This is a genomic window from Chryseobacterium sp. ISL-6 (assembly GCF_018613715.1).
Taxonomy (GTDB): domain Bacteria; phylum Bacteroidota; class Bacteroidia; order Flavobacteriales; family Weeksellaceae; genus Chryseobacterium; species Chryseobacterium paludis.
The window spans coordinates 346029-403699 of record NZ_JAGGPT010000005.1; the positions used below are offsets into that span (position 1 = coordinate 346029).

Below are 57671 nucleotides of genomic sequence, written 5' to 3' on the forward strand. Positions count from 1 at the left end.
TTCTCCGTTAATTTTTTAGAATAAACAGTTGAGGATATTGTACTGGGAAAAGAATTTGGATAATTATTAATGAAAGGTTCCGGTTTGGAAATTACATTAATATGTGATAGTGTTTTTAGCTGATTATTTGTAGTCGAAAAATATTCTACATCAGAACTCTGATCTTTTCTGATATTTAAAACAGCAAAACCATTCCCACCATACGAAAAATCGGTTTTTTCTGCTATTGTTGCAGGATCTACTTTAGAGCCAGCACCACTTATAATTTGTCTGATATTTCTTTCAGAGTGGTATTGAAGGTTATGATCGTGTCCCGAAACAAAAATTACGTTCTCTTTGTCCTGAACAATACTTTTAAGTCTATTGGCTAAATCAGCATAATGCTGATTATTAATGTCCTCCATGCTGGCGCCTGAGGTATTCCTTAAGATATTAATAAGGGTTGCTATCCCAGGAGCTGGAATATTACCTTTAAAAGGAAAAAGATGAGATCTTGCAGAATTATAGCCTGCATGTGTTCCACTGCTGATGACAGGATGGTGCAGAGCAACAATAATTCTTTTACCCTGGTTCTTCGTGATCAGATCCTGAAATTCATAGAATAGATCATCACGGGTTTTGATCGTACAGTTTTTATTAATGCCGGGATATTGATCCCAATTAAGCAAAACCCATTCACTATCAATGACAATTAATTTGATATCATCAGTGATGTTGATATCATCAATTGGGCATGAATTTTTGGGTAGATAGGATTTTTTGTCGTTTAAATAATTTTTAACGAATTCTTCCTGGGCATTTAGACCATCCAATCCATGATACCAGTCATGGTTTCCAGGAATAACCAATGTCTTGCCTTTGAAATTTTTTGTGATAGCAAGTTGGTTTTCCATCTTTTCTTTTGCCAAAGGATAGTCTTTGTCTCCCTCTTTAGGCATTCCTGACGGGTAGATATTGTCACCCAGAAAAATAAGCATGGAATTCTTGTCTGCAGAATCCAATTTACTTTTAAGGAGACTCAATGTATTTTTCGCCTGGACTTCATCTGCATTGCCGGCATCACCGACTAGGAAAATTTTAAAGTCATTTTCAGATTTTGCGTCAGAATTTTTAACTTCTTGTAAGTTTTTACCCTTTTTTACGTTATAGGTAGCACAAGAATATAAGAGTCCTGATACCAACAAGAATCTAAATGGAACAGATATTTTTTTTAGATGGGTTTTAAAGGATAAATTCATAAATTTACATTAACTAAAATTCAGGAATGGATATTTTACAAAAAGTTAAAAATTATGTTGAAAGCTTATTCAAAGATAAGTTATCTTCGGTATATTTCTATCATAATTTTATACATACCACGTATACAGTCAATAAAGCCGAAGAAATAATGAAGAATACTCCAGTCTCTAAAGAAGACCAGGAGAAAGTGATATTGGCGCTTTGGTTTCACGATACGGGCTATATAGATTGTGCTCAAAATCATGAGGAGAAGGGTGTTGAGATTATGAAAAATTTTCTTGCAAATGAAAATTACCCGGAAAATTATATTGAGGATATTTCTAAATTGATTTTAGCGACAAAGATTAATTATGAGCCTCAGAATCTATTGGAAAAGATAGCTAAAGATGCAGATTGCAGCCATTTTGCCAGTCATGATTACAATGATATTTCTGATGCTTTAAGGAAAGAGTGGGAACTTACTAATGTAAGATGCTTTTCCAATGACGAATGGAATGCAGGAAATTTGGATATGTTGAAAAATAAACATCATTACTATACAGATTATGCAAAAGAAAACTGGGATCCTTTAAAAAAGAAGAACATCAAGAAAATAGAAAAGAAGTTGGAAAAAGAGGAAGAAAAAAAGGATGATAAAAAAGATGATAAAAAAGAGAATTCTGATAGTAAGAAAGAACCAAAATCAGATAGAAGTGTAGATACATTATTCAGAGTAACATTGAATAACCATACCAGACTAAGTGATATTGCTGACAGTAAAGCGAATATCTTACTTTCCGTAAATGCAATTATCATTTCTGTCTGCCTTTCGGTATTGGTTCCCAAATTGGATACTCCCAAAAATGCTCACCTTATCATTCCAAGTTTTGTTTTGCTGATATCAAGTGTTATGACAATTATTTTTGCCATCTTATCTACAAAACCCAATGTTACAAAAACTAAATTTACGAATCAGGATGTTGAAAACAGGAAGGTAAATCTTTTATTCTTTGGTAACTTCCATCAGATGATATTTGATGATTATCATAATGCAATGCGGGATCTTATTAAAGATAGGGACTACATCTATGATTCTATGGTAAAAGATCTATATTATCTTGGAAAAGTATTGGATAGAAAATACAAACTATTATCAATTACGTACCAGATCTTTATGGCAGGAATCATTATTTCTGTACTTTCTTTTGCATTTGCATTTCTTACGCTCTAATTATTAAATCTAGCTGAATATGATTGTAAGACAGCGTACAAATTGGCTGAAGATGTTATTTATATGGCGGGGTTCAGTGTTGAAGAAGATCATTGTTCAGCTGGTAGCTATTACTTTGTTTTCAATTGGAGTCTACCTTTTTAAGGGTAAAATATATGATTATAAGGTACATCTCAATCCTACTATTTTTACATTAATAGGTTTGGCTTTGGCCATTTTCATGGGATTTTGTAATTCAGCAAGTTATGATCGTTTTTGGGAAGGTAGGAAACTATGGGGATTGCTGGTCATTGAAACCAGATCATTAACCAGACAGGTCTTATCATTGGTAGACGATTCTGCTCCGGATGCTTCGGATAAAAAAAAAGAAATTGTAAAAATGATTTCGGCATTTTGCTGGTCTTTAAATTATCAGTTAAGGGATAAATCAGGAACAGAGCATCTTTCCCGTTTGCTTTCTCCTGAATATGAACAAAAATTAAATGGTAAGAAATTTATTCCCAGCATTATTCTGGGTTTCATTGCAGATTGGCTGAAAGAACAGAATAAAAAAGGAAATATTGATACCATAGTCATGACCTCTATGGATCAACAGCTGAATCAGTTTTCTAATATTTCCGGAGGTTGTGAGCGAATCTATAACACCCCTTTACCCTTTGCCTATAGTGTTTTATTACATCGGACCGTTTATCTGTATTGTTTTTGGCTGCCATTTGGATTGGTCGACAGCCTGGGCTGGATGATGCCGCTCATTGTTCTTTTAATCAGTTATACTTTTATTGCATTAGATGCTATTATTCAGGAAATAGGTGAGCCTTTTGGAGAGGAAGAAAATGATCTTGCCCTGAACAGTATCTGCAGAACGATTGAGTTTTCTATTTTTGAACAAGCTGAAATTCCTCAAGGTGAATTGAAAAAGCCAGATACTTATTTTATAGACTAGGTTTTTAAACTAAAGAAACCCTCAAAGCCAATAATCCTGTAATTCCCTGAAGGTCTTCAACTTTTAAAAACTCAATGTCAGCCTGAAGAATTTCTTTTTTCTGTAGCTTATTGATATATTGAAGATATTCTTTTTGATTTTCCATTCCAAAATAAACGATAGTGATTTTTCCAGGGCAGGTTATCCTTTCAGTAGAGTTTTTAATATGGGCTTTGTCTATTCTTTTTTTGATGATCTCATAATAAGAATTATAAGCTCCATCCACATCGAAACGCTTTTCATCCATTCGGAAGCGGATATCTATTTTTTCATTGTAGACAAAAATTAATGAGGCAATATCCAGTGGGATGGGAAGATCCTTTTTAAAGGTTTGAATTTCCTGTTCCATTCTGCAGATGGTTTTCAATTGCCAATATCTAAGCTGGTGAACTACTTTTGATGTATAATGAAGGTCCGGAGAGATATTAGGACCAATAAATAAATTATGCTCCACACCATCTGATTTAAATCTTTCATAATAATGAGGAAAGATCAACTGCGCTTTAGCCTGACTTTCATCAAGCATATCTGCGAGTTTTCTGTTGATTAAGGTAATAGAGTCGTCCAGACTTTTTCTGCTGTTATAAAACAGATCAGTTTGGGTAAAAACCTGTCCGAAATAGTCTGAAATTTGTTTTTTTATCTCCTTAGTTGTTCTTACTTCCAGTTTACCTTGCAGATAAGGATGAATTTCATCACGTAATAGTCTTTGAAAACGTTGTTCCGTATCCGCTTTTATTTCATTATTGAGTTCATTTTCAAAAATTTCCAAAGCCAATAAATATTTCTCGGAATCTGAATTGATCACAGAGAAAATATCATGAAGGCAGTCTATTTGTCTATTTAGATCTTCAAGCATCAGATTAAACCTTTTTTCTGATGAAGAACGGATATCCGAGAAACCAAATAATGGGGTGAGATTTTTAAATGAAATCTGTTTTAAAGTATATATTTTTTTTGCCAGAGAAGCATTGAAATACTTTTCGGCTTCATTTCTGAACTTCCATACCACACTGTCATGAATAGAGGTATATTCACGCTGAATAATGGCTTCTATCTGATAATTCTTTTCGAAACTAAATCTATTGAGAGAGAAAAGAATCATTTCAGTAAAAAACACAAGTTTTTTTAGCTTTAATCCATTCAAACTGTTTGGAATTGGAGAGGTAAATTCCATGATTGCCAGTAATTCATTATCTTTCATAATTGGAATTACCATGAAACTGTTGATATTATTTTCTTTTAGAATACTGAAAGAAGGTTGATTCTTTATTTCCTGCTCCATTTTATCAACGTTCGAAATAACAATTGCTTTTGAATTATTATTTAAATTTTCAAAAGTATTCTTCCGGGTTTCTTCATCAAAAGTATTAATCCAGAAATCAAGAATATGATTGGTAAAAAGATTTTCATATATAGGAATTTTATCCAATCTCTGATCTTTTTTGTTAAAAAGCATTAATCCGAAATTTAGTTGGGCAACATCAAAATAAGATTTAAAGATCTCAATTAAATTTTCATCTGGTGCCAGGTTTTCAGGATCTATTTGTATCATGCTGGATTTGAGATCCGATAATGCAACTTCCGTTGTACAATCTACCAATGAAACAATGGTGAATCCCTTCAGAATCCATGATTTTGGAGGGAAATATTTTTTCCAAAGTCTGAAATCATCTAAATTTTCCAGTAACATGTCCAAAATATCATCAGTCGGTATTTGAGCCTTTTGGGTTGGATAAATATCGGTAAAATCCGAATTAACAGTTATCTTATAATGCTTTATGATTCCCTGTTTATTAGGAATATCATAATACAAAGGCATCGTACTTCTAATATCTTTTTTAAAATAACTCTGTACAATCAAACAGCAACAGAATACATAAAATTCATCGTCACCAATATTTCTAAGCTCTATTTCAAAGTCCTTTCCGGCATCTTTAAGAATGTCTTTAAACCTTTCTGTATAATTAAAAGTAACTTTAGAAAGTGGAATACTTGCCGCTTTTATTTCATTATTTGTTAAGCCCGTTGGAAATAAATCTGCCAGCAAAAGCCGGATAAGTTCTTCATGTTTTTCCAATAATGAAACATCCTGGAAACCATCTTTAAGCTCCTGGAATTTTTTTGTTTTGTCAATTAGAGACTCTGCATAATTTACCCGGTACTCCAATCGGTCATTGTATTTAATATGTTCAAGAACATCCAAATATTTTTTGAATGATATGATAACCTGGAACGGGGCGTCTTTTTTGTAAAGATTTGACAATGCTGAAAATTATAAAGTAAAGTTATAAAAAAAGCACAACTTTATGTTGTGCTTTTATATTTTTATGTTGATTCTTACAAACCAAACTGTTTAGCAAACATGTCCGGGAAAACACCTAAAATAACAATTGAAGCAATGATAACTACAGCAACAATATTATAGGTGAGTGTAACTTTTTCTGAAGTTTTGAATGTTGTTTCTTTAAAGAAGAACATCGCAATAATTAATCTCAGGTAATAGGCAATTGAAACTGCAGAACCTAAAACAGCTACCAATACTAAGAATGCTGCTCCATTCATTGCCTGAGAGAATAGGGCAAATTTACCCATAAAACCAGCTGTTAAAGGAACTCCTGCCATTGAAAGCATAGAGATTGCAGCAACAGTTGCTAAAAGAGGTTCGGATTTTGCCAATCCTTTGAAAGCTCCAAAAGATGTTTCTCTTTTTAATTTTTCTACCCATATCAGACACATAAATACCCCAACAGTAGATAGTGAGTAAGCAAATAGGTAAAAAGCAAGGTTATAAGTAGAAAGGCTTGTCATTCCAAAGAAAACCAATCCGATATATCCTGCATGAGAAACGGATGAATAAGCTAACATTCTCTTTACGTTGGTCTGTGCAAGACCCATTACATTCGCTAAAAGCAAAGTGATGATCAGGAATACACCTAGTACATTGATCCATTCGTGAGTAACTCCGGCAAAGCCTATCGTCATCAATCTGAAGAATGCAAAAAATCCAGAGATCTTTACAACACTTGCCATAAAAGCAGTGATCAATGAAGGAGAACCATAATATACATCCGGGCTCCACATGTGGAAAGGTGCTAAAGCCACTTTAAATGCTAATGCACACAACATAAGGATCACTCCTAAGATGAACATTACATTTTTAGGATTAGCAGCCCCAAAGTCATGAATTTTATATAGATCGAAAGTTCCTGCACTACCATAAATGAATGTGATACCGAATAATAAGAATCCGGTCGCAAATGCACCCATCAGGAAATATTTTATCGAAGCTTCGTTTGATCTCAGATCAGTTTTATTAGCACCAGCCATTACATATAATGGAATAGAAAGAATTTCAATACCTAAGAATAGGGTCACTAAATTCTGGAATCCAAAAAGAATAATACCACCACAAAGTGCGAATAGCATTAATGCATATAATTCGGACTGATGGCTTCTATGGTTGCTGAATGCAAAACCTCCAAGAAAGAACAATAGTAAAGTAGTTACAATTGAGATTTTTGTGAATAGAGCAGTATTAGAGCCATATTCATACATGTGTCTGTAATGCTCAAAAAATGAACATTCAGGAAGGAAGCTAACATATAATGCAATGATTAACCCCAAAATCCCAATGTATCTTGCGAATTTCCCTTGTTCAAAAACTCCTGAAAATAACGCAGCAACTGCCGTTAGGAAAACAATAATTAAAACACTCATTTCTTAAAATATCAAATTAACTAACCATTGATTGGTAGATAAACTTTAACGAACTACTCACCATTTCGATTACCGGTTGAGGAAAGATACCAAGTACAATCACAAAAACCGCTAAACTAGCTAATACAGAAAACTCTACGCCTGATAGATCTTTTGCTGTACTTAATATTGCTTCATCTCCTTTCCCAAACATTGCTTTTCCGTAGAATCTCAATAAGTAAACTGCAGAAAGAATTATTGTTAAACCAGCAATAATAGAAGCTAATACGTTGAAATCGAAAATAGATTTAATCAAAATAAATTCTCCGATAAATCCATTAGTTAATGGAACTCCCATTGAACCTAACAAAATTAGTAAGAATAATACCGCAAATTTTGGAGCCACTTTCGCTAAACCTCCCATTTGTCTTATATCTCTTGATTTAAATCTCTTATATAAAATATCTGCACAGTAGAATAAACCGACCACATTAATACCGTGAGCAAAAGTCTGCACTAATGCACCTTCTGCACCTTCCGTAGTAAAGGTTCCTCTTAGCGTAACAACTGCTGAAGCAAAAATACCTGCAACCATTAATCCAACGTGAGAGAAAGATGAATAAGCAATAATTCTCTTCATATCATTCTGGATGATCGCAATCAGTGCACCATGGAGGATACCAACGATTGCCAGAATAATTACAATCTGCCCTGAGATTCCCATAATAGGAATTGGGGTAATTGGCAACAAGTAGCGGATAACACCATAGACTGCCATTTTCAGCATGATTCCGGATAACAACATCGATCCCTGAGTAGGAGAGTAAGTATAGGTATCAGGCTGCCAGGTATGAAATGGAAAGATTGGTAATTTCACTGCAAATGCAAAGAAGATAAACCAAAACACTACTGTTTGCTGAGTCTCATTAAGTGAAGCATTGTATAGATCTGTTAAAGCAAATGACGCAGAGTGATTATAAACATAAATCAATCCTGCCAACATGAATAGCGATCCTACAAATGTATATACGAAAAACTTCGTTGTAAATTCAAATCTTTTATTTTCCTGACCCCAAAGTCCGGCAATAAACCAGATCGGAATCAAAGTTACTTCCCAGAAAATATAGAATAATAAACCGTCTAAAGATGTAAAAACGCCTACAAGTCCGAACTGCATCAACAGGATAAGACCATAGAATGAATTTCTGTAGTTTATATTTTCATTAAAAGAAGATAAAATAATTATAGGCGATAGAATATTGGTCAACAATAGAAGAAGCATACTCATTCCGTCAATGCCGAAATGAAGAGAGCTTTTGATAAATTGTGACCAAGGATAATTGATCTCATGCTGTAATACACTATCTACTGTCGGAGTAAAATCAAAATCCGAAAGTATATAAAATGTAAGAAGCATTTGTACCAATGCGATTCCTAGCGCCAAATATTTGCTGGATTTATCTTTCCAAGCAAAAACTAATCCCGAACCTACTAGAGGTAATAGTAATAATGTTAATAATAAACCAGACATTATTGTAATATAAAGTTAACAATCAGTATAATTCCCACAGCTAAAGACATGATAAGAATGTATGTCTCAACATTTCCGTTTTGAATACGTTTCATAGATCTTCCACTATCTTCAGCACCTTCGCCTACGAAGTCTACAAAACGATCTAGAACACCCTTATCAAACATTTTACCCCCACGTCCTAATCCTTCAACAGTTTTTACAATTAATGCATTGTAAAGTTCGTCAATATATAATTTCTTAGCAGAAAGCTTTTCCCAGCCTGTATAATTCTGTTCGGGTAAAGCCATCTTTTTCTTATTTACATAAGTATTTTTAACAATGAACCAAACCGTGAAGAACATAACCACTGTTGCTGCTAAAAGTATCATTTCTGTATTAAAATCAACACCTGAAAGCGTTGCTTCCATTTGTTTGAAACTTTCCTCCGTAAGAACCGGTTTTAACCACTCCATTAATTTTGCATAATGACCGTGACCAATAAAGTGAGGTAAGTTGATGAAACCTCCGATTACAGAAAGTATAGCCAATACAACCAACGGTAATGTCATGTTCATTGGGCTTTCGTGTAAGTGATGTTTCTGCTCTTCAGTACCTCTGAACTCTCCATGGAATGTTAAATAGTACAATCTGAACATATAGGTTGCTGTAATGGCAGCTAGAATAAATAGCATTACCCAGTATACAGGATTTTTTGCAAATGCTGCAACTAAAATTTCATCTTTAGAGATCATCCCTGAAAGTAATGGAAATCCTGAGATTGCCAATGTTCCGATAAGGAATGTAGCATGGGTAATAGGAATTACTTTTTTCAGTCCACCCATAAAACGCATATCCTGCTCATTGCTCATAGCATGGATCACAGAACCAGCACCTAAGAATAATAAGGCTTTAAAGAAAGCGTGTGTCATTACATGGAACATTGCTGTTGTATATGCTCCTAATCCTAAAGCAATGAACATAAATCCAAGTTGAGAAACTGTGGAATAAGCCAATACCTTTTTGATGTCGTTTTGACGAAGTGCATAGAAACCCGCTAATGCTGCTGTTAAGAATCCGATTAATAAGATGCCATTCTGAACGGTAGGAGCTAAAGTAAATAAGAAGTTAGATCTTACTACCAAATAGATCCCCGCTGTTACCATCGTTGCTGCGTGAATTAATGCAGAAACAGGAGTTGGACCAGCCATTGCATCCGGTAACCATGTATATAAAGGAACCTGAGCAGACTTACCGGTAGCACCGATAAATAAACTCGCCGTAATAAAGATAATTACAGTTCCGTCCAATTCAAATTTTGAAGAATTTTGAGCTACTGAAAGGAAATCAATAGCGTTGGTCTGAGAAGCGATCATGAAAATACCGATCAATAAACCAAGGTCACCAATTCTGTTCATGATAAATGCTTTTCTTGCAGCTTTACCATATTCTTCATTTGTGAACCAGAATCCAATTAATAAATAAGAACATAAACCTACCCCTTCCCATCCGATGAACAAGATAAGGTAATTGCTTCCCATTACTAAAAGTAACATAGAGAAGATGAAAAGATTCAGATAAGTAAAGAACTTATAGAAACCTTTATCGTGGCTCATATATCCGATAGAGTACAAGTGGATCAATGATCCGATACCTGTAATGATCATGATCATCATTAAAGACAACTGATCGATCTGGAAACCAAAGTTTACCTGAACTCCATTTACTCTAAACCATTCAAAAGCTTTTACGATTATGGGTTGACTTTCAGAATTAAAACTCATAAAAATACTTACCGCAATACAGAAAGATCCGAAAACCGCTGCAGTTGCTAATCCTCCAACCAAAATTTTTGGAAGATTTTTCCCGAATAAACCGTTAATAAGAAAGCCTAAAAGTGGTAAAAGTATTATTGCATACACTAAATTTTCCATTCTTTATCCTCTTAATTTATTAAATATACTCACATCTACAGAACGGGTATTTCTATATAGCATAGCAATAATTGCTAATCCTACTGCTACTTCAGCAGCAGCAACCACCATAATGAAGAAAACTAAAAGTTGCCCATCGCTATTCCCTTTATACGCTGAAAAAGCAGCCAATAAAAGATTTGCAGAATTTAGCATAAGCTCTACACAACCCAAAATTACAATAGCGTTTTTTCTCAACAATACTCCCAACACTCCCAAACAGAATAATACTGAAGAAAGAATGATGAAATACTCTAAAGGGACGCTTTGTATAAATGTATTTACTTCTCCCATAATTTTATAAATCTTTTTTACCGATTAATACCGCACCTACAATACCTGCCAAAATTAGGATGGAAGCAAGCTCAAACGGTAAAACATATTCATTAAACAAAAGTTTACCCAGATTTTTAGTAAGACCAACTCCTCTGTCTACATTCTCTACTACAACATATTTGCTCTGTACTCCTCTGAATACCCCTAAAACACCAATCAATAAAAGGCCTGCTGTAAAAACACCAATGAATTTTAAAGTATTGTTCTTTTTACTTTCGTCTTCTTTATTAAGATTAAGCATCATCAGAATGTAAAGGAATAATACCATGATCGCTCCGGCATAAACGATGATCTGAATAATTGCAAGGAACTGGGCATTCAGAAGAATATACATTCCGGCAATTGAAAACATTGTAACAATTAATGACAAAATAGCATACAAAGGATTTTTTGCAAATACAAAGTATACTGCACTAGCCACTGCTAAAAAAGCCACCAAGAAAAATAAAAACTGATCCATTATTTTACCGCATTTTTTTGTTTCTCGGATTGTCTTGCTGTGATGTCAATCCTTTCATTTATCTTTTCAACTAATTTATCTTTTCCGTAGATAAAAGAACCTCTGTTGGTCTCTACATCCACTAATCTGTCTGTAAGATAGATAGCAGATTTAGGACAAGCTTCTTCACACATACCACAGAAAATACATCTTAGCATATTGATTTCATATACTGAAGCATATTTCTCTTCTCTGTAAAGACCTTTTTCTTCTTTTGTTCTTTCAGAAGCAGTCATTGTAATTGCTTCTGCAGGACAAGCAACAGCACACAATCCACAAGCTGTACATCTTTCCCTTCCTTCCTCATCTCTTTTCAGGACATGCTGACCACGCCAAACCTGAGCTCTTGGTTTTTGTACTTCTGGATACGAATACACTGCAGGAGCACCTTTTACTACGGTTCTTACAGCGTGCTTGAATGTAATCCCCATACCTTTGAAAATCGCTGGTAGGTAGATTTTCTCAGCAAGGGTCATTTCTTTATTAGAAACAACTTTTGATCTGTTAGTAAGTTTCATTTATTGTAATTTTTTTAGGCTGAAGTTGTATTCAGCATTAAAAATATATTCTTATCTATTCTAATGTCCGAATGCTAAAATTAAAGCTCCGGTAATAACAAGGTTTAAAACTGCCAATGGAATTAATGTTTTCCAACCTAAATGCATTAATTGATCATATCTAAATCTTGGAAGTGTCCATCTGATCCACATAAAGATCAGAATTCCAATTATCGTTTTAGATAAAAATGCTACAATACTTAGGATTCCGGCAATATTTTCACCCCAGTTTTGCGTTACCCACTCAATTCCCGGATAGTTATAGCCTCCAAAGAAAAGAACAACCATAAACGCATTTGAGATAAACATGTTTACATATTCTCCAAACATGTATAAACCCAACTTCATTGAAGAATATTCCGTAGAGTATCCTGTTACCAATTCAGATTCACATTCAGGTAAATCGAAAGGGTGTCTGTTTGTTTCTGCTAACGCAGCAACCATGAAAATAAGGAAGGCTAAAGGCTGATAGAAAATATTCCAGTTCATCCCATCAATATGAATAAGCCCCCACAGTTTTCCTGTAGTCTGTGTTTCAGTAATTGCTTTTAAATCTAAACTTCCTGTCATCATAATGATAGAAAGTAAAGCCAATCCCATTGCCAATTCATAAGAGATCATCTGTGAAGAAGCACGGATAGCACCTAATAATGAATATTTATTATTCGAAGCCCAACCTCCGATCATGATTCCGTAAACACCAATGGAAGCCATTCCAATAATGAAAAGTACCCCAACGTCAATATTGGCAACCTGAAGATCATAAGACATTCCGCCAATATTTAAGCTTTTACCCCAAGGAATAACTGCTCCTGTGATCAAAGAAATGAACATTACTAATGCTGGTCCTAATACGAAAAGAAACTTTTCAGCATTGGCAGGTGTAAAGTCTTCTTTAAAGAAAAATTTTCCACCGTCAGCAAGAGGTTGCAGTAATCCGAAAGGACCGGCTCTGTTTGGTCCAATTCTATCCTGCATGATAGAAGCAACTTTTCTTTCTGCCCAGGTAGAGTAGGCTGCTATCGTTAATGAAAGCAAGAAGAGCGCTAGTACAAGTATCAATTTAAATGTAATTAAATCCATTTTTTATTAGATGTTAGATATGAAAAGTTAGCTATTAGAGTTGAGAAAGTCTGCTGTCTAATATCTGAAATCCGATATCTTATTAAAATTATTTTTCGTCTTTTTCGCTGATTTCCTTTGCCATTGGATTGTCTAAAACTCTTAGCTCATCCTTAGGCTTCTCATAATGGTTAAGTGAAATCACTGAATGTCTGTCGATATGTCTAGGACCTTCAATATTCCAGTCTTTCAATTCTTTTCTTTCGAAACGACAAGTATCACAGATAAATTCTTCAACTTCTCCCCACTGGTCTTTTCTTGCTGTAACTCTTACCACTTCATCTCCCTTCATCCAAACAACAGCTTTTCCTGAACACTTATCACATTTACATGTTGCATTCATAGGACTTGTAAACCAAACTCTGCTTGCAAAACGAGCTGTTCTGTCTGTTAAAGCACCTACAGGACAAACATCAATAATGTTTCCGATGTAATCATTATCCAATGCTTTATTTAGATATGTTGAAATTTCAGCATGATCTCCTCTGAAAAGAATACCGTGTTCTCTTGTGTTGGTAAGTTGATTAGCCGTAAGTACACATCTTGCACAAAGAATACAACGGTTCATATTCAGCTTAATATTAGGACCTAGGTCATCTGCTTCGTATGTATTTCTTTCAAATTCGGTTCTTGTACCTACAACACCATGTTCATAACCAAGATCCTGAAGATGACATTCTCCGGCCTGATCACAAATTGGACAGTCTAGCGGGTGGTTTACCAATAAAAACTCGGTAACCGCCTTTCTACCTTCCTGAGCTTTATCAGAAGTAAGATTTTTTACTTCCATCCCATCCATTACATTAGTTCTGCAACTTGCCACTAATTTTGGCATAGGACGGGGATCCGCTTCAGATCCTTTAGAAACTTCTACTAAGCAAGTTCTACATCTCCCTCCACTGGTTTCCAATTTGCTATAGTAGCACATTGCAGGAGGTACAGATTTTCCACCAATTTGTCTGGCAGCTTCCAAAATAGAAGTCCCAGGCAAAACTTCAGCAGTCTGTCCGTCTATAGTTATTTTGAATTTTTTAACCTCTTCGCTCATATTCTATGCTTTCGCTTATGCTTTTAAGGCGTTAAGCTATATTTTAATTATACTTCTTCGTGTTAAATGTATACCCGATCCCTGCAAGAACCTGCCCGAAAACAAAATCCTGTCTGGCTTTATCCGGTTTATTATTCAATGTGGTTTTAATATCCCACATATTGATATATCCAGCTTTAGCTTCTGCCCTAATCATCCAGTTTTTCCAGAAAACTAAGTTAAGGCTGGATCTAAGATCGGTCCCCATACCGGCAACATGAAATCGGTCACTTCTTTCATTTCCAAAAAGCTTTATGTTACTTTTAGGAAACATTACTCCGATTCCTGCTCCATAAGACCACACTAAATCTATATTTTTTTTATGAATAAGATTTTTGTATTTCTCAATACCTAAATTTTCATAATTAAGTCCATCTGTATGCTCGAAAGTAAGAAACTGCGTATCAGATAAATCTACCTGTCCATTATGTACCATTCCTGCATATTTAGGATCTGAAATTGTTCCTGAAAAATCAACCGTTTGATTTTGTTTCATTACATACTTCATATGATCGATCCCTAAAACAATAGCAAGGTTATCTTTTATAAAATATCCGAGTCTGAAGTTATACTGTGTTACTGTAAACCAGCTTGGATCAAAATAAACGATTCCGAACTTTGTCTGTTTATCTCTGGCAGCTACATTATTCAACTGAAAATCATAACCGTTTCCTGTGAAATGGATGTCAGAATTACTAAAAGCGCCCCTGTTCCAACCATAAAAAATGAACATCTGACCTTTTTTGCTTAAAGGTAAAGGTTTTTCTTTCTTCTTAATAGATGCCGGACCTACGGTAGGTAAATAATCGGATTGATATTCTAAAGAGTCATTTTTAGTTTTCTGTGCAAACACAAGATTTGAGATAACCAAACTAACAACTAATAACTTTTTCATTGTAATTACGCATTATTTTCAACAGCAGGAATAGGATCTGCATAATTAGCCAATCCATAATTTTGAGTTAAACATAACTCAGGATTTTTTATGTGCCATTCAAATTCATCTCTGAAGTGGCGTATGGCTGCTGCAACAGGCCAAGCCGCTGCATCACCTAAAGGACAGATCGTGTTACCTTCAATTTTTCTCTGGATGTCCCAAAGTAAATCAATGTCTTCCATTTTTCCTTGTCCGTTTTCAATCTTCTTTAAAATTTTATACATCCATCCCGTTCCTTCACGACAAGGTGTACACTGTCCGCAACTTTCGTGATTATAGAATCTCGCTAAAGTCATGGTATGTTCTACGATACACTGATCTTCGTCTAAAACTATGAAACCTCCTGAACCCATCATTGTTCCGGTAGCAAAGCCACCATCCGCTAATGATTCATAGTTCATGTATCTTGGTTCTCCGTTTACTGTTCTTAATAATAGATTTGCAGGAACGATTGGAACAGAACTTCCACCTGGAATACAGGCTTTTAATTTCTTTCCGTTTGGAATACCACCGCAATATTCATCTGAATAAATGAATTCTTCAACGGTAATCGTCATATCAATTTCATATACTCCAGGTTTGTTGATATTTCCGCATGCAGAAATCAACTTTGTCCCTGTGGATCTTCCAACACCTATTTTTGCAAATTCAGCTCCTGTAATATTAATGATTGGAACTACTGCTGCGATAGATTCAACGTTATTTACCACTGTTGGTCTTTCCCAAAGTCCTTTTACAGCAGGGAATGGCGGTTTTAATCTTGGATTTCCTCTTTTACCTTCAAGAGATTCAAGCAATGCGGTTTCTTCACCACAAATATAAGCTCCACCACCTCTTTGAACATAAATTTCACAATCGAAACCGGTTCCAAGAATATTCTTACCTAAAAAACCAGCGGCTTTAGCTTCTTCAATAGCTTCTTCTAAAATATCCGGAATCCATGAATATTCTCCACGGATGTAGATATAAGAAACATTAGAGCCTAAACAGAAAGATGAAATAAGCATTCCTTCGATCAATAAATGAGGAAGAAATTCCATTAAATATCTGTCTTTAAAAGTTCCTGGTTCAGATTCATCTGCATTTACTACCAGGTGTCTTGGAACACCTTCCGGTTTTGCCAGAAAGCTCCATTTCATACCTGTAGGAAACCCTGCACCACCACGACCACGAAGTCCTGAAGTTTTTACTTCTTCTAAAATCTCATCGGGTGTCATCTTCAAGGCTTTTTCTGCTGCTTCATAACCTCCCTGTTTACGGTAAGTCTCGAAATAGCGAATACCTTCTATATGTGCGTCTTTAAGTAAAAGTTTTTTACTCATTGTATATTTTAATTAATCCAAAGCAACTTGTCCCTCTCTGCAAAGATCAAGGATTTCGTCTACTTTTTCTATCGTTAAATTTTCATGAAAGAATTTTCCCAACTGCATCATCGGCGCATAGCCACACGCACCAAGACATTCAGCGGGTTTTAATGTGAACATACCGTCTTCAGTAGTTTGTCCATCCTTAATGTTCAGTTTAGTTCTGATATGATTTAGGATTTTTTCGCTTCCGCAAACCATACAAGGTCCCGTTCTGCATACCTCCAAAACATATTTACCAACTGGCTTCATATTGAACATCGTATAAAAAGTAGCTACTTCATATACTTCAATTGGCTGAATACTCAATAATTCTGCAACATAATCCATTACTGGAACATCCAGCCATCCTCCGAATTCTTTCTGTGCTAAATGCAGAACAGGAAGAAGAGCAGACTTTTGTCTTCCTTCAGGATATCTCGCGATAATTTTATGTACTTGTTCTAAACTTTCCGGTTTAAAAGCTATTGTTTCGTTCATTTTATCTAAGATTTCAGATGTCAGATTTCAGACATCAGATTTTAATTTATCTATAGCGCTAAGAGTCTGACATCTGATATCTGATGTCTTACATCTTATTTTATGCGTCTAATTCTCCTGCAATAATATTCATACTACACATTGTTACGATCGCGTCAGAGATCACAGAACCTGTAATCATTTCAGGATACGCCTGGTAGTAGATAAAACATGGTCTTCTGAAGTGCAACCTGTAAGGCGTTCTTCCACCATCACTCACTAAATAGAATCCTAATTCTCCATTTCCGCCTTCTACAGCATGGTAAACCTCACCTTTAGGAATTTCAGTTTCTCCCATTACAATTTTGAAATGGTAAATCAAAGCTTCCATCTTATTATAAACATCAGCTTTCTCAGGAAGATAAAAATCAGGAACATCAGCATGGAAATCACCCTCAGGAAGATTGTTATATGCTTGTTCGATGATTTTAAGAGATTCCCATATTTCCTGTTGACGAACCATAAAGCGATCATAAGTATCACCTGCAGTTCCTACAGGAATAATAAAATCGAAATCCTGATAAGACGAATAGGGTTGCGCAACTCTTACATCATAATCTACACCTGCTGCACGTAAATTAGGACCTGTAAAACTATAACTTAAAGCTCTTTCCGCAGAAATAGCTCCTGCTCCAATAGTTCTGTCCATAAAGATTCTGTTTCTTTCCAAAAGCTGACCGAATTCAGCAAACTTTTTAGGGAAAGTTTTTAAGAAATCTTTAATTAATTCATGACATTTTGGCGTCAAATCTCTTTCGAAACCACCGATTCTTCCCATATTGGTTGTCATCCTTGCTCCGCAGATCTGCTCATAAATATCATAGATACGTTCTCTTTCAATGAACATATAGGTAAGTCCCGTAATTGCTCCAGCATCCATACCTGTTACTCCATTACAGATCAAGTGATCTCCAATTCTTGCCAGCTCCATAAGGATAACACGAATGTAGTCAACACGCTTAGGAACTTCAATTCCTATCAGTTTCTCAACAGTCATATGCCAACCTAAATTGTTAATAGGTGCAGAACAATAATTCATACGATCCGTAAGGGTAGTGATCTGGGTGAAATTTCTTCTTTCAGAAATCTTTTCAAATGCCCTGTGAATATATCCTACGGTTTGCTCAGCATGAAGAATTCTTTCTCCATCCATGGTTAAGACGTTTTGAAAGATCCCATGAGTAGCAGGGTGGGTCGGACCTAAATTGAGGGTATATAACTGACCGTCAATTTGCTCCTTACTTTCGTATTGGTTAAGTATATTAGATAATGAGTTATCTTTCATAATATATAATTGATAATTGATAGGCGATAATTGATCAGTAATCAATCATCAGTAATCATTATATTTTTATTTTATCTTCCGAACATGCTATCGTTCTTGTCAGTTCTGGTACCATCTTCAAGACGATATTCCTTCAACATTGGGTGATATCCAAGATCTTCCATATTTAAAATAGCTCTTAGATCAGGATGTCCCTTAAATTTAATTCCAAAGAAATCAAAAGTTTCTCTCTCCATCCAGTTAGCTCCGGCATATAGTTCTGTAAGAGAATCTACTTCGATATTTTCTCTCGACATAAATACTTTAAGACGGATTCTGAAATTGGTCATCATGTTGTGTAAATGATAAACCACTCCGATTTCTTTTTCAGGGAATTCAGGATAATGGATTCCACAGATATCTGTAAGGAAATTGATTTCTAAAGAAGAATCTTTAAGATAATGAACCACCTTTTTGATATCATCTTTTTTAACTTCGATGGTCAGCATTCCGTAAGGTTCTGAACTTGAAATTACAGTTTCCGGAAATTCTCTTGTTATTGCTTCTAATACAAATTCGTTCGTCATCTCCGCTTAGTTGCTTATGTTGTAAGAATCTAATAAATTCTGGTACTCAGGCATATCTCTCCTTCTGATGCTTTCGCTTTCGGCAAGAGCCTGAACCTGCATTACGCCTTCTATGATCTGCTCTGGTCTTGGCGGGCATCCAGGAACATAGACGTCTACCGGAATAATTTTATCAATTCCCTGTAAAACAGAATAGGTGTCAAAAATACCACCACTAGAAGCGCAAGCTCCTACTGCAACCACCCATTTTGGCTCTGCCATCTGAGTGTATACTTCTTTTAGGACTGGGCCTAATTTCTTAGATATAGTTCCACAAACCATCAACATATCTGCCTGTCTTGGTGAGAAAGAGTTTCTTTCCATTCCAAACCTTGATGCGTCATATGTTGGGTTTAGGGTAGCCATAAATTCGATACCACAACAAGAGGTTGCAAACGGTAACGGCCAAAGAGAGAACTTTCTTGCCATCCCGATTACACTGCTCAATTTCGTTGCGAAAAAACCTTCTCCTTCAAATCCTTCCGGAGCCGGTGCATCTGTTCTTATTATTGGTTTTTGATCTGACATTGTCTTTGATTTTAGATTTTGAATTTTAAATTCTGGATTCAAAATTCATCATTCATAATTTTACTTTATTTATCCCAATCAAGGGCTCCACGTTTCCATACATAGATAAATCCTACGAAGAAAATAGCAACGAATGTTAGAACCGCAAGGAATCCTTCAAATCCGAATTCTCTGAAGTTAACAGCATATGGATAAAAAAATACAATTTCGATATCGAATAGGACGAACAATACCGCAGTAAGGAAATATTTGATGGAAAAAGGGGTCCTGGCATTTCCTTCTACCGGAATACCACATTCCCAACTTTGATTTTTCACAGAATTTCCTTTCTTTTGACGAGGTCCTAAGAAATGCGCTCCAAGTAACGAAACAGCTACAAAACCAATTGCAACGCCGGCTTGAATAAGGATTGGAATATAACTTTCAGGTAAATTCATTTTTGCATTATTATCTCAATTTGCAAATTTAGCGAATAAACAAGAAAGCATGAAATTAATAACCTTAAATGTGGAGTTAAAATAAGGAAAACTGGTAATTTAGAATGAATAAAAATTAGAGAGTGATGATTATCTTTTTTGTGTATTTTTCTCCTTTTTTAGTAGCAACCGTCAAAAGATATTGTCCATCAGCGATATTTGATACATCCAGTCTTTCTATGTTGTTTTGATTTGAAAAATCTTTAATAAGTCTTCCAGAATTGTCAAACAGCTGTATTGAGATGATTTGCTGGCGTTCAAGGTTGGTGTTACAGATAATGCTGCTTTTTGTTGGATTAATCACGTCGAAATAAATACCTGCGGTACTCGTCTCTTGAACGCCTAAAATAGGAGTACATGTGGATTTCACATCAGTTAAGTCATAGTACGTTGCTGCACCGTTAATCTGATAACCATACGTTCTGATTGGTGGCCCAACTTGTTTATTAATCATATCCAGCTCATGTAGGGTAGAATTCCATCCCGTAGAAGCTATAACATAAACCTTGGAGTAGCTTCCATGATTAATTGAAAAGGCTGAGAAGAAGTTTGATAATGCTCCGAAATTGATGAATGGGCAGCTTGCGGAAGGTGTATTCATATTGATTTCAAGTATACCCGTTAAAGTAGTTACGAAGAGCCTCCTATTATAAAAAAAGAGATCTCCTGCTACATACTGTCCGGAAGGCAAATCGCCCATATACGAAAATGTACCAGTGCTAATTTCATATCTGTAAAGCTTGGATGGGGCTCCTACGGCATATAAGTAGGGGCCGGAATCAGAAATTAAAGCCCTAATTGCACCAGGCGAAGGAGTGAAATCCCCAAGAAATTCACATGTGGCATTGGAGCTGTTTTTCCTGTATAATGATCCCGAAGTAGTTACATAATATAGATTGTTGGAAACGTCTATAGCAATATCCGTATAAACTTCGTTCACAGGGTTTGTAGGCACACAGAAAGTTTCTTCTATTTGGCTTGCATTTGAAACATTAAGTTTGTATACTTTGTTTACAGTACTGGACATGTTTAAAGTAGAGCTTACGTAAAATTCCTGTGAACATAATTTTATAGAAATAAAAAATAGGCCCCAAAAAACTGTTTTTAATATTAAGTTCATGGTATACAGTGTATTAGTGTGTTGTAAAAATAAAAAAATATTTTTAACAAACGAAAAATAGTCTGTAAGGGGTATTTATTTCTTCATTTTTTTCAGAAGAGAATAGGCCATGAATGAAATATAGCCAAAAAGAATACTGGCATAAGCAATGTTAATGACCGTGTTCGTTTTATCGTCTCCATTTTGAAAAAAGAAATTGTAAATGATAAATCCGGCGATGAGGATTGCAAAGACGATAAGATGTGGTTTCATGGGACGAGAGTTGTAGGTTTGGAGTTGAATTGCTGTTTGGACTTACAAGGTACGGTATGTGTAGTTCAAGTTGGAGGAAGTAGAAAATTGAGATTGTCAGTATGTTCTTACGTCTTTTACTCAAATCTTGTAACACAAATCCCGAAACTTTAGTTTTCGTTTATGATCATCGAATACGTTCTTCTTCTCTTATGGTTCGTTGGATTATAATCCTGCCAAAGAACCTGTACACTTTTGTTTTCTTCCAATTCAGGATTTGTTTCAGCAAAATCGATTCCCATACTGGTAAATCTCACAAAAATTTCTTTAAAAATAATCGCTGTAACTCCTCTTCTCTGGTATTCCGGATGAATTCCAATAAGGTAGAAATTCGCACGGTCATTCTTCTTGCTGGCTTGTAAGAAATGCCACCATCCAAAAGGAAATAATTTACCTTTTGCTTTCTGTAAAGCCTTTGAATACGAAGGCATTGTAATAGCAAAAGAAACCAATTGCTCATTTTCATCAACTACGCAAATCACATAGTTTTTATCAATAAAAGGAAAGTATTTTTCCCTGTACGTTTTTATCTGTTCATCTGAAATCGGTGTATAAGTAGAAAGGTGTTTATAGGTTTCATCTAATAGTTTGAACATCGGTTCAACAAAAGGTAGAATTTCCTCTTTTGATTTGAAGTTAAGAACTTTAAGCTTATACTTCTGAGCAATTAATCCACTGAATTTTTCTACTTTTTCAGGTAAGATCTTTGGGAAATTCATTTCATATTCTACCCATTCCTTTTCCTTAGTTAGGCCAAGATCTTCAAGGTGCTTTGGATAATATTCGTGGTTGTAGATTCCGATCATTGTTGCCAATTTGTCAAACCCCATTGTCAGCATTCCTGCTTTGTCGAGATTTGTAAAACCCATTGGTCCTTCGATCATATTGGTATTATGCTCTTTAGCGTAATCTTTTGCTTTTTGAATTAATGCTTCAGAAACTTCTTTATCGTCAATAAAGTCGATCCAACCGAAACGGACTTTCTTGATCCCTAATTCTTTTTCCTCTTTATGATTGATAATTACCGCAATCCTTCCAACCACTTTGTTGTCTTTATAGGCAAGGTATTGTTTAGACTCTGAATAATTTAATGCCGGATTTTCCTTTGCATCCCAAATCTTCATTTCGTCTTTTATAAACGAAGGAACATAATATGGATTGTTTTTATAAAGATCCATTGGAAATTTTACAAATTGTTTTAATTCGTTCTGGGTTTTTACTTCTAGAATTGAAACTTTTGACATAGTTGTGTAGGGTAATTAAAAGACAAAGATAAATAATAAAATGTAATACTTTGGCACAGTTTTTACATCTTACAGGTTAAAAATATCTATAAAATTTTATAAAAAATGATTGGTTATTATGTAATTATTGGGATTACAATGCTGGTGAGCTGGTATGTTTCATCAAAATTGAAATCTAAATTTGAATACTATTCCAATGTACACCTTCGAAATGGCCTTTCTGGAAAGGAAGTGGCTGAAAAAATGTTAAGAGATAATGGAATTAACGATGTTCAGGTAATTTCAGTTCCCGGACAGTTAACAGATCACTATAATCCAGGGGATAAAACAGTTAACCTTTCAGAAGGGGTGTACATGCAGAGGAATGCAGCCGCCGCCGCAGTAGCGGCACATGAATGTGGACATGCTGTACAGCATGCAGTGGGTTATTCTATGCTTCAGCTAAGATCAAAATTGGTACCTATTGTTAATATAAGTTCTAATTTGATGCAATTCGTAATTATGGCAGGTATTGCTGTTATGTTTGCAAGCAGGACTATTGAAAATCCAAATGGGAATGCCACTGTATTAGCAATTGGTGTTGCGTTATTTGCCGTTACCACTCTTTTCGCGTTTATAACTCTTCCTGTAGAATATGATGCAAGTAACAGAGCGATGAAATGGTTGAAAGATACCGGAACAGTTACTGCTGAAGAATATGTGGGAGTACAGGATAGTTTAAAGTGGGCAGCAAGAACGTATGTCGTGGCTGCTATTGGATCTTTGGTACAACTTCTGTATTGGGTTTCTTTATTGATGGGTGGAAGACGAAATTAATCTTTGAATTCAAAAGAAATATACTGCATCTCAGATAATTTATCTGAGATGTTTTCTTTTTGAGCTGTTTTTAAAGAAGCGGTAAGAATACAATTTTCGTTAGCATCAAAATTTAAAACTTTAGCATCAAACTTCGATAGTAAGGTAAAAATCGTATTCTGCTGATTAAAATTAAAGTGAATTTCAATTTCTGTTTCTAGTTCTCTGGTAATAATGTTAGTTTCTTCTAAAGTGAATTTTGCAGATTCCTTATAAGCTTTTACCAATCCTGAAACACCTAATTTTGTTCCACCATAATAGCGAACCACAATCACCAATACATTGGTAATTTCATGAGCTAGTAACTGATTGTAAATTGGTAGCCCTGCACTTCCGGATGGCTCACCATCATCATTAGCACGATAATTTTCACCATTTAAACCCATTCTGAAAGCATAGCAGTGATGAGTTGCTTTCGGGTGTTCTGTTCTTACTTTTTCTAAAGCATCCTTAAGTTCATTGTCATTATGTACGGGATAAGCAAATCCAATGAATTTGCTTCCTTTTTCTTTTATTAAAGTATTTTCGATGGGTTTTTCTATCGTTTTGTATTCGTGCATTTACCTGGTATCGTTTAGGACTTACAAAATTAAGATTTTACATAAAAAAAAGAGCGTTTCCGCTCTTATAATCAAATATCATTTTTAATGTTGTTAGCACGCTTCAGGAAAACTTCCTTCAACCCAAGCTGGCGGGCAGCTCATATCCTGAGAATTATTACAACATTGCATTTGTAAAGATGGCGGATAAGTAGTACAACATAAAGGCGGTCTCATTCCTCCGGATACTTTTCTTAAATTCTGTCTTGTGATTTTTTTTAGATTTTTCATAATAATAAAATGTTTAGTTGAAACTAATGAATTATTCGATATAAGTTGGATTATTATCCACAATAGTCCAAAGGGAGAAGGCATTTATAACTTGTTGGCCTACAGAAATCTGTCGGACAGTTGTCTCTGCAGCTTGTAAGATCCCCGTTAGGTAAAGTGCATGTTACAAAAACTCCACCGGTAATGGTTTTTAAATTGACCCTGGACATTTTTTTCAAATTTTTCATAATATGTATAGTTTAGTTTGAACCAAATTAATCATATTATTTCAAATAACTGTGATTATTATAAAAAGAATTAATGACTATTAGACAAATAAAAAGACAAAGTGTTATCTCTTACTGTTTGTATTTTAATAGGTTTTGGATTTAATTCAGGAGCCCTTGTTCCATTTTCAAGTTTTAAATTATCATTCTTAATAACCATTGCTTCATCCCAAAGATCGGAATCAATGAATTGCTGTAAAGTAAACCGGCCGCCTTCAATAATAACTGACTGGATTTGCTCTTTATACAAAGCATTCATTAGATCTGAAAGAAAATTCTCCTTTCCAATTTTGATCCAATGGATATTGTTCTCAGATCCTTCTCTAATAGAATTAAAAACAAGAGTCTTCGCTTCATTGTTGAAGATCTTAAAGTCACCGGGAACTTTTAAATCAAAGTCGATTAAGATTCTTACAGGATTTATTCCTTCAACATTTCTTACAGTTAAACCAGGATTGTCATTTAATGCAGTTTGAGTTCCCACGAGAATGGCGTGCTCTTCTCCCCGTAACTGATGGACAAATTGATTGACTAGCGAATTTGAAATAGAAGTGGGTTTGAAATCTTTATCCAAAAACCCATCAGCAGATTCGGCCCATTTTAAAATAATATAGGGTCTTTTCTTTTCATGATAAGTGAAAAACCTCTTGTTAAGTTCGATACATTCTTTCTCTAGAACTCCCGAAATTACTTCTATTCCTGCATCCTGAATGATTTTTTTTCCTTTTCCATTCACCTTATCATGAGAGTCCATCGCACCAATAACTACTTTTTTGAATCCTAGTTCTTTAATTTTTAAAGCACAAGGAGGAGTTCTTCCGTAATGTGCACAGGGCTCAAGAGAAACATAAATTGTAGATTCAGGGATAAGATCTTTATTGACTACAGAATTGATGGCATTGATCTCAGCATGAGGTTCTCCGGCTTTATGATGGTAGCCTTCTCCGATAACTTCACCATTATGCACAATAACACTTCCTACCAATGGGTTAGGGTACGTTTTTCCCAAAGCCTTTTGAGCCAGTTCAATGCATCTTTTTATATATAATTCGTCCTGCATAGTATTAAAAAAAGCGAAGACAAATTTCTTTGCTTCGCCTTTTTATTGTTTTTTTTTATCAATTAGTCTCCAACAATAATATTGTGAAGATTTTGTTTTAAAGTTTCCAGATGAGCTTTCTTTTCGTCGATTGTGTTGAAAGTATCTGCTAATAAAGGATTGTCTCTTGACGGCTTGTTGAAGAATGCTAAATTGTTTTCTAATTTTACAATTTCAGACTCGAGGTCAGAGATCTGGCTCTTCATTTTTCTAGCCTTATCTGTCAATTGATTTTCAGAAAGACCTTCTTCTTTCAACTCAAGTTCATTGATCTTATTAAGTTTTAATTTTTCTCTTAAAGTTTTATTGAACTCAGAATTGATGCCGATCTTGTCTCTAGGTACCTTTCCAATATTATTCCACGCTGTTTTTATAGCTTCGATCTTTTCGATACTTCCTTCGTCGTTAGAAATGGTTTTCAATTCCTCAAGAAGTTCTTTTTTCTGTTTGTGGTTTTCCTTCCAGTTATCAGTAGAAGCATTACTCTTCTCTCTGTAATTATTGAAGAAAGTATTACAAGCATCACGGAATTCATCCCAAATTTTATTGGTCATGCTTTTAGGAACGTGACCAATTTTTTTCCAGTCTTCCTGAAGCTTTTTAAACAATGGAACAGAGATATCCCATTCTTCATTATTCATATTGTCCTGAGCGGTCTTGATCAATTTTAATTTTTCATCAAGATTCGTTTGCTGGGAGCCTTTTAATGATTTATAATAATTGTTCTTTGTTGTATTGAAGCTTCTTAAAATAGTCTTGAACTCATTCCAGTTTTGGTTGGATAGCTTTCTTGGAACGCTTCCTGTCTTTAAAAATTCAGAACGAAGATCTTCAACTCTTTTTATTGCATTTTGCCAGTAGTTATGATTTGGCGTTTCAGCAGGCTCAGATAATTTTTTAATCTCAGCAATAACCTTGTTTTTCTTTTCAAGGTTGTCATTTTGTTCAGATTCTATCGCTGCCGAAAGTTCAGATTTTCTTTCGTGAATTTTGTTTGAAATCTCTTTAAATTCTTCCCATGTTTTTTCACGGAATTCTTCAGCTACAGGTTCTGCCTCTTCTTTCCAAAGTTTATGAAGATACTGTAGTTCATTTAATGCTTTTTGAATGACAGGTTCATTTTCAAGTTCCTTAGCACGGGCAATGATATGTTGTCTTTTTTCAAGGTTATGCCCATATTCCTGCTCCAGGAATTCTTTATTTAAATCCAGCATTTGATAAAACTGATTCAAATGGTGGAAGTAATTATTGTTAAGGATTTTAAATTCAGATTTTGCCACCTGCCCGGCGTTTGACCAATCTTCTTTGATTTCGCGGATAGATTTAAACAAGTTGGTATTGGGCTCCGAATTGGTATAAAGATTTTTAAGTCTTTCGATAATACCCTGACGGTGATCAAGGTTTTTCTTCTGCTCTTCTTCCTGACCTTTCTGGAAGTTGTCATGTTTTTCTCTGAAAATACTTACTAAAGCAGAAAGTTTTGATTGTGAAGGATGCTCGTAGCTGAAATTCTCTGCAGCATTCCCTGCTTCTACATATTCATGCTTTTTGTCTTCCACTTCATCATGGATGTAATGACTTGCTTTTTCTTTTAATTGATTGAATTTTTTAACATCTTCACCAGCGTTAGCTGAGTTGATGATTTTTTCCATTTCTTTCAATGCATCGGCTAAAGAAATATCAGCATCAGCATGCTCTTCCAGATGTTCAGCATCATCGTGCTGAATTTCCTCCTGAGGCACAGTGTTTTCTGAGGTCTCTTCTTGTGATACTTCTGTAGAATTCTTATTTTCTTCGTTTTCAGAAAAATTATCTTCTGTTGTCATAGCAAATCTTTTATGTGAGTGGCGTTTAATATCTGTTGTATGTAGCTAAAAAGCCAATTAATGCACTAATTTATGTTATTTTTTTTGAAAATTCCAAATTTCCCAAGCTTTTTCTGCTTGCTGCTCAAGCATGTAATATCCGTTCACTGTTTTTGCTCCTTTTTCCGAAGCGTTAATAATGAACTGGGTGTAATTGGGATTATATATTAAATCGATGATTAGGTGTTCTTTAGACAATCCTTCAAAAGGAAATTTTAAACAATCTTTGGTATTAGGAAAGGTTCCCACCGGAGTAGTCTGAATAATCAGCTTGTGATTCTGAACGGTCTCTGCGCTAAGATTATCAAAATTTAATATAGAATTCCTTGAAACAATTTCTGAGGAAATCCCATTTTTATCTAATGCATATTTTACTGCTTTTGCAGCACCTCCGTTTCCAAGAATTAATGCTGAGTTGTGATGTGGCTTTTTATGAAGAAGTAATGTTTTTTCAAATCCAACGGCATCTGTATTATAACCTTTTTTCTTTCCATTTTGAATTAATACACAGTTCACAGCCCCAATTTTTTCTGCTTCTTCACTTAACTCATCCAGATAGTCAATGATCTTTTCTTTATAGGGAATTGTTACATTAAAACCTAAGAGCCCGGGTGTTGAGAATAAACCTTCTACTTCATCGATTTCCTTAAGATCAAAAATATCATAAGAAAACCCTTTGAGCATCAGTTTTTGGAATTTATTTTCGAAGTATTTTTTAGAAAAAGAATAAGAAATATTTCTTCCTATCAAGCCTAATTTTTTATTGGAATCCATCTATCAAAAATAAAAAAAAGACCGAATAAATCGGTCTTTAATGATTAAAATATTTTTATGATTATTCTACAATGAATTTTGTAGAAGTATGATCTGTTTTAAGGATGTAATTTCCTTTAGCCAAACCTTTTAATTGGATTTTATTAGAGTTTTTGAATGGATTTACAATCACTTCTATTAATTTTCCTGACAGGTCATAGATCTCTGCTTTAGAAATTTTGCTCAGGTGATCACCCTTTACATAAAGTTCATTGTTCTTAACCGGGTTAGGGTAAACAACAAAAGAAGATTGGCTTTTCGTAGCGTCTGTCGTTCCTAAAGTTGAAGTACATGTCCAGCTAAGATCATCCATTGCAATCCTATTACTGCTGGATGATGTAGTGATAATTTTAATCACTGCATTTCCGGTAACGTTAATATTGTTAATGGTGGTTGTTGTAGCTGTTGCACTGTATGGTATTGTACCTACAATATTTCCGTTAACTTCAACACTCACTGTTCCTGCTGTTCCACTATATTTCAATTGTGTGGTTAATGTTAAACTTTGAACCCCTCCTGAAATTGTAGAACTCGTTAGTGTTCCATTACGGATCGTAATTGATTTTCCATTAATGGTTTCATCTGTTCTTGCGAATGTTGCATCCCATGTAATACCATTATTAGTCCATGTTCTATTAACGTATGAGCTAGGAGTAGCTGTTGGAATTGTATCAAATGTTTCTGTTCCACAGCTTGTGCCACCGGTTTGCCCAGGTAATGTAGTTTCTGTAGCAACATTACTTTGTGGCGAAGAATTACCTCCAGCATCTCTTGCGATCACATAGAAGCTATAGGCTGTAGAAGATAATAATCCTGAAACAACAGTTGTAGTTCCAGAAACAGTTGTTTTTAAAGTGTTGTTAGCATAGATGTCATATCCTGTCACTCCCATATTATCAGTAGCAGCAGTCCAGCTTAAAGAAACTGAATTGGATGTCGGATTGCTGGCGACAAGGTTTGTAGCTGCTGTTGGAGCTTGGTTATCCACTACTGGAGCTCCCCAGATTAAGGCAACATATTCAGGGTGATCAATATATGGATTTCTGTTTTTCTGATAAACATAAGCTGCATTGTTTCTTGAAACTTCTGTTGGAGACACAGGATCCTGGATATTCCAGGTTAATAATTGATTCAGTTCCCAAGCCTGAAGCCCAGGGAAAGCAGAACCACCAAGCATATTTCCGCTGCTAAAACCAGATAGCTGAGTTTCATATCTTGTTACAAAATAAAGAATCATTCTGGCAACATCTCCCTTAAAAGCATCAATAGGTTCGAAAACGATTCCTGAGTATCCCTGAGAAACAGAAGTTCCTAGCTTAGAGCCATTTAAAGAAGTGTAAGATGTTGTTCCTACTGTTCCAAAAGGATAATTGGATCTCATTCCATTTACTTTACCATCGGTAGCGCGAATGAAGTTGATATCAGATTTCATTGGAAAAGCTTCATTGAAAAGACTTTGAGGCACAATGTGTTCTCTGTTGTAGCAATCTCCTTCATTAGTATATGTTCCACATTGATTGGTTCCATACGTAAAATTGTAATGATCTGCACCAGTTGGGTTTTCGGAATAGATGTCTAAAATAGTTCCGTCACCTTCATAAAATTGATCACGGTCTGTGGTTTGATAACCTGTCCATAATCCGCCATATCCATGATCTTCATGTCCATTGGTGATAATTTCTTTCAATTTTGATTTTAGAGTGGCTCCGGTCAGTCCGGTAGTGCCATCGTAGTATCCTGCTGGTATTTGAGCAAATGCATTAATACATGCAAATACCAATAAAAAAGAGAATAAAATTCGTTTCATTGTATAAAAATTGGACGCCAAAGGTACAGAAAAATGAATCCTACGTGTATTAACTTTTAGTAATATACTCTTTGCTTATTTTTGAAAATACCCATGAAATTAGGAACCCGAAAAGGGATGCTGTAACGGCTACGATGAGATAATTTTTACCTACGATTTTTACCGGGAATGGAAGGGTTTCGTTGGCTTTAAAGAATTCGGTGAACAATTGGAAATAACACAATACGGTTCCCATAATAAGCCCTGAAATAATTCCTGAAACCACAATAAGAAGTCCTGTATAGAAATAGATTCTTCTTAAATGGCTTAACGGAAATCCTAAAGAGATCAATGATCTTGCCTGTTCTTTTTTGTCAAGCTGCAGGATAATAATCGCACCTGCAAGATTAAAGGTGGTAATAAATATGACCAACGCAAAAATCAAATAGATGAAAAGCTTTTCTGTGTTGATCATTTTCCAGAAAGCAGCATTTTCTTCTTCTTTGGTTTTGATGTCAATGGTTTTGCCAATCATGGTAAGAAGTTTAGCTTTGATCTGATCAGCATTTTCTGAATTCTTTAATTTGACTACAATTTGGTAGGCAGAGTTTTTTGGAAGACTCAGTAGCTGTTCTGTAAGTTCAATAGGAGAGATGATATAACTGTCTAACTGATCTTTTCCAGGAAAAATACCGGTGACAAGAATATCTCTTTTATTATAAATATCTTCTTCTTTATTAATGATCCCCAAGCCGGGTTTAGGCATAAAGATAGTGGCATAATCTTTTGAAGAAGCAACCGGAATCGATAATCTGTTATCTAAGGAATTTTCCATTAAGACCTCGTTTGAGTAGTCGAAACTTGGATAGCTTCCGTAAAAAACATCTTTATTAATTGGATTTACGATGGTATAGGCAGAATCAACACCTCTCAGATAGGCAATATCGCCTTTGCCATTGTAATTGATATATACTTTCTCTTCAATAACTCTTGAAAAACTGAGAATTTCTTTATTGTTTTTAAGAACCCCTTCAATTTTATTTAAATTCTTTAATGTTTTTCCTGAAGAACTTTTTATTGTAAGATCGGCATGAAGATTAGAGATAAGATCTTTATTAAGATCTTCCAGCCCTGAGAAAACAGAAATAATGACAAACATTGCAGTCACAGCCACCATCATAGCTCCTACAGATAACCATGTAATAAAGGTAACGGCAGTGCTCCCTTTTTTTGATAAAAGGTATCGGGAAGCGATATAAAATGCAATGTTTTTCAAAATCTATAATACAGGATTGTCACCTTCACCTCTTAACTCTTTTTCCAGTTTTTCAACATCATCAAGAGATGTGTCAAGGTAAAAATTAAGCTGTGGGATAATGCGAACCTGCTTAGCCATTTTCTGGCCAATGAAATTTCTGTATTGGGTTTTGTTTTCCTCGATCTCCTTCATAATATTAGGACGGTATTCCTGAGGAAAGATGCTTAAGTAAATTTTTGCAATTCCTAAATCTGCAGTTACTTTAACATCGGAAACAGAAACTAAAAAGTTCTGTTTGCTATCTGCAGCCTGTTTGCGGAACAATTCTGCGAAATCTTCCTGTATAATCTGTGCTACTTTTCTTTGTCTGTTACTTTCCATAATTTATGCAAATTTACTACTTTTGTTTGAATTGCTCATTTGAAATTTAATGGGTGTATCAAATTTACGATTTAATTATAGTATTTTACTTATGAAGTTAGAACATATCGGCATTGCCGTAAAATCTCTCGGTATTTCAGATGACCTTTTTGAAAAACTTTTAGGAAAACCTTCTTATAAAAAGGAAAGCGTAGAAAGGGAAGGCGTGGTTACTTCTTTTTATGGAACCGGAGAAAGCAAAATTGAGCTTCTTGAAGCCAGTAATCCTGAAAGTCCGATCTCAAAATTCATTGATAAAAAAGGGGAAGGTATCCATCATCTGGCTTTTGGCGTTGAAAATATCCTTGAGGAAGTAAAAAGGTTAAAAAAAGAAGGCTTTCAATTTATCTCCGAAGAGCCGAAAGAAGGTGCTGATAACAAATTAGTTGTATTCCTTCATCCCAAATCCACCAATGGAGTATTGGTAGAACTTTGTCAAGAAAAGTAATAAAAAGTTTTGTAGTGAAAGAAATTTTACTATTTTTGCAAGCACAAAATTTAACCAAGTTTTGAGGTCCTATAGCTCAGTTGGTTAGAGCACCTGACTCATAATCAGGTGGTCCCTGGTTCGAGCCCAGGTGGGACCACATATAAAAGCCACTTACAGTAATGTGAGTGGTTTTTTGTTTTATTGGGTGAAACATTCGAACACTACTGAAGGGCAGGTTAAAATTATCTGCTTTATAACAAACAAAAACCTATAAAAATGATTGAGTTAAATGATGTGTAATTATATAATTCAGAATAGTATCTTCTTAATCATCATTTTCCTTTATATGTATGTGATGTTAGATTTTAGATTTAGGAAGGATGATTTTGATTTTAAAAGATATGCCAAAAAAAGAAAAAAGCAATCTATGTTATCCTGGATTATGGATGTTAATGGATGGCAAGCAGCTATCTGTGCTTTGATATTTACGATAATATATTTTTTTATTAAGCGTGGAGTTTTGACTGATATTCTTAGTATTTTCAAAATCCATCTTTGTTAATCATTCTATTACTAAAGCTTATAATACTGTTCATATTGAAAGGCTAAAAAAGTAGTACTTAGAATTGGTTAAGCTCTTAAATCTAAATAAGAAAGATTTTAAATTGCTAACTTTGCAACCTCCAAGGGCTATCGGAGAGGTAATATTTTGTTATTGATAGCACAAGTGGGAATTTATAAGAACAAAAAATAAAGCAATGTCCATAACAAACGAATCTGAATTAATAGGAATGCAAAAGGCAAGTGAAGCTGTTGCCTATACTTTAAAGGAAATGATCAATTATGCTCAGCCAGGTATGACAACAAAGGATCTTGATAAATACGGAGCAAAAATATTATCCGACTTTGGAGCGAAATCTGCACCTTATCTGACATATGGATTTCCGGGTTGGACATGCATCAGTGTAGATAATGAATTCTGTCATGGTATTCCCACAGAAGAAAGGATTTTAAAAGAAGGTGATTTAATTAATATTGATGTTTCAGCGGAGCTTAACGGATTCTGGGCGGATAATGGAGGATCTTTTATTATTGGAAAGGATATCAACCAGCATCAGAAATTAGTGGATGCTTCTAAAGCTATTTTAGAAAAAGCAATCAGTAATATAAAAGGTGGAGTCAAAATAGCAGATATTGGATTTCTTATGGAAACTGAAGCTAAAAAAAGAGGCTTTAGAGTGATTAAGAATTTAGCAGGACATGGTATCGGAAGAAGTTTGCATGAGCAGCCTGACGAATTATTTAATTATAAAAACCGTTTTGATTCCCGGAGGTTCAAAAAAAATTCCGTGGTTGCGATAGAGACATTTATCTCGACCTCTTCAAATCTTGCCGTAGAATTAAATGACGGATGGACCATGGTAGGTAATAACGGAGGCTATATGGCACAACATGAACACACTATTGTGGTTACTGATGGGAAGCCGATCATTTTAACAGAAATGAATGGAATATTAAACTAAGGATTTAATTGAAATAAATACATAAAACCGCTTACAGAAATGTGAGCGTTTTTTTGTACTTATGTATCGATCGTATGCTGAAAATATAGATCATCAAATCCCATTGTTAGATTGTTTTTGGAATATAAATCATATTTGCTTTCTTTGTATGGTGAATTAAAAGATCAATGAAAAGAACATATTTTATTATAGCCGTTAATTTGGTTTCCTGTACACTGATTAATGCTCAAAAAACAAATTTAGCACCTTCAGCACCAGTTACTGATGAATATTTCGGAACTAAAATAGTAGATGAATACAGAAATTTAGAAGATTTAAAAGATCCGGCTACAATTAACTGGATGAAATCTCAGGCTGATTATACCGATTCTGTACTTGGTGAACTCCCGTACAAAAAATATTTTGTGGATGAGAGATTGAAATTTGACAAGAGGACTGGATATTCAGTATCAACTTTAAAAATAACGGGCGATGACTTATACTTTTATTTAAAAAAAGCAGCAGACGACAAATATCAAAAATTATACTACAGAAAAGGATTTAAGGGAAAAGAAGAGTTTTTATATGATCCTGCAACTTTTATTTCCACCTTCGATCCGGGTTCAACACAGAAACATAATTTCACAATTAATTTTCTGAGTCCAAGCTGGGATGGGAGTAAGATTGCAATCTCGATGTCCGAGAATGGAAAGGAAATTTCTGAAGTCATTATCATGGATGTAAAGACAAAACAGATCTATCCGGAGGTAATTACCAATCTTGAGCCTACAACTGTTGGTCAGGTAAAATGGCTGGAAGATAATAACAGCTTCTTTTACACTTATTTTCCAGTGACAGATTCAAACTCTCCGGAGTACACAAAAAATACAGAAGTAACTTTTTACAGATTGGGTGAAGATCCGAAAAAACGTAAAAATGTTTTTTCAAGAGTAAATAATCCAGAATTGAATATTGATGAAGGCCGATTCCCAGGGATTGTTCAGTTCAATCAGAATGATCCTTATTTTATTGGGAATCTGGGTGATGTAGATGATTTTACCGATACATTTATCATCAGCAGGAAAGATTTTGAAAAAGGAATTAAAAGCTGGAAACCCCTCTACTATAAGGCAGATAAGGTGTATGAAAAAAAACCGGTAGGAAAAGAAGTCTATTTTATGTCGGGATATAACTCGCCAAACTTTAAACTTTGTAAAACCGATCTTGAAAAACCGGATTTTAAAAATCCTGAAATTCTGGTTCCTGAAAAAAAGGATGAAACCATTAAAAGTTTTGAAATTACAAAAGATGGAATGTATTATACAACAACCAAAAATGGTGTTGATGCAAGATTCTATCTGTATAGAAATGGAAAAGATATTCCAATAAAACTACCTTTTGTCGCAGGAAGTGTTTCTATTGAGATAAAAGGTAAAGAGTATTCGGATGTCTGGATTTATTGTTCCGGCTGGGCCAATGAAACAAGAAGATTAAAATATGATTTGAAAACAAATCAGTTTGAAGAAGAAAATCTGGCACCATTGATTGCTTATCCTGAATTTGAAGGTGTAATTGTTGAAGAAACAAGTATAAAAGCAAGAGACGGGGTAGAAGTTCCTTTGACATTGGTTTATGATAAAAATATTAAAAAAACCGGAAATATTCCTGTTTTGATAGAGTCTTACGGAAGCTACGGAATGTCGTATAGTCCATTCTTTGCAAGAAGCTTTGGTATGTGGGCTAAAAAAGGCGGTATGGTTGCTATTGCCCACGTAAGAGGCGGTGGTGAAAAAGGGGAAATCTGGCATAAAGCAGGCTACAAACAAACGAAGCCCAATACCTGGAGAGATCTAATAGATTGTACTGAATATCTGATTAAAGAAGGCTACACTTCAAAAGAAAAGGTAGCCATCTGGGGAGGTAGTGCAGGTGGAATTACTGTTGGAAGAGCTGTTACAGAGAGACCAGATCTATTTAAAGCAGTGATTGTTGATGTGGGATCTACTAATACAATCAGAAGTGAAATTACACCTAATGGCCCTGGAAATATTCCTGAGTTTGGAACAGTAACTAAGCCTGATGAATTTAAAGCTTTATTGGAAATGGATGCTTTCCACCACATAAAAAAAGGAGAAAAATATCCTGCTACTTTGATTACAACCGGGATTAATGACAGCAGGGTTGTTTCATGGATGCCCGCTAAATTTGCCGCGAAACTAATGGCAAATGACGCTTCTGACAATCCAATACTTTTTAAAGTAGATTACGAAGGTGGACATATGGGTGGTGCTGATCTTGCGCGTGCATATGCCAATGTAGGAGAAGTTTTTGCTTTTGTTGCCTGGCAATTAGGACTTCCCGGTTATCAACCAAAAGAAAATAAAAAGAAATAAATTTTAAGACAATTCTTTGATTTTATTAAATAAGAAACGGACTTTTTGAGAATTCAAAAAAGTCCGTTTCTGTTATTAACAATTAAAATTTTATTTATTTTCCGCCGCCACCGTTTTTCTCAACATCGGTTTTGGTGTTTGTCTTTACTTTTTGATTTCCAAATCTTTTTACGAATGAAAGTGAGAAACCATACCAATCCGACTGTGTAGAATTTCTAAAGGCTCCGACCGGACTGAAGGTAGTTGAATCAAAATTAGGTCTCTGGAAAATATTCATCAGCTGTAGGCTGACTTCCATCTGTGTTTTAGGAAATATTTTAGTTACAGAAATATTATGAAAAACATTCGTGTTGTTCGCATAAGAATTTCCGTTGTTTTGATTGGATACTTCTACCCATGCACTCAGATTGATGTTCTTATTAAAAAGATTGGTGTAAGAGATATTAGTGGATCCACCCCAATAACTGATATACTTAGCTCCCTTCAAATCATTTTTTGTATTAAAATCGCTGTTGTCAATATAGTACCATCCAAATCCGACATTCACACTTAGTTTGTTTTTCAGAAAGGTCTGATTGGTATTGGCAAAAAGATAATACTTTTGAACCCGGCCACTAAAATTTCCTGGGTAGGTAATTGTCTTGTCTTTTTGTGGCGGTGTATTTTCTTCAGTAGTATAAGTTGTCCAATAGTCCTGATTGGTATACATATACCTTGCAGAAATAAAATATTTTTTCAGAATTCCGAATTTCATATAAAGTCTGTCACTAGGATTGGGTTGTAAATCCATATTTCCTCTGGAATAGAATCCATCATAATTAGGGATAAGAAAAGGATTGAATTCCGTATACCACGGACGCCAGATATTACGGTTATAGGTCAAACTCAAATCATATTTATCTGAAAAATTGTATTTCAGCAATATGTTGGGAAGAAAAGTACCATAAGAATCTTTTCTTGAAGTACCTGCTATATCCTGTCGCAGTTTGAAACTAATATATTCATAGCGGATTCCGATTCTGGTTTCCAGCTTTTTGAAAAAGGTTTTGCTATAGTTGGCATAAACGGAATTAATATTATCCTGATAATGGAAATTATCATTTGTTCTTAAACTGCTGTCTATCATATTTCCAGACAGATCATATGGAGCTACATTGTTATTGAAGTCCATTTTTCCCCCCACTTCAAATGTTGCTCCTGATTTCCCTAAAGGTTGCGTATAATCTACTTTTAGATAATAGTTACGGGTTTGATTATGGGAATTAATTCCTATTTGATCCAACGTGGATTTATTACTATAATTTGTTATTAGATCATTAGTGTCTTTTTGAGAATCATAATTTGTACCGATATTAATATCTAAAATTTTATTTTTTTCTTTATCATAATATTTATAGAAAACATTGGTTCCCAGGGTACGGCTCAAGCCGGTTAAATCCTGATTTCGGTTATATGAGTCCTTAAAAACATCATTTGCGTAATGTATTCCTTCTGCATCTGAAAAAGTAGATCTTTTGCTCTGATAGTATTCCAGAATAACCCCAACATTATTTTTATCATTCAGTTCATATTCTGAAGTAGAAGATAAAGAAGGGCTTTTGTTTCGGTCCGTATTTATGATATTGATGGAGGTAACATCATTATCCTTGTATAAAGACTGGGTGTTGGAATTTTTTTGTGACCACGTATTATCACTGTAGCTTCCAATAAAGGTCTGCGTAAATTTTTTCTTATGATAATTAAGATTAAAATTGGTGTATTGTGAGTTTTTTCTATTTTGTCTGTTGTTCAGGGTAACACTTCCTTTCATCCCTTCATCATCACGTTTTTTCAATACGATGTTGATTACCGATCCGGCACTTTCATAACGCGAAGAAGGACTGGTGATCACTTCTATTTTCATCAGGTTGTCCGCAGGAATCGTAGCCAGATATTCTTTCAGCTCTTTTCCTGTAAAAACTGATTTTCTGTCATTGATATAAACAGTAACCTTTTCACCTTCAGCTTTTATAACATCGTTATTATCAATACTAACCAAAGGAGTCATTCTAAGAACATCCCAGGTAGTATTTCCTGCAAGGATAGAACTATTGGCTACATTAAAAACAGTTCTGTCAACTTTAGATTCTACTGTTGGTTTTCTGACAACAAGGGTAACAGCTTCTATGTCTTTTTGTTTAACCGAATCTTTTTTTACCTGAGCTAAAGATAAAGAAGCGGTTAATATCGCGATTGTAGATATAATTATTTTCATTTTCAAGGGGGCGTTTCAATTGATAAGACAACCGACCTGTGATATATGTTACATCAGTTTGTGAAAAAATGAAAAAAAAATAATGCTTATTTGGATAGTGACGATCTTGAAGATAATTGGTTTGAAGAATAAAGTAAAAAAGACTGTCTTTTGAGACAGCCTTTCGCTTATTATAAAAAAATAGAACCATTATGGCTCTGGATGAGTTGTCGGTGTATGGATAATATCATAATACACTGACTGATTGTTTGCGTCAGGAAACACTCTATAGGTAAATTCCTGTTTCGTTAATACCGTAATTTTTACGACTCTCGTGAAAAGAACATTCCCATTATTGTCTTTTGCAACAATGGTTCTTGTAGTTCCATCTGCAGAAATAGACCAATCGCCATGCATCTTTGGAGAGTTATCCAGGTTGTACATCGTAAATGTTCCATCTGCCTTGAAATAGGCAAATCCCACAAAATTAACTACGTTTGAATCTGTTAAGGGAACAGGCTGTCCGTTCTGATTTTTAGCGTTTGTCGTTTCCCAGGGGGTAGAAGCCAGTACTTGTGAAGGAGTAAGCTCAGGTTCTACAACTACGATCTCTTCATCATTATCTGAACATGATGCAGCGGTAATTGTTAAAGCAAACATTGCTAAGAGATAACATAATTTTTTTAATGCATTCATAATGGATAGGTTTTAAACAGAGCAAACTTATTCTATATAAAAATCAAAAAATTGTATGAAATATCTCATTTGTTGTAAAAAATATCATTGATTGTTGCTATTTTTTGATACGTCAAAAGCTATAACTTATAATCACTAATACATTTGATATTTGTAAATTTGAATATTCAAGATGACATAGAGTATGTATGATGAAACACTTATCCTTGATAAAGAGATAAAGGATTCTTTTCAGGTAAAAAAACTTACCCAATCGGTTTTCGGGGAAGCTGATGTAATAAGTGTTACCTATAATCGGGTACTGATCATCCATGAAGGAAAAGGCACACTTATTATTGATGATAATGAATTTGATATAGAAGGATCAGAAGTATTTGTTATATCGAAAGGACAGGTGTTTTCTTTTTCTTACCAAACGAAATGGTCGGGATTTGAAATAAGCTTCGGTGACTGTTTCTGGGAAAAGGCACCTTCAAGTGCTTCTAATTGTAAATTATTACTGTTCAATGATGCTGCTCTTCATCAGAGATTATCTTTAAAGGAAAAAGATTTTTATGAACTGAATGCTATTTGTGAAATTCTCTTAAAAGAAAGTATAAGCAATGATTATCCCAATAAGCTTGATGCGATGGCGGCTTATTTAAAAATTCTTATGATTAAGCTTGCTAATGCTGCCCCAGCTTTTCAGGAAAGCCTTGACGATTTTGATAACCAGATCTATCGTCGTTTCCTGGAATTGGTTAATAAACAGTATAATCAAATGCATGATGTTTCATACTATGCAGACCAGTTAATGGTTACTCCTCGTAAACTTTCTGAAATATCTAAAAAGAAAAGTGGAAAAGGTGCTAAGGAAATCATAGCCGGACAAGTGATCGCCGAATCGAAACGGCAGCTGCAGTTTTCAGCTAAAACAATCAAGGAAATTGCTTATCAGCTTTCATTCAGTACACCAGAGCAGTTTAGCCATTTTTTCAAAAAGCAAACCAATACTTCGCCTTTGGATTATCGAAAGATCTTTGTAAATATTGGCAGGTAATACGAAGATTCTGACATTCCATACAAGGATGTCTAAACCTATTTTTGTATTCAATAAAATATAAAAATATGTCAGTTCAAAGATTAAAAAGTGTGGCCGGAATTAGTATTCCCGACAGTAAAATCGCTACAGAAGCTACCGAATTGTTATTAGAACACGGAACCGAATTTATCTATAATCATTCATTAAGGGTTTTTCTTTTTTCTTCATTAAATGGGAAGAGGAGAAATATGGAATATGACCAAGAGCTCCTTTATGTAAGTTCAGTCTTTCATGACCTGGGTTTGGTTTCACATTACAGCAGCGCGGATCTGAGATTTGAAGTTGATGGAGCCAATGCAGCCAGAGATTTTCTAAAAAGTCACGGTCTTCCAAAAGATCAGCTGCAATTGGTTTGGGATACAATAGCATTTCATACCACAATTGGAATTGCGGAACATAAAGAAAACGAAGTTGCTCTGATGTATTCCGGAGTAGGATTGGACGTGATGGGAGAAGGTTATGAACATCTTAGTGAGACCAATAGAAATGCAATTATAGAGGCATTCCCAAGAAATGATTTCAAAAATAAAATTATCCCAACATTCTTCGATGGATTTAAACATAAAACAGAGACAACTTTCGGAAATATTAAAGCCGATGTCTGTGCCTTTATGATTCCTAATTTCGAAAGAAAAAATTTCTGCAATTGTATCTTACATTCTCCATGGAGCGAGTAGATGTTTTATCGTAAATTTACATATTGATGAAAATTATCAATCATAAGGTATGGATTTACAACTTGAAAAAAACAAAGAAGTCGTTAAGCGTTTTAATAAAGAAGTAATTGAAAACGGTAATGTTGAGGTCTTCGAAGAATTAATGGATGATCATTTTATTAATCATTCTGCCCCACAAGGGGCTGACAATAGAAAACAGGGAATGATTAATACATTTAACTCTGTTTTGAGACCTGCAATGCCCGATATTCAGGTTACGATTCTTCAACAGATTGCAGAGGGAGATCTGGTTACCACCCGGAAAAATATTTCTGGAACTCATACCGGAAATTTCATGGGAATTGCTCCGTCTGGAAGAAGAATAAGTATTGATGTTATTGATATTGTGCGCCTTAAAAACGGTAAATACGCTGAACACTGGGGGATTAATAATTTGTCTGTTGTTTTAGCACAGTTGAGGAATAATGATTAGAAATTGAGAAAGAATAAAACAAAAATCCTTATCATTGATGAGGATTTTTTTTGTTCAAATTCAAATATTCCAAACCTTCAAAAAAACATAATAGCTTGTCTTTAGCATTATTAGAGAATCTGTTATTTTTATAAAAAATTATATAATTATGTTCGAACTGTGTTCTTTGTTTTCAAATTCATGGAAAGAAAAATATGGTGCTATTTTATCGGATGAACATCTGCAAAGTTTAGAGAAAAATATTCTGGCATATAAGAACGAGACTTTAAATTGGGATGTACCTTATTTTAATGAAGAGATAAAAGCAGATCGTGATCAGAGCTTTAGTAGTTTCATCAATATTTTTGAAGAAAACGATTCAGAAGAAAGAAAAGTTCAGAAGTTGGAGGCAATTCCATTTGAGTATTGGTTGGATATTCTGGGACAAAGACTTACCTCTGCAAGTATTCGTGATGAAAGAGCTATTCCACCTCTTAAACATATCGTGATCGATAGCTGTCAAAAACCTTTTAATGAAGAAATAACAATTGCTCAGAGAGCATGGGAAAAGCACCTTGGAAGGACGGAAGATATGTTTTGGGGCGAAATATCAGGGAATAATCTACAGAAACAGGAAAAAGTAATGGCGAAGATCAATGATGTCATTGAAAATAAAACATGGTGGAATGTATTCTTTCATTACAAGCATGAGCTTGTTTATGAAATAAGAGAGAAAAACGGTCATGGTATTCGCTGGAGCCATGGAGAAACCCAATTAATTGGCTTTCTGGAACCTTTTATCAATGAATAATTTCATACAACGTAAAAAGATTGCGTACTAGGTTCTTTATTTTGCTGAAATTTTTTAGAAATGAAAAATATCTATAATAAGGGAACATTCCGATCGTATGAATATGGTAAGATTGGACCTTATCTGAAAAAGTATGGAAACAAGAAGTGGCGTAGAACTGTACAAGCTGAAATAGAAGATCAATTGTGTGAATCTATTAGATTCCGAAAGCTCAGAAGGAAAAAGCAAAGATCGATCTGGGTAAAGATCACTAAAGAAGTCAATGGAAGAATACGCTCTAACCACAAAAAATTTTACAGCGAAAGATCTTTTAGAAGTGCTGTAAACAGTCCTCATGTTATAAGGTGTTTTTATATGACTAAAACAAAAAAAGAAAAATGAATACATACATCGATATTGGCATTAACCTGACCAATAAACAGTTCAATAATGAACACGACGAAATAATTAACCGTGCTCTGGATAATGGAGTAGAACAGATGATCCTTACCGGAACAAGTGTACGTGGAAGTAAAGAATCTGCTGAAATTGCAGGGGAATATCCGGAGGTCTTATTTTCTACAGCTGGAATCCATCCTCATGATGCAAAATCTTTTAATGGTGAGAGTATGAATGAACTCCGTAAACTATTAGCGCTTTCTCATGTGGTTTCAGTAGGAGAATGCGGACTTGATTTTGACCGTGATTTTTCTCCAAGGCCGATACAGGAAAAGTGTTATCAGGCACAACTTGAATTGGCTATAGAAATTAATAAACCACTTTTCCTTCATGAAAGATCTGCTTTTAAAAGATTTAATGAAATTACGGATGGCTATCTTTCCCATCTTCCTAAAGCTGTTGTACATTGTTTTACTGGTACACCAGAAGAAGCAAAAGCCTATTTGGATAAGGGATTTTATCTTGGATTTACAGGAGCGATCAGCGATGAAAGAAGATTTAAACATCTCGAAGAAGTGATCAGATATGTTCCCTTGGATAGAATGATGATTGAAACAGATGCACCTTTCATGTTGCCTAAAAATATTTCAGCACGAAATCAAAATCGTCGTAATGAACCTGCATTTCTGCTTTATATTGCACAGACCATTGCCCATTTGAAGAAAATAAGCATTGCTGAAGTGGCAGAAGAAACAACAGAAGTTACCAGGAAATTTTTCAAATTATAAAAAAGAGCTCTACTGATTAAGTAAAGCTCTTTTTATTTTTGTTAAGCCGTGGATTTGTTTTCAGCTTTTAGATAGCTTTTAATGCTGATTCCAAAGCCAGCTCAATCATTGGCTTCAATGCTGTTTCTCTTTGGTCAGCTGAAATATTTTCATGAGTCGGAATAATATCAGTTACCGTAAGAATGGTCGCTGCATTTTTTCCTAAATGTTTAGCATTGGCAAATAATCCAAAAGCTTCCATTTCCACAGCCGGACAATTATATTTTGTAGCAATTGCGGGAATAGTTAAATCCTTTCTGTAGAAAATATCACTACTGTGAATATTAATAGCCTTGGTTTTCAAAGATAGTTCTTCGGAAGTTGCATTAATGGTATCAAAAATATTTCCCTGGTGCGAAAGAATATCGTCTTCAATTTCCCAGGCAAATTTTGCGTAGGTACTCTCACTTGCAGCATTTTCAACATTAAGTATATCAAATACTTTCAGATCTGTAGTGTAGGCACCACAAGTTCCGATTCTGATAATAGTCTCTACATCATATTCTGTATACAATTCATAAGAATAAATTCCGATGCTTGGGAATCCCATTCCACTTGCTCCTACACTAATTTCTTTCCCTTTATAGAGACCGGTATAATATAAGATTCCTCTTGTTTTACTTACCAGTTTTGCATTTTCCAAAAAGTTTTCGGCAATATATTGTGCACGAAGCGGATCCCCCGGCTGTAATATTACTTTAGCAATTTCTCCTTTTTTTGCACTAATGTGAATACTCATAATATTATTTTGAATGACGGCAAAGATAATAACTTTTACATTGACAATGTCATTGCGAGGAGCAAAGCGACAAAGCAATCTCAATAGAAAAAGGATAGTAAATAGAACAATAATTTGAATAATATAGCTGTTTTCTACATTACAACACAATATTTGTTATTCTGAACAAAGTGAAAGAATTTACACAATCAATTTTTATCGCAGACAAAATCCTTGTGTCTTAAAAACATTCTTTTTTTATTCTTTTGTGTCTTTACGACTGACTTTAGGAGTAAATGTTATTTAATTCATAATCATTTACATAAAAATTTTATTCTCAAAGAAATAATTTTATTTTTGTTAGATGGTCGAAAATACATCTCCATTTTTGGATACGCTCTTTCTCCTTCGTAAAGAGGAGTGTATCACCATTTTTTCAAATATTCAAACCATATCAAAAAAAGAAGAACAGGATGCAGCAGATTATTTTGAATCCGAATTTGAAAAAGAAAGATTGGAGTTTTTATCAGACTACCTGATTTGTGATAAGGAAACAGCCGTTTGGGCAGCAAAAGTGTTTTATCATGCTGCACAACTGTATCTGGTGAGAGAAAATACAGCAAAAGACCTGGATCAGTTAATTCCTGAATTTAGAGGAGAGAAGAACGTATCAGCCTTACTATCTGCTGACCTGTCATTGAGATTTTTACCACAGATAATTACCGCTCTTCAAACTTTAGATCCAAACGATCCTTTAATTGGGCGACTGGAGAATATTCTTTCGCAGTTTCATTATTCGGGTGTAGAATATGATCTTGATCTTGGAAAAATCAATTGGGAAGAGGAGCTGGAAGATCCAAGCTTCCGGAAATTATATCTCGAAAGAATTGTAGAAAAGAGAGCCTACCGACTGGCTGAAATTCCCTATATTAATCAATTACTGATTGCTGAATTTGGCTTACATAAGGACGAATTGTGGCGAGAATTAAAAATTATTAACGAAGAAGAAAATAAATGATTCCAAATATTACAAAACTTAATACAGTACTCAATTATGTAAAAGATACTTTCGTAGGTAAAAACGATGTAGTTGACCTGCTTGGAATATGTCTTTTGGCAAGAGAAAATGCATTTTTATATGGACCTCCGGGAACTGCAAAATCGGCAATCGTAAGAACATTGTCACAAACTGTGAAAGACGGTAAAAATTTTGAGTATTTATTAACCCGTTTTACCGAACCGAATGAAATTTTCGGACCTTTTGATATCAGAAAATTAAAAGAAGGCGAGCTTCTTACCAATACCGAGGGAATGATGCCGGAAGCATCTATGGTTTTTTTAGATGAAATCTTTAATGCCAATTCCGCGATTTTGAATTCCCTTTTGATGGCGTTGAACGAAAAGATTTTCAAACGTGGAAAGGAAACAAAGCACCTGCCTGCTCTAATGTTTGTAGGTGCAAGTAATGTTTTGCCGGAAGATGAAGCACTGAATGCCTTATTTGACCGTTTTCTGATCAGGATTAATGTAGATTATGTAAATCCTGAGCTTCTTCAGCAAGTACTTTTGGCAGGACGGAAATTGGAAAATATTGTTGAAACAGATATTCCCGGAATTCAGGCTGATGAAATAAGGGAGCTTCAGAACCTATGTAAAACAGTAGATCTGAAACCTATTTATGAAGTGTATTTAAATACTATTATTAATCTTCGGAATACAGGAATTGCTATTTCTGACCGTAGGGCGGTAAAACTTCAGAATCTTATTGCTGCAAGTGCGTTGATCTGCGGAAGAAATGAAGCTATTCTTTCTGATCTTTGGGTACTGAAGCACATCTGGGATACGGAAGAACAGATTGAAATCCTGGAAGGGATCATCAACAGAACAATAGAAAAAGATGAAAATCCGCAAACCCATCCTCAGGCGTTACACAATAAAACCCCGAATCCAGAGGAAGTAATGAAAGATGTAAAAATTCTTACTGAAAAATGGAATAGCGGAGAAGTTACTTTTGAAGAGCAGAACGTGATCAAAGATAAATTAAGATACCTGCAGACACGTTGTGACTGGATCAAAAATCCTGAACAAAAACAATACATTCAACAGGAAATAGAAAGTTTATGGCAGAAGATCCTTCAAAGCGTATAAAAGACTTTTGGGCAGAACTGCCTCGTGGTGATGAAGATTTTTTAGGGTCTGTCAGAGACTGGAAAAATGTTCAGATTGCTTTAGAGGATGAGGTTATTTGGCTGAAAGGTTTTACAGAAGAACAGGTTGTTTCTCCTGAGATTCAGCAATTGCCCAATTTCCTTTTGTATGAGTTGAGAGATGGTTTGCTATTCAGAATGAATGCTTTAGTACCTGCTAAGAAAATGAGAACTGCACTATTATGGTCTCCAATTGATAAAGCTTTACGTCTGGTTTTACCACCATCCAATCAGAATTTTTTTGGAATTAGTGAAAAAGTTGAGGTGAAGCTAAAATCGAGTGCCGAAGAACAACCCGCAACAGCTTTGTTATGTTCAATGTCAGAAATTAAAGGAATGGTTACTGCATTACCTAATTTTAAGCTTAAAAAAAATGAATGGATCATTATTGAAGATAAAGCATTATTTCTGGGAACGCCATTATTAAGTTTTCCGGGAAAGACCTATTGGGAAAAAAATGGACATCTTTTGCCAACAGGTTTTGATTTTAAATTTAAAAATTTGAGTTTATTGTTACAGAGAAAATATAATGAACTTCAGGATCAATGGCTTTTATGGCAGGAAGATGGAAGTTATCTATCTATTAATAAAAAAGACTTCCGGAGATTATCTGCAAGCTCATACCGTCTTACTGAAAAAGCGAAAGAATGGATCTAAATGTATATTTCCAATCCTATGAAGGATATTTTTGGGAATGGATGACAGATGAAGATGTACGTGATGACACAGGATATCATGAGAATAATCTTGTTTCGATTCCAAATGTTGGAGCCATTGCATACAGACCTTATATTATTGAAGTTTTAAAAGAATTGCAACCGCAAGGAATTCCTCCTTTTGGAGCTTTGCTATTGGTATTGTATGCTACACAGGAAGGATATGTTAATTTTGACGGTATTTCTTATTACCTAAAAAAGCTGGAAGAGGAGGCAAAAACAGATCTGGAAATTGCTTCGATCATGAATTTCCTGGAAAATTTAAATCGATTGGGAGTGTCTTTTAAAAAAGGGCAAAATAAGATATTGCTGCTACAGACACTGTTTAATAATTGTCACAACAGGCTATCAGCCGTTTCCAGTGAGTTCCTCTTAAAAAAGTTTGCAAAAAGTCCTTATACTCTTTCAAAAAGTGCCGAAAAAATAGCGGTAACACCATTATTTATACTAAAAGATACCCGGATTTTAGTCTGGCTCAATGAAAAATTTCCGACTTCAGAATCTATTATCGGTGCCATGAAAGGCTTTATTGATGAGCCTGAATTGGAAGATGAAATTGTAGAGGAAGAAACAACAGTAGAATCTAATAAAGATTTTATTCAGGAATTAATAGAGGATCCCAAAACATTTCAGGTAGGAAGTTTAATTAAAAGGATCTGGAGTGGACTCAAAATTCCCATGCGTCATCTTTCTCCGGGGGAGCAGCCAATTGGGGGGATATCCGATATGACGAATAAAGGAGAACTCCACAGAATGCTTTTATCAGAATTTGCCAATGAGGATGAGATTTTCATGAGCAGGGTAGCTAATAGCGAGACCCTTTATATTCAAAGGGAAATACCTCCTGAAGAAAATGTTTTCGAGAGAATTATTTTAATAGATACTTCTTTGAAAAACTGGGGAACCCCAAAAGTTTTAGCTTATGCATCTGCGATTGCTGTGATCAAGCATCCAAAAGCCAATTCACAATGCAAAGTTTTCACAGTCGGACAGACTAATATTCCTATTTCTCTGGATAAAGTGGAGAATGTAATAGATCACTTAAACCAGGTAAGTCCGGTTTTGGAAGTTTCCCAGGCATTAGATAAATTTTTTCAGGAAGAACATACAGAAAAGGATATTGAAGTATTTTTTATCACCAACCAGGAAAACCTCAGTAATGAAAACTTACAAAAGGTAATTCATGAAAACAGGGATCGATTGAAATTTTTGGTAACAACCTCTGCTGATGGCGAATTGAATTTTTTTAAACACCATAAGGGTGCCCGTAAGCATATTCAAAAAATTATACTTCCGTTACAGGAATTATGGGCTAATCCACCACAAAGAAAACAAAAAGGGGATAGTCATTTATCAAGTGGCAAGAAAACGGATGTTCCAAAAAATTATCCTATTCTGTTTCCAACTCCAGTCAATAAAATAGCTACCTTTTTATATGAAGGGGAATTTTTTATTTTAAGTAATAAGAAACAATTGCTAAGAACCTATTTGTCCGATAATTATTATAATAAAGATTATTATGACCGTTATAGAATACATAGAGGATGTGAGGTTTTAATTGAAGATATCTCTGTTAAGCCCAGGGGACAGTTTGCTTTGGCGAAAAATAAACAGCAGCATTTTATTTTATGTCAATATCAGGCTGATAAAAAGTTGATTTCTAAACTTAATCTTGTTACAAAAGAATATTCAGAGCTAAATCTCACTGGGAAAAATATTCCCGATGATTATAAATTGGTTTATTTCAATAAAAGTTTTTACCTCTACAATGCAGAATCTATCTGGATCTATCATATCAATATCGATGGAAACATCTCTTTTGAATCAGTAAAAAATGACAAAGAGATCGCTAAGAATGATTCAAAAGTAGAAGTAGAGATCAGGAAATTATCGAATAGTGGAATAAAAATTTTAAACAACTTTAATAATATTGGGATTAATGCGGAAGATAGCCTTGTGATTTCAAACAACCGACTGACTAAAGTATATGATAACTCACTGACTTTATTTAAAAATAATCACGAGATAAAGATTGCAGCCAATCAATATAAAAATAAATTTACTTTTTCAGATGGAAGTGAGGTTATAACTGATACCCGTGGAATATTAACATTTAAAAGCAGTAATAAAAATATTCCGGTATTTTATATCCCCTCCACAGAGCATGGCTTCCTATCTCTAGCAACAAATACAGAATTTGGCGGAGCAGAATACTATCTGCCAGAAACTACTTTGCTTAAAATGAAAACGATAGAAGATATGTGTTCTGATTATCTGGAACCTTTTATTAATCAAATTTTGGAATATGGAGCTTAGAATAAAACCTTTTCCAAAAAATAACTATCCCAAGAAAGGAGTTCTGATTAAAGGTTCTTCACCATTGGTATGGTTTGAAGAAATGGATAAGTTGAAGATAGATCTTAATCTGGTAAAGACTTTTGCTATTCCTTCTAATGAACCTAATATTCTATACGGATGTTTCATTATTTTTACGGATCATGCTCCACTGGAAATTGGAAAGAATTCTTACTTTCAATGTATCGACGAGATTCTTTTTATTCCTGAGAATACCACTTTTTATCCCAAGATCAATCCCGAAGACTGGCATAATATAGATTCTAGATTTCTGGTAATGCATCCTGAATTTGGTTTGGTTAAATTATCAGAGGAGATCGACTGGATCTTAGTGCTTGAAGAACCGGAAAAGGCTAAACTTTCTATCAGGAAACCTTCAAACGGAGTCTATATTCCGCAGGAAATTAAAAGCTATACCGTAGAGATCGATGATGAAAAAATGATGGAATCACTCCAAAAATCACAGACTGAAGAAGAGTGGATGAAAAATCTTCCTTTTGATATGAAGAAAGTGATGGCGGGAAATAAAAGAGAAATTGAAAAATATTTAAAGTACATCGAAAAATACCCTGACCGTGCGATAGATCTTGGAGTTCCTTTGGATATTCTGGGAACTTCCAGAGGTGATGGTTTTGGAAAATTTAAATTCGATAATGGTTGGTTGAGCAGGTTGTTGGGTGGCGGTCGTGGAAATGGTAAACCCAGGGATTACCGATGGGTATTGCTTGCATTGTGGATTGTAATTATCGTTGGAAGGATTATTATCGGTTTTAGTAAAGATACACCTGAGACTGAAACCCCTGTTTCTTCAGGAAATGTAATTTCTAAAGATGCTTTAAAAAATCAGGATCCCGGTAAATTAGCTTTTGAATCCGGTCTTACTGAGATTGATATGAAAATTGATTCTCTATACAACGATGAGAGAAGAGATCTAATGAAAGAATATGCAACGGCAGCTTCTAAAGGCCCAAACGCAAAAGAGGTTGCAGAGGTTGAAAAGAAAGTCGAGAAATACAGAACGAAAGAAAATAAAACAAGAGACTTTCTTAAGAAAATATACAATAAGAAAATAGCTCAGCATATTGAAAGCAAGTCCAAAGATTATCAGCGGAAGATCTCCGATTCCATTAAAAAGGTAAATCCAAATAAGCCAGTCAACCAAGGGGTTGTAAAAAGTGTCTGGAGGAAAAAACAGGTTTTAATGGAGGACTCTCTGGGACGTCTTTACGGAACACTTGGAAATATTGAACCTCATTTTTCATCTGATCAAAATGCCAATACAAAGAAAACCTCAGGTTCAGGAGATTCTTCGGCCAAAAAGATTTCATTCTCTGAAATTGTCTGGTTAGTAATTCTAATTATAGGAAGTGTAGGCCTTTATTCCTATTTCTTCAGGAAAAAATCCTTAAACATTGGCGGTAATAATGTTCCGGGAGGAATCAAAATATTTTTAGTCATTGTCTTGGTTGGCATGTTGATCTATCTTTTCTATCCGCTGATTGAGATGTATGGCTACAACTGGTTCGTATGGCTTCTGGTTATTTGTGTAATCTTACTGATCTATCGTTTGTTCAGTGAAGATAAAACCATTTTAAAATCCGACGAAGATGAATAAGCAGAAGTTTATAGACAAATTTATCAGAGCATTTTTTATTCTGATATTTCTTAAAATATTAGGTCTTATTGCTCAGCTTTTTCATCAAAGCTTTTGGAGTGTTTTAGGAACTTTAGGTATTTTTATTATCGTTGCTGTAATTATCCTTTTGGTCATGGTTAGTTTGAAGGATAAAGAAAGAGGGGATAAAGGCCTGGGGAAAAGAGGGGGTTCAGGTGGAAGCTTTTATCTTGAAAATTCACTTTTTGACAGAATCCGAAGTAAATATGAAGAACTTGCTGAAAAATACGTTAGTGAAGGAGATTATAAAAAAGCAGCAAAAGTATATATGAATCTCTTACAGGATAATTACAGGGCAGCCAAAACATTGGAAAACGGGGGATTATATAATGAAGCGGCAGTTATTTATCTTAAAAAATTAAATAATAAATCTGATGCTGCAATCTGCTATGAAAAAGCAAAACAATACAGAAAAGCGATTGATCTTTATAAAGAATTGGAGCAGAAAGAAAAAGTAGGCGATCTTTATAAAGAGATGAATGATGTGAAAAATGCTCATATCTATTATCAAATGGTGGCGGATGATTTTGTTGGAAACAATCAGATGGTAAAAGCGTCATTGATCTATCGCAAAAAAATGGAATCGCCAGATGAAGCCCAGAAAGTTTTGTTAAAAGGCTGGGAAGAAAATAAAGATGCATTCAACTGTCTGAATAATTATTTTGCTAATATTTTTGATGTTAAACAATTGGAAAATCAAATTCAGGTTTTATATAAAGATACTCCCACAGATAAAAAGATCATGTACCTGGAAGCGATGAAGTATGAATTTAAAAAAGATCCAAAACTACAGTCTGTAGCGAGAAATATTGCGTACCAGATTATTTCGGAAAAAGTGGAAACACATTCTGAAATTGTAAATGAATTAAAACATTTCAATCCTGATGATCAGGTTATTTTAAAAGATATTTCGAGGTATAAAACGGGTAGGAATAAGATGTTTAGGAATTAATATTATTAAAAGATTGAATGATTTAAGAATTGAAAGATTTGTAAATGTTTCAATATTGTTTACTTGGTCAATTTTTGTGCGTTTGCAAGGGTGACTGAGGCTCTCGAAGCCACCATCAAGAAGGACTCAAACCCTCGAACTCACCATTTTATTAAGAAAAATATTATCTTTGCGACAATAAAATTATGACAAAACAAAGAGCACATATCAGTTTGAATCTATGCGATAGCCCGATACTAAAGGGATCGTTTGGATATGAATGTATGATATGGAATGGGGCAAAATGTGCTGACTTTGGAAATTATTTACTGTAAACTCGTAAAGATTTAATCAAAATACTGCAAAACGCCTCGATTGTCGAGGCGTTTTTTGTGTTTTTAAGGCAGAAATTATTTAGAATGAAAAAAAATAACCAGAAAAGTGAAAATTTTTAATTAACAATGGAATTTTAATATAACAAAATAGAGTGATAAGCAAACCGGTGAGAGACAGTCATTTAGGTAGTTAAGGCATCTGCAATATATTGTGGACAGGAATTCCTGTTTCTTTTATTTTGGTGTAACTTTCTGTTTATCAGTTATTTGTAATTAAAATTTATTTGCGAATTAAAAAAAATCATATTTACTTTGCAACCGAAAATTGAAAGCAACAGGTTTTCAGGATTTCCAAAAATGTTTAAAACAAAAAATATAATGAAACAATTACATTACATATTTAATCAGTATCCGGGACTACAGGCACAAGAGCCGAAGGGATGTGTATGTCTTCTTGATAGTGAATTTATAGATGAAAGGTGCTTATATACGTGGGTCAGCTAATGATCTGATACGTCAAAATATATACAGCACCTCCCGAAAGAGGTGCTTTTTTTATGGTTTCTTTAGCTTATTTGGTAAAGCGTCGGTCTGTGGCACCGGAGAACAGGGTTCGATCCCCGGAGAAACCCAAAATATAATCTCATAGCTCAATTGGTTAGAGCACCGGTCTTTTAAACCGGGGGTTGAAGGTTCAATTCCTTCTGGGGTTACAAAAGGAGAGTAGGCAGATATTGGTTTGTTGCGGCTTACTGCTAATGAGTTCTACAACAGTAGTGAAGGTTCAGTCTCCGCAAAATGGTCTATTGAGGTAATGGCTAACCTGCCCGACTGTCTCTTGGGCACTGCGAGTTCGATTCTCGCATAGACCGCAATGGTTCACGGAAAATTTCAGCTCCGACTGTCTCTCGGAAAAGAAATTGGAAACTGAACCGAAAAACTGGAAAGATAACGGTGGTTGTTTACCCGTCTTGGACGCGGGAGGTCGTAGGTTCGAATCCTATTTTCCAGACAATTTATTAAATGAAAAATTGAATATGAATTTTGAAAGTTTCTGATCAATTATCAATAATCATTGATCAATTACAATGAATATATCTGATGGTTCGCCGAAGTGGAAGAGTCGGGGCGGTCTGCAAAACCGTTGCATTAGCTGAGTGGGTTTGAATCCCATAACCATCTCAAATAACTAAAATGAGATTAGTTCCGGAGAAAAAGTAAAAGTTTGTCGAGCGTAGAAGTTCTTATATCAAACAAAAAAATAAAGACAAGCTTTTTCTGACTCCAAAATAGAGGTTAGGTACGAGAATTTAGAATGCAATCTTGATATCATTCATCTTTTATCAATCATCATTTATAAAAAGGAAGTGCGCCGGAGTTGGAGAGTCGGGGCAGACTGTAACTCTGTTGCTTTAGAGCTAAGTAGGTTCGAATCCTACCACTTCCACAAAAATCAACCGATAATGTAATGGCAGCATGCAGGAACTATACTCTTGTCGCTTAGGTTCGATTCCTAGTCAGTTGATTTTATTAATGCTCCATTCGTCTAACGGTTAGGACGCCTGCCTTTCGAGCAGTTGATAAGGGTTCGATTCCCTTATGGAGTACAAAGTTAACAAGGAAAGAGAAAGGTTTGTCAAGCGCAGAAGATCTTTACAAACACTAACAAGCAAAAGTTTATATAGACAAGCTTTCTCCAACCTTATTATCAATAATAACTGATAAGTGATAAATGATTTATGTATTGCATTTTATCAATTATAATTTGTCATTTATAAAACCTGCGGGAATGGCGGAACTGGCAGACGCATTTGATTTAGAATCAAGGTATTGAGGGTTCGACTCCCTTTTCCCGTACTATGTAAATGTTAATTAATAAAAAGATAAAAGATAATGTAGTGTTCAAAATCAATTATCACTTATCTATGATCATTTATAATCAACATTTGGATCAGTGGTGTACAAGGTGTGCACGTTAGTCTGAAAAACTAGAGGTATAGGTTCAATTCCTGTCTGTTCCACAAAATATGAGTAAACTCAAAACTCATCATTTATAACTCATCGCTCATTACAGTGATTCATAGTGTAATGGTAGCACACAAGACTTTGACTCTTGTTGTTCAGGTTCGAGCCCTGATGAATCAACAAAATCATTTATCAATTAAAACAAGTATGTAGAATTTTAAAAAATGTAAAAAAATGGAAACGCAACAAGAAACATGGCAGAATATGACTGGGAAATTTTTCCATAAACCTATCACACAGTTGGTAGAAGAAGCCATCATTCGTGAACAGGCTAATGGATACCGACTGAAAGTTTGTGTGGGTTCAGACTCTCACGTATATGGAGACGCTATCAGCTACGCCACAGCAGTGGTATTTATTCGCGAAGGAAAAGGAGCGTTTACCTTTATTAGAAAACAAAGGGAAATACAGACCATCAGTATCAAGGAACGAATGCTCAATGAAGTGAACAAATCTGTGGAAATTGCATATGCTATCTGTTCTATTTTGGATACTTACGGGGTGGAAATGGAGGTACACGCAGATATCAATACTGATCCTGAATTTAAATCCAATGTTGCATTAAAAGATGCAATGGGATATATTCTAGGAATGGGATATGTTTTTAAAGCTAAGCCACATGCTTTTGCAAGTTCCAACTGCGCTGATATGATGGTGTAATTGTAATCTCAGATATTCAACTTATGAAAATGACAAAAAAGCTTTTGTTTCTGGATGATATCAGATATCCGATCGAAGCCTATTATTATACAAAACAGGATATTTTCTTAGAGAAAGATTGGGATATAGTTCGGAATTACGAACAGTTTATCAACAGAATTATGGAGAAAGGACTTCCAGAGATGATCTCTTTTGATCATGACCTTGCAGATATCCATTATCTGGAGCAGAATTCTTTAGATTTTACTGAAAAGGCAGGTTATGATTGTGCCAAGTGGCTGATCGAATATTGTATGGATAATGGGCTGGACCTACCGGAGTTTTACAGCCATTCCATGAACCCGGTTGGGAAGGAGAATATTCTTAACCTATTAGAAAATTTTAAAAAAGCTAATAAAAAATCTTAAAGTTTAGTTTCGGTAATTTTTTACCGAAACTTTTTTATATCACGTAAAAAGATTGCGTACTTGTGGTTTTTCTTTGCATAGACTTTTAAAAGTATTTCTTTCCTGGATATTTCTTTTCCAAATCCATCCCACTTATCAATTGAGTAACAAAATGTATATGATATTAGAAAAACTATGTAGTATGAAAAATAAAACAACAAATGAAATATTAATTATCGACCTGGAAGCGACGTGTTGGGAAAACGAAAGGATTCCCATCGGGCAAAAAGTCGATATTATAGAAATAGGAATCTGCTTATTGAACTTAACATCAAAAGAGATTTCTAAAAAGCAAAGTATATATGTAATTCCCGAGAGGTCTGAAATCAATGGATTTTGCACAAAACTAACAGGAATTACGCCACAACTGATAGAAGAAAAAGGAATCTATTTTGAAGAAGCCTGTGAAAAAATCATTGACGAGTACAATCCAGCCTTATTAACCTGGGCTGGCTTTGGAAATTTTGATAAGGAGCAAATCTTTGAACAATGTGATTGGCTTGGAATAGAAATTCCTTTTTCTTACGATTATCTTAATGTGATGGATGAATTTAAAGACCATTTTAGTCTTCCAAGAATGATGGGTCTAAAAAGAGCCCTGGATTATTTGAAAATGGAATTTGAAGGAAATCATCACAGTGGAGCTGGCGATGCTTATAACGCTGCCAAAATTCTGAGAAAGATTTTGGAATAATTATTAACAATAAATATTAAAAAATTGAAAACAACAGACAATATACTAATTATAGACCTTGAAGCCACGTGTTGGGATGACCGACCCCCGAGAGGTCAGGAAAGTGAGATCATCGAAATCGGCGTTTGCATCATGGATGCGAAAACCGGTAAGATCTCAAAGAATGAAGGAATTTTAGTAAAACCCCAATATTCCCAAGTAAGCCCTTTTTGTACGGAACTTACTACAATTACTCAAAAAATGTTGGATGAGGAAGGTATTTTCTTTGACGATGCATTAGATATTCTAAGAGCAGAGTATGATTCTGAGGAGCTGACGTGGGCGAGTTATGGCAATTATGACCTGAACATGCTTCAAAGCCAGGCAAGAAGGTTTAATGTGGATTATCCATTAGGTGATGACCATATCAATGTGAAAACATTATTTGGGGAAGTGCATCCGACTATCAGGAAAAGTGTAGGGATGAGTAGAGCTTTAGGGGAATTGAATTTCAAGCTCGAAGGGACTCATCACAGAGGAGTTGATGATGCCAAAAATATTGCCAAGATTTTGTATTGGTGCCTTCAGAATTATTAAAATTCTCAATGTTTCAGAATGAGCTCTCTTATAAATGGAGCTTTTATTTTTTAGATAGTTTTTATGATACTTCATACACGGAGTTATTTTGAGTTTTACTCTAGTTAATAGTGCAGTATGTGATCATTTGCGTATTCTCTTTAATTAAAAAATAGTCACTTTTTTTTAAAATAATTTCATAACGCAAATAGACTGCGCACTTGTGCAGTTACTTTGCATTATCAAAATGAAACAATATTACAGTTTTGAGAAATAAACTTTAATTAAAATATCAGGGAAGTCTTGTTGTGTGTTTCGGTATAGCGCCATTGTAGAAGAATTTGTTGAGAAACATGATTTCGTTCTGTTCAACTTGACTTGAAGGTTTGAGGAGTTTTCCAAAAAACTTCTACCATGTGCTATGGGTCGGAGGTTCGAATCCTTCTATTTCCATTGGGGAATATAACTCAGTTAGGTTAGAGTAATAGCTTTATGATGTGTGGGTTCGAATCCCACTGCCAACTCGATTGGTAAGGCGGAATGGTTGACGCGCTACACGATCACTGTAGTATCATTTGAATAGACTTAAAATCTATTTTTGATCGAGTTTTGGATGTTCTCTTAAAAAACATTTGCCATGGAAAAGTCTGAGGTTTTTCAGTTGTTTAATCAGCAGTTTGAAAAAGCTTGTAAGAAAAGATATTTTCTGAGAATAAAATTCAGTTGAGGAATAACGACGATTGAATGCATTTTCTAAAAAGGAAGTTTTTGCGTGAGCGATGGTAGTGGATATCCTTTTTTGTTTTACAAAAAAGATAGAAGTGAACGTAGCGACCCAAGCTGTTGTCTTTGCAATGGCAAGGGGCACGCCCAAGATCTGAATGATTGGAAAATAATTTTGAAACGCCTGTTCTTAAACGGATGAAATTTTTCGAAATACTTTGCTTCCGCCATTTTTGGAAGAGAGATCCTCAGTTTTTTCCTTTTGTTAAAAATTAATAACCTTTAAAATATAAATAAGATGATAAAAAATGTACAAATTGAAGCATACCAAGTAGGTTTGGTATTTAAAAACCGAAACCTGATTGAAATCCTGAAAG

At 34.8% G+C, this 57671-nt stretch carries 55 protein-coding genes and 11 tRNA genes (2 of these 66 cut by a window edge); 34 read left to right on the forward strand and 32 right to left on the reverse strand.

Annotated features, from left to right (window positions below):
- On the reverse strand, positions 1-1238 hold the beginning of the coding sequence (locus J7E44_RS09235; RefSeq protein ID WP_214828366.1) for a metallophosphoesterase. Its footprint begins 2479 nt before the window's first position; the window shows 1238 of its 3717 coding nt (coding positions 1-1238); it begins with the start codon at positions 1236-1238; its stop codon lies beyond the left edge, outside the window.
- A 26-nt stretch (positions 1239-1264) separates the two neighbouring features.
- On the opposite strand from J7E44_RS09235, the gene J7E44_RS09240 reads away from it, so the two are divergent.
- The gene (locus J7E44_RS09240) at positions 1265-2449 is read left to right on the forward strand and encodes a Pycsar system effector family protein (RefSeq protein ID WP_214828369.1); all 1185 of its coding nucleotides are present in this window, start codon (positions 1265-1267) and stop codon (positions 2447-2449) included.
- Positions 2450-2468: 19 nt separating this feature from the next.
- The gene (locus J7E44_RS09245) at positions 2469-3392 is read left to right on the forward strand and encodes a bestrophin family protein (protein ID WP_214828372.1); all 924 of its coding nucleotides are present in this window, start codon (positions 2469-2471) and stop codon (positions 3390-3392) included.
- A 4-nt stretch (positions 3393-3396) separates the two neighbouring features.
- On the opposite strand, the gene J7E44_RS09250 is transcribed toward J7E44_RS09245, so the two are convergent.
- The 19 genes from J7E44_RS09250 to J7E44_RS09340 form a co-directional block, all read right to left on the reverse strand.
- A complete protein-coding gene (locus J7E44_RS09250; RefSeq protein ID WP_214828375.1) occupies positions 3397-5697 on the reverse strand; it encodes a GAF domain-containing protein in 2301 nt (766 codons plus the stop codon).
- A gap of 74 nt (positions 5698-5771) precedes the next feature.
- The gene (locus tag J7E44_RS09255; protein WP_214828378.1) at positions 5772-7151 is read right to left on the reverse strand and encodes an NADH-quinone oxidoreductase subunit N; all 1380 of its coding nucleotides are present in this window, start codon (positions 7149-7151) and stop codon (positions 5772-5774) included.
- A gap of 16 nt (positions 7152-7167) precedes the next feature.
- Positions 7168-8661, reverse strand: coding sequence for a complex I subunit 4 family protein (locus tag J7E44_RS09260; RefSeq protein ID WP_214828381.1), 1494 nt, complete (start codon positions 8659-8661; stop codon positions 7168-7170).
- Positions 8661-10574, reverse strand: a complete 1914-nt coding sequence (nuoL, locus tag J7E44_RS09265; RefSeq protein WP_214828384.1) for an NADH-quinone oxidoreductase subunit L — start codon at positions 10572-10574, stop codon at positions 8661-8663. Before nuoL ends, J7E44_RS09260 begins: the two co-directional genes overlap by 1 nt.
- A gap of 3 nt (positions 10575-10577) precedes the next feature.
- Positions 10578-10907, reverse strand: coding sequence for an NADH-quinone oxidoreductase subunit NuoK (gene nuoK, locus J7E44_RS09270; RefSeq protein WP_214828387.1), 330 nt, complete (start codon positions 10905-10907; stop codon positions 10578-10580).
- Positions 10908-10911: 4 nt separating this feature from the next.
- Positions 10912-11409 carry an NADH-quinone oxidoreductase subunit J family protein gene (locus J7E44_RS09275; RefSeq protein ID WP_214828390.1) on the reverse strand — a complete coding sequence of 166 codons (498 nt, stop codon included), beginning with the start codon at positions 11407-11409 and terminating at the stop codon, positions 10912-10914.
- Positions 11409-11966, reverse strand: a complete 558-nt coding sequence (locus J7E44_RS09280; RefSeq protein ID WP_089029007.1) for a NuoI/complex I 23 kDa subunit family protein — start codon at positions 11964-11966, stop codon at positions 11409-11411. Before J7E44_RS09280 ends, J7E44_RS09275 begins: the two co-directional genes overlap by 1 nt.
- Before the next feature lie 60 nt (positions 11967-12026).
- Positions 12027-13088, reverse strand: coding sequence for an NADH-quinone oxidoreductase subunit NuoH (gene nuoH / locus J7E44_RS09285; protein ID WP_214828393.1), 1062 nt, complete (start codon positions 13086-13088; stop codon positions 12027-12029).
- Positions 13089-13176: 88 nt separating this feature from the next.
- On the reverse strand, positions 13177-14175 hold the full coding sequence (locus J7E44_RS09290; protein WP_214828396.1) for an NADH-quinone oxidoreductase subunit G: 999 nt from the start codon (positions 14173-14175) through the stop codon (positions 13177-13179).
- A gap of 43 nt (positions 14176-14218) precedes the next feature.
- Complete coding sequence (locus J7E44_RS09295; protein ID WP_214828411.1) at positions 14219-15109, reverse strand: hypothetical protein; 891 nt, start codon at positions 15107-15109, stop codon at positions 14219-14221.
- A gap of 5 nt (positions 15110-15114) precedes the next feature.
- Positions 15115-16473: an NADH-quinone oxidoreductase subunit NuoF gene (gene nuoF / locus J7E44_RS09300; RefSeq protein WP_214828426.1), complete on the reverse strand. Its 1359-nt coding sequence runs from the start codon at positions 16471-16473 to the stop codon at positions 15115-15117.
- A gap of 12 nt (positions 16474-16485) precedes the next feature.
- Positions 16486-16995 carry an NADH-quinone oxidoreductase subunit NuoE family protein gene (locus J7E44_RS09305; protein WP_214828429.1) on the reverse strand — a complete coding sequence of 170 codons (510 nt, stop codon included), beginning with the start codon at positions 16993-16995 and terminating at the stop codon, positions 16486-16488.
- 100 nt (positions 16996-17095) lie between these two features.
- The gene (gene nuoD, locus J7E44_RS09310) at positions 17096-18319 is read right to left on the reverse strand and encodes an NADH dehydrogenase (quinone) subunit D (RefSeq protein ID WP_214828444.1); all 1224 of its coding nucleotides are present in this window, start codon (positions 18317-18319) and stop codon (positions 17096-17098) included.
- Between the two features lie 71 nt (positions 18320-18390).
- Entirely contained in the window at positions 18391-18885 is a 495-nt protein-coding gene (locus J7E44_RS09315) for an NADH-quinone oxidoreductase subunit C (protein ID WP_214828447.1), read from the reverse strand.
- A 6-nt stretch (positions 18886-18891) separates the two neighbouring features.
- A complete protein-coding gene (locus J7E44_RS09320; RefSeq protein ID WP_214828460.1) occupies positions 18892-19452 on the reverse strand; it encodes an NADH-quinone oxidoreductase subunit B in 561 nt (186 codons plus the stop codon).
- Positions 19453-19517: 65 nt separating this feature from the next.
- A complete protein-coding gene (locus J7E44_RS09325) occupies positions 19518-19889 on the reverse strand; it encodes an NADH-quinone oxidoreductase subunit A (protein WP_089029016.1) in 372 nt (123 codons plus the stop codon).
- Between the two features lie 115 nt (positions 19890-20004).
- Positions 20005-20955: a T9SS type A sorting domain-containing protein gene (locus J7E44_RS09330; RefSeq protein ID WP_214828463.1), complete on the reverse strand. Its 951-nt coding sequence runs from the start codon at positions 20953-20955 to the stop codon at positions 20005-20007.
- Between the two features lie 168 nt (positions 20956-21123).
- Positions 21124-21300 (reverse strand): hypothetical protein, encoded by a 177-nt coding sequence (locus tag J7E44_RS09335; RefSeq protein ID WP_214828467.1) that lies wholly within the window; start codon positions 21298-21300, stop codon positions 21124-21126.
- A gap of 149 nt (positions 21301-21449) precedes the next feature.
- Positions 21450-22583: a GTP cyclohydrolase gene (locus J7E44_RS09340; protein WP_214828470.1), complete on the reverse strand. Its 1134-nt coding sequence runs from the start codon at positions 22581-22583 to the stop codon at positions 21450-21452.
- A gap of 105 nt (positions 22584-22688) precedes the next feature.
- Between J7E44_RS09340 and J7E44_RS09345 the strand changes: the two genes are divergently transcribed.
- Positions 22689-23399 (forward strand): zinc metallopeptidase, encoded by a 711-nt coding sequence (locus J7E44_RS09345; protein ID WP_214828473.1) that lies wholly within the window; start codon positions 22689-22691, stop codon positions 23397-23399.
- On the opposite strand, the gene J7E44_RS09350 is transcribed toward J7E44_RS09345, so the two are convergent.
- The 9 genes from J7E44_RS09350 to rbfA form a co-directional block, all read right to left on the reverse strand.
- Positions 23396-23998: an IMPACT family protein gene (locus J7E44_RS09350; protein WP_214828476.1), complete on the reverse strand. Its 603-nt coding sequence runs from the start codon at positions 23996-23998 to the stop codon at positions 23396-23398. The two genes, J7E44_RS09345 and J7E44_RS09350, sit on opposite strands and share 4 nt — an antisense overlap.
- 93 nt (positions 23999-24091) lie before the next feature.
- Positions 24092-24268 carry a bacteriocin-like protein gene (locus tag J7E44_RS09355; protein WP_214828479.1) on the reverse strand — a complete coding sequence of 59 codons (177 nt, stop codon included), beginning with the start codon at positions 24266-24268 and terminating at the stop codon, positions 24092-24094.
- Positions 24269-24321: 53 nt separating this feature from the next.
- A complete protein-coding gene (locus J7E44_RS24390; protein ID WP_502757495.1) occupies positions 24322-24495 on the reverse strand; it encodes a bacteriocin-like protein in 174 nt (57 codons plus the stop codon).
- Positions 24496-24565: 70 nt separating this feature from the next.
- On the reverse strand, positions 24566-25594 hold the full coding sequence (ribD, locus tag J7E44_RS09360; RefSeq protein ID WP_214828482.1) for a bifunctional diaminohydroxyphosphoribosylaminopyrimidine deaminase/5-amino-6-(5-phosphoribosylamino)uracil reductase RibD: 1029 nt from the start codon (positions 25592-25594) through the stop codon (positions 24566-24568).
- A 62-nt stretch (positions 25595-25656) separates the two neighbouring features.
- Positions 25657-27459, reverse strand: a complete 1803-nt coding sequence (locus tag J7E44_RS09365; protein WP_214828485.1) for a DUF349 domain-containing protein — start codon at positions 27457-27459, stop codon at positions 25657-25659.
- 75 nt (positions 27460-27534) lie between these two features.
- Positions 27535-28272 (reverse strand): shikimate dehydrogenase family protein, encoded by a 738-nt coding sequence (locus J7E44_RS09370; protein ID WP_214828488.1) that lies wholly within the window; start codon positions 28270-28272, stop codon positions 27535-27537.
- A gap of 61 nt (positions 28273-28333) precedes the next feature.
- Positions 28334-30118 (reverse strand): endonuclease, encoded by a 1785-nt coding sequence (locus J7E44_RS09375; protein ID WP_214828504.1) that lies wholly within the window; start codon positions 30116-30118, stop codon positions 28334-28336.
- Between the two features lie 49 nt (positions 30119-30167).
- Positions 30168-31373 (reverse strand): ABC transporter permease, encoded by a 1206-nt coding sequence (locus tag J7E44_RS09380; protein ID WP_214828507.1) that lies wholly within the window; start codon positions 31371-31373, stop codon positions 30168-30170.
- A 3-nt stretch (positions 31374-31376) separates the two neighbouring features.
- The gene (rbfA, locus tag J7E44_RS09385; protein WP_214828523.1) at positions 31377-31736 is read right to left on the reverse strand and encodes a 30S ribosome-binding factor RbfA; all 360 of its coding nucleotides are present in this window, start codon (positions 31734-31736) and stop codon (positions 31377-31379) included.
- A 91-nt stretch (positions 31737-31827) separates the two neighbouring features.
- Between rbfA and mce the strand changes: the two genes are divergently transcribed.
- From mce to J7E44_RS09405, 4 genes are all read left to right on the forward strand, one after another.
- On the forward strand, positions 31828-32223 hold the full coding sequence (gene mce / locus J7E44_RS09390) for a methylmalonyl-CoA epimerase (protein ID WP_214828526.1): 396 nt from the start codon (positions 31828-31830) through the stop codon (positions 32221-32223).
- 65 nt (positions 32224-32288) lie between these two features.
- Positions 32289-32362 (forward strand) — tRNA-Ile (locus J7E44_RS09395).
- Positions 32363-32963: 601 nt separating this feature from the next.
- On the forward strand, positions 32964-33728 hold the full coding sequence (map, locus tag J7E44_RS09400) for a type I methionyl aminopeptidase (protein WP_214828529.1): 765 nt from the start codon (positions 32964-32966) through the stop codon (positions 33726-33728).
- 167 nt (positions 33729-33895) lie between these two features.
- Positions 33896-36100 (forward strand): prolyl oligopeptidase family serine peptidase, encoded by a 2205-nt coding sequence (locus tag J7E44_RS09405; protein ID WP_214828532.1) that lies wholly within the window; start codon positions 33896-33898, stop codon positions 36098-36100.
- Positions 36101-36194: 94 nt separating this feature from the next.
- Here the strand turns inward: J7E44_RS09405 and J7E44_RS09410 are convergent, their stop codons facing one another.
- Together J7E44_RS09410 and J7E44_RS09415 are read right to left on the reverse strand one after the other, a co-directional pair.
- Entirely contained in the window at positions 36195-38354 is a 2160-nt protein-coding gene (locus J7E44_RS09410) for an outer membrane beta-barrel family protein (protein WP_214828535.1), read from the reverse strand.
- Between the two features lie 189 nt (positions 38355-38543).
- Positions 38544-39029 carry a DUF4822 domain-containing protein gene (locus J7E44_RS09415; protein ID WP_214828538.1) on the reverse strand — a complete coding sequence of 162 codons (486 nt, stop codon included), beginning with the start codon at positions 39027-39029 and terminating at the stop codon, positions 38544-38546.
- Positions 39030-39213: 184 nt separating this feature from the next.
- Here J7E44_RS09415 and J7E44_RS09420 point away from each other — a divergent pair, with 184 nt between their 5' ends.
- The 6 genes from J7E44_RS09420 (at position 39214) to J7E44_RS09445 (ending at position 43215) form a co-directional block, all read left to right on the forward strand.
- The gene (locus J7E44_RS09420) at positions 39214-40068 is read left to right on the forward strand and encodes a helix-turn-helix domain-containing protein (RefSeq protein WP_214828542.1); all 855 of its coding nucleotides are present in this window, start codon (positions 39214-39216) and stop codon (positions 40066-40068) included.
- Between the two features lie 68 nt (positions 40069-40136).
- Complete coding sequence (locus tag J7E44_RS09425) at positions 40137-40787, forward strand: HD domain-containing protein (RefSeq protein WP_214828545.1); 651 nt, start codon at positions 40137-40139, stop codon at positions 40785-40787.
- A gap of 49 nt (positions 40788-40836) precedes the next feature.
- Complete coding sequence (locus J7E44_RS09430; RefSeq protein ID WP_214828548.1) at positions 40837-41259, forward strand: ester cyclase; 423 nt, start codon at positions 40837-40839, stop codon at positions 41257-41259.
- Positions 41260-41407: 148 nt separating this feature from the next.
- Positions 41408-42049 (forward strand): tRNase toxin domain-containing protein, encoded by a 642-nt coding sequence (locus J7E44_RS09435; protein ID WP_251040535.1) that lies wholly within the window; start codon positions 41408-41410, stop codon positions 42047-42049.
- A gap of 60 nt (positions 42050-42109) precedes the next feature.
- Positions 42110-42430, forward strand: coding sequence for a hypothetical protein (locus J7E44_RS09440; protein WP_214828551.1), 321 nt, complete (start codon positions 42110-42112; stop codon positions 42428-42430).
- Positions 42427-43215: a TatD family hydrolase gene (locus tag J7E44_RS09445; RefSeq protein ID WP_214828568.1), complete on the forward strand. Its 789-nt coding sequence runs from the start codon at positions 42427-42429 to the stop codon at positions 43213-43215. Before J7E44_RS09440 ends, J7E44_RS09445 begins: the two co-directional genes overlap by 4 nt.
- A 67-nt stretch (positions 43216-43282) precedes the next feature.
- Here the strand turns inward: J7E44_RS09445 and deoD are convergent, their stop codons facing one another.
- Complete coding sequence (gene deoD, locus J7E44_RS09450) at positions 43283-43993, reverse strand: purine-nucleoside phosphorylase (RefSeq protein ID WP_214828571.1); 711 nt, start codon at positions 43991-43993, stop codon at positions 43283-43285.
- A 343-nt stretch (positions 43994-44336) separates the two neighbouring features.
- Between deoD and J7E44_RS09455 the strand changes: the two genes are divergently transcribed.
- From J7E44_RS09455 to J7E44_RS09555, 21 genes are all read left to right on the forward strand, one after another.
- The gene (locus J7E44_RS09455; RefSeq protein ID WP_214828574.1) at positions 44337-44990 is read left to right on the forward strand and encodes a conflict system bpX4 domain-containing protein; all 654 of its coding nucleotides are present in this window, start codon (positions 44337-44339) and stop codon (positions 44988-44990) included.
- Positions 44987-46120 carry an AAA family ATPase gene (locus tag J7E44_RS09460; RefSeq protein WP_214828588.1) on the forward strand — a complete coding sequence of 378 codons (1134 nt, stop codon included), beginning with the start codon at positions 44987-44989 and terminating at the stop codon, positions 46118-46120. The genes J7E44_RS09455 and J7E44_RS09460 overlap by 4 nt, the downstream gene beginning before the upstream one ends.
- Positions 46093-46836 (forward strand): hypothetical protein, encoded by a 744-nt coding sequence (locus J7E44_RS09465; RefSeq protein ID WP_214828591.1) that lies wholly within the window; start codon positions 46093-46095, stop codon positions 46834-46836. Before J7E44_RS09460 ends, J7E44_RS09465 begins: the two co-directional genes overlap by 28 nt.
- Positions 46827-49211 carry a hypothetical protein gene (locus J7E44_RS09470; RefSeq protein WP_214828594.1) on the forward strand — a complete coding sequence of 795 codons (2385 nt, stop codon included), beginning with the start codon at positions 46827-46829 and terminating at the stop codon, positions 49209-49211. The genes J7E44_RS09465 and J7E44_RS09470 overlap by 10 nt, the downstream gene beginning before the upstream one ends.
- On the forward strand, positions 49201-50865 hold the full coding sequence (locus J7E44_RS09475) for a bpX3 domain-containing protein (RefSeq protein WP_214828597.1): 1665 nt from the start codon (positions 49201-49203) through the stop codon (positions 50863-50865). The genes J7E44_RS09470 and J7E44_RS09475 overlap by 11 nt, the downstream gene beginning before the upstream one ends.
- Positions 50858-51877: a soluble NSF attachment family protein gene (locus J7E44_RS09480; RefSeq protein WP_214828600.1), complete on the forward strand. Its 1020-nt coding sequence runs from the start codon at positions 50858-50860 to the stop codon at positions 51875-51877. Before J7E44_RS09475 ends, J7E44_RS09480 begins: the two co-directional genes overlap by 8 nt.
- Before the next feature lie 873 nt (positions 51878-52750).
- Positions 52751-52823: transfer RNA gene (locus J7E44_RS09485), tRNA-His, on the forward strand.
- A 7-nt stretch (positions 52824-52830) separates the two neighbouring features.
- Positions 52831-52904 (forward strand) — tRNA-Lys (locus tag J7E44_RS09490).
- Between the two features lie 87 nt (positions 52905-52991).
- Positions 52992-53063: transfer RNA gene (locus tag J7E44_RS09495), tRNA-Asp, on the forward strand.
- Between the two features lie 68 nt (positions 53064-53131).
- Positions 53132-53203 (forward strand) — tRNA-Pro (locus J7E44_RS09500).
- Between the two features lie 88 nt (positions 53204-53291).
- Positions 53292-53373 (forward strand) — tRNA-Cys (locus J7E44_RS09505).
- A 181-nt stretch (positions 53374-53554) separates the two neighbouring features.
- Positions 53555-53638: transfer RNA gene (locus J7E44_RS09510), tRNA-Tyr, on the forward strand.
- 88 nt (positions 53639-53726) lie between these two features.
- Positions 53727-53798: transfer RNA gene (locus J7E44_RS09515), tRNA-Glu, on the forward strand.
- Positions 53799-53974: 176 nt separating this feature from the next.
- A tRNA-Leu gene (locus J7E44_RS09520) sits at positions 53975-54048 on the forward strand.
- 91 nt (positions 54049-54139) lie between these two features.
- Positions 54140-54212, forward strand: a tRNA-Phe gene (locus J7E44_RS09525).
- Positions 54213-54265: 53 nt separating this feature from the next.
- Positions 54266-54336 (forward strand) — tRNA-Gln (locus tag J7E44_RS09530).
- A 54-nt stretch (positions 54337-54390) separates the two neighbouring features.
- The gene (locus J7E44_RS09535) at positions 54391-54876 is read left to right on the forward strand and encodes a ribonuclease H-like YkuK family protein (RefSeq protein WP_214828603.1); all 486 of its coding nucleotides are present in this window, start codon (positions 54391-54393) and stop codon (positions 54874-54876) included.
- A gap of 29 nt (positions 54877-54905) precedes the next feature.
- Positions 54906-55283, forward strand: coding sequence for a cyclic-phosphate processing receiver domain-containing protein (locus tag J7E44_RS09540; RefSeq protein ID WP_502757496.1), 378 nt, complete (start codon positions 54906-54908; stop codon positions 55281-55283).
- A 181-nt stretch (positions 55284-55464) separates the two neighbouring features.
- The gene (locus tag J7E44_RS09545; RefSeq protein WP_214828609.1) at positions 55465-56016 is read left to right on the forward strand and encodes a 3'-5' exonuclease; all 552 of its coding nucleotides are present in this window, start codon (positions 55465-55467) and stop codon (positions 56014-56016) included.
- Positions 56017-56040: 24 nt separating this feature from the next.
- The gene (locus J7E44_RS09550) at positions 56041-56592 is read left to right on the forward strand and encodes a 3'-5' exonuclease (RefSeq protein ID WP_214828612.1); all 552 of its coding nucleotides are present in this window, start codon (positions 56041-56043) and stop codon (positions 56590-56592) included.
- A 1000-nt stretch (positions 56593-57592) separates the two neighbouring features.
- Positions 57593-57671, forward strand: partial view of a slipin family protein gene (locus J7E44_RS09555; RefSeq protein WP_214828615.1) — the 5' end (the start) only. 1019 nt of this gene lie beyond the right edge of the window; the window shows 79 of its 1098 coding nt (coding positions 1-79); the start codon lies at positions 57593-57595; its stop codon lies beyond the right edge, outside the window.

Coding starts and splice junctions, on each gene's coding strand:
- J7E44_RS09290 (WP_214828396.1), bottom strand. CDS start 14,175: ATGAGCGAAGAGGTTAAAAAATTCAAAATAACTATAGACGGACAGACT.
- nuoL (WP_214828384.1), bottom strand. CDS start 10,574: ATGGAAAATTTAGTGTATGCAATAATACTTTTACCACTTTTAGGCTTT.
- J7E44_RS09275 (WP_214828390.1), bottom strand. CDS start 11,409: ATGGATCAGTTTTTATTTTTCTTGGTGGCTTTTTTAGCAGTGGCTAGT.
- J7E44_RS24390 (WP_502757495.1), bottom strand. CDS start 24,495: ATGAAAAATTTGAAAAAAATGTCCAGGGTCAATTTAAAAACCATTACC.
- J7E44_RS09480 (WP_214828600.1), top strand. CDS start 50,858: ATGAATAAGCAGAAGTTTATAGACAAATTTATCAGAGCATTTTTTATT.
- J7E44_RS09350 (WP_214828476.1), bottom strand. CDS start 23,998: ATGCACGAATACAAAACGATAGAAAAACCCATCGAAAATACTTTAATA.
- J7E44_RS09475 (WP_214828597.1), top strand. CDS start 49,201: ATGGAGCTTAGAATAAAACCTTTTCCAAAAAATAACTATCCCAAGAAA.
- J7E44_RS09260 (WP_214828381.1), bottom strand. CDS start 8,661: ATGTCTGGTTTATTATTAACATTATTACTATTACCTCTAGTAGGTTCG.
- J7E44_RS09415 (WP_214828538.1), bottom strand. CDS start 39,029: ATGAATGCATTAAAAAAATTATGTTATCTCTTAGCAATGTTTGCTTTA.
- J7E44_RS09330 (WP_214828463.1), bottom strand. CDS start 20,955: ATGTCCAGTACTGTAAACAAAGTATACAAACTTAATGTTTCAAATGCA.
- J7E44_RS09535 (WP_214828603.1), top strand. CDS start 54,391: ATGGAAACGCAACAAGAAACATGGCAGAATATGACTGGGAAATTTTTC.
- J7E44_RS09540 (WP_502757496.1), top strand. CDS start 54,906: ATGACAAAAAAGCTTTTGTTTCTGGATGATATCAGATATCCGATCGAA.
- J7E44_RS09305 (WP_214828429.1), bottom strand. CDS start 16,995: ATGAACGAAACAATAGCTTTTAAACCGGAAAGTTTAGAACAAGTACAT.
- J7E44_RS09240 (WP_214828369.1), top strand. CDS start 1,265: ATGGATATTTTACAAAAAGTTAAAAATTATGTTGAAAGCTTATTCAAA.
- nuoD (WP_214828444.1), bottom strand. CDS start 18,319: ATGAAAGATAACTCATTATCTAATATACTTAACCAATACGAAAGTAAG.
- ribD (WP_214828482.1), bottom strand. CDS start 25,594: ATGCAGGACGAATTATATATAAAAAGATGCATTGAACTGGCTCAAAAG.
- J7E44_RS09435 (WP_251040535.1), top strand. CDS start 41,408: ATGTTCGAACTGTGTTCTTTGTTTTCAAATTCATGGAAAGAAAAATAT.
- J7E44_RS09375 (WP_214828504.1), bottom strand. CDS start 30,118: ATGAAACGAATTTTATTCTCTTTTTTATTGGTATTTGCATGTATTAAT.
- mce (WP_214828526.1), top strand. CDS start 31,828: ATGAAGTTAGAACATATCGGCATTGCCGTAAAATCTCTCGGTATTTCA.
- J7E44_RS09255 (WP_214828378.1), bottom strand. CDS start 7,151: ATGAGTGTTTTAATTATTGTTTTCCTAACGGCAGTTGCTGCGTTATTT.
- J7E44_RS09370 (WP_214828488.1), bottom strand. CDS start 28,272: ATGGATTCCAATAAAAAATTAGGCTTGATAGGAAGAAATATTTCTTAT.
- J7E44_RS09365 (WP_214828485.1), bottom strand. CDS start 27,459: ATGACAACAGAAGATAATTTTTCTGAAAACGAAGAAAATAAGAATTCT.
- J7E44_RS09280 (WP_089029007.1), bottom strand. CDS start 11,966: ATGAAACTTACTAACAGATCAAAAGTTGTTTCTAATAAAGAAATGACC.
- J7E44_RS09460 (WP_214828588.1), top strand. CDS start 44,987: ATGATTCCAAATATTACAAAACTTAATACAGTACTCAATTATGTAAAA.
- J7E44_RS09470 (WP_214828594.1), top strand. CDS start 46,827: ATGGATCTAAATGTATATTTCCAATCCTATGAAGGATATTTTTGGGAA.
- J7E44_RS09545 (WP_214828609.1), top strand. CDS start 55,465: ATGAAAAATAAAACAACAAATGAAATATTAATTATCGACCTGGAAGCG.
- J7E44_RS09425 (WP_214828545.1), top strand. CDS start 40,137: ATGTCAGTTCAAAGATTAAAAAGTGTGGCCGGAATTAGTATTCCCGAC.
- J7E44_RS09405 (WP_214828532.1), top strand. CDS start 33,896: ATGAAAAGAACATATTTTATTATAGCCGTTAATTTGGTTTCCTGTACA.
- J7E44_RS09440 (WP_214828551.1), top strand. CDS start 42,110: ATGAAAAATATCTATAATAAGGGAACATTCCGATCGTATGAATATGGT.
- J7E44_RS09345 (WP_214828473.1), top strand. CDS start 22,689: ATGATTGGTTATTATGTAATTATTGGGATTACAATGCTGGTGAGCTGG.
- map (WP_214828529.1), top strand. CDS start 32,964: ATGTCCATAACAAACGAATCTGAATTAATAGGAATGCAAAAGGCAAGT.
- J7E44_RS09430 (WP_214828548.1), top strand. CDS start 40,837: ATGGATTTACAACTTGAAAAAAACAAAGAAGTCGTTAAGCGTTTTAAT.
- nuoK (WP_214828387.1), bottom strand. CDS start 10,907: ATGGGAGAAGTAAATACATTTATACAAAGCGTCCCTTTAGAGTATTTC.
- J7E44_RS09455 (WP_214828574.1), top strand. CDS start 44,337: ATGGTCGAAAATACATCTCCATTTTTGGATACGCTCTTTCTCCTTCGT.
- deoD (WP_214828571.1), bottom strand. CDS start 43,993: ATGAGTATTCACATTAGTGCAAAAAAAGGAGAAATTGCTAAAGTAATA.
- nuoF (WP_214828426.1), bottom strand. CDS start 16,473: ATGAGTAAAAAACTTTTACTTAAAGACGCACATATAGAAGGTATTCGC.
- J7E44_RS09465 (WP_214828591.1), top strand. CDS start 46,093: ATGGCAGAAGATCCTTCAAAGCGTATAAAAGACTTTTGGGCAGAACTG.
- J7E44_RS09340 (WP_214828470.1), bottom strand. CDS start 22,583: ATGTCAAAAGTTTCAATTCTAGAAGTAAAAACCCAGAACGAATTAAAA.
- J7E44_RS09295 (WP_214828411.1), bottom strand. CDS start 15,109: ATGAAAAAGTTATTAGTTGTTAGTTTGGTTATCTCAAATCTTGTGTTT.
- J7E44_RS09355 (WP_214828479.1), bottom strand. CDS start 24,268: ATGAAAAATCTAAAAAAAATCACAAGACAGAATTTAAGAAAAGTATCC.
- J7E44_RS09325 (WP_089029016.1), bottom strand. CDS start 19,889: ATGAATTTACCTGAAAGTTATATTCCAATCCTTATTCAAGCCGGCGTT.
- rbfA (WP_214828523.1), bottom strand. CDS start 31,736: ATGGAAAGTAACAGACAAAGAAAAGTAGCACAGATTATACAGGAAGAT.
- J7E44_RS09320 (WP_214828460.1), bottom strand. CDS start 19,452: ATGTCAGATCAAAAACCAATAATAAGAACAGATGCACCGGCTCCGGAA.
- nuoH (WP_214828393.1), bottom strand. CDS start 13,088: ATGGATTTAATTACATTTAAATTGATACTTGTACTAGCGCTCTTCTTG.
- J7E44_RS09445 (WP_214828568.1), top strand. CDS start 42,427: ATGAATACATACATCGATATTGGCATTAACCTGACCAATAAACAGTTC.
- J7E44_RS09335 (WP_214828467.1), bottom strand. CDS start 21,300: ATGAAACCACATCTTATCGTCTTTGCAATCCTCATCGCCGGATTTATC.
- J7E44_RS09410 (WP_214828535.1), bottom strand. CDS start 38,354: ATGAAAATAATTATATCTACAATCGCGATATTAACCGCTTCTTTATCT.
- J7E44_RS09245 (WP_214828372.1), top strand. CDS start 2,469: ATGATTGTAAGACAGCGTACAAATTGGCTGAAGATGTTATTTATATGG.
- J7E44_RS09420 (WP_214828542.1), top strand. CDS start 39,214: ATGTATGATGAAACACTTATCCTTGATAAAGAGATAAAGGATTCTTTT.
- J7E44_RS09315 (WP_214828447.1), bottom strand. CDS start 18,885: ATGACGAACGAATTTGTATTAGAAGCAATAACAAGAGAATTTCCGGAA.